General features: G+C 66.3%; 51 protein-coding genes, 1 tRNA gene and 1 riboswitch (1 of these 53 running past the window's edge). Of the genes, 27 read left to right on the forward strand and 25 right to left on the reverse strand.

The annotated features are described in order from the left end of the window. Positions 1–226: 226 nt before the first annotated feature. From ACTJLF_RS03460 to ileS, 4 genes are read left to right on the forward strand one after another with little or no spacing between them, the layout of a single operon-like run. Positions 227–1,330, forward strand: a complete 1,104-nt coding sequence (locus ACTJLF_RS03460) for a Leu/Phe/Val dehydrogenase (protein ID WP_019652279.1) — start codon at positions 227–229, stop codon at positions 1,328–1,330. After that, entirely contained in the window at positions 1,327–2,469 is a 1,143-nt protein-coding gene (gene argE / locus ACTJLF_RS03465) for an acetylornithine deacetylase (RefSeq protein WP_440882491.1), read from the forward strand. The genes ACTJLF_RS03460 and argE overlap by 4 nt, the downstream gene beginning before the upstream one ends. Then, on the forward strand, positions 2,466–3,866 hold the full coding sequence (locus ACTJLF_RS03470) for an MFS transporter (RefSeq protein WP_440882492.1): 1,401 nt from the start codon (positions 2,466–2,468) through the stop codon (positions 3,864–3,866). Before argE ends, ACTJLF_RS03470 begins: the two co-directional genes overlap by 4 nt. A gap of 58 nt (positions 3,867–3,924) precedes the next feature. Beyond that, positions 3,925–6,717 (forward strand): isoleucine--tRNA ligase, encoded by a 2,793-nt coding sequence (gene ileS / locus ACTJLF_RS03475; RefSeq protein WP_440882493.1) that lies wholly within the window; start codon positions 3,925–3,927, stop codon positions 6,715–6,717. A gap of 95 nt (positions 6,718–6,812) precedes the next feature. Here the strand turns inward: ileS and ACTJLF_RS03480 are convergent, their stop codons facing one another. The 9 genes from ACTJLF_RS03480 to ACTJLF_RS03520 all read right to left on the reverse strand — a co-directional run bounded on the left by ACTJLF_RS03480 (position 6,813) and on the right by ACTJLF_RS03520 (position 13,072). Beyond that, positions 6,813–7,523, reverse strand: coding sequence for a recombinase family protein (locus ACTJLF_RS03480; RefSeq protein WP_440882494.1), 711 nt, complete (start codon positions 7,521–7,523; stop codon positions 6,813–6,815). Further along, the gene (locus tag ACTJLF_RS03485) at positions 7,465–8,409 is read right to left on the reverse strand and encodes a rolling circle replication-associated protein (RefSeq protein WP_440882495.1); all 945 of its coding nucleotides are present in this window, start codon (positions 8,407–8,409) and stop codon (positions 7,465–7,467) included. The genes ACTJLF_RS03480 and ACTJLF_RS03485 overlap by 59 nt, the downstream gene beginning before the upstream one ends. A gap of 157 nt (positions 8,410–8,566) precedes the next feature. Continuing rightward, entirely contained in the window at positions 8,567–9,472 is a 906-nt protein-coding gene (locus tag ACTJLF_RS03490) for a zonular occludens toxin domain-containing protein (RefSeq protein ID WP_440882496.1), read from the reverse strand. 27 nt (positions 9,473–9,499) lie between these two features. After that, complete coding sequence (locus tag ACTJLF_RS03495; protein ID WP_440882497.1) at positions 9,500–9,688, reverse strand: hypothetical protein; 189 nt, start codon at positions 9,686–9,688, stop codon at positions 9,500–9,502. Beyond that, positions 9,685–10,038 carry a hypothetical protein gene (locus tag ACTJLF_RS03500; RefSeq protein WP_440882498.1) on the reverse strand — a complete coding sequence of 118 codons (354 nt, stop codon included), beginning with the start codon at positions 10,036–10,038 and terminating at the stop codon, positions 9,685–9,687. The genes ACTJLF_RS03495 and ACTJLF_RS03500 overlap by 4 nt, the downstream gene beginning before the upstream one ends. After that, a complete protein-coding gene (locus tag ACTJLF_RS03505) occupies positions 10,038–10,298 on the reverse strand; it encodes a hypothetical protein (RefSeq protein ID WP_440882499.1) in 261 nt (86 codons plus the stop codon). The genes ACTJLF_RS03500 and ACTJLF_RS03505 overlap by 1 nt, the downstream gene beginning before the upstream one ends. A gap of 1,369 nt (positions 10,299–11,667) precedes the next feature. Then, positions 11,668–11,892 carry a hypothetical protein gene (locus tag ACTJLF_RS03510; RefSeq protein WP_132751278.1) on the reverse strand — a complete coding sequence of 75 codons (225 nt, stop codon included), beginning with the start codon at positions 11,890–11,892 and terminating at the stop codon, positions 11,668–11,670. 499 nt (positions 11,893–12,391) lie between these two features. Then, on the reverse strand, positions 12,392–12,547 hold the full coding sequence (locus ACTJLF_RS03515; protein ID WP_440882500.1) for a hypothetical protein: 156 nt from the start codon (positions 12,545–12,547) through the stop codon (positions 12,392–12,394). Positions 12,548–12,742: 195 nt separating this feature from the next. Next, on the reverse strand, positions 12,743–13,072 hold the full coding sequence (locus ACTJLF_RS03520; protein WP_132751280.1) for a hypothetical protein: 330 nt from the start codon (positions 13,070–13,072) through the stop codon (positions 12,743–12,745). 518 nt (positions 13,073–13,590) lie between these two features. On the opposite strand from ACTJLF_RS03520, the gene ACTJLF_RS03525 reads away from it, so the two are divergent. After that, a complete protein-coding gene (locus tag ACTJLF_RS03525; RefSeq protein ID WP_440882501.1) occupies positions 13,591–13,944 on the forward strand; it encodes a hypothetical protein in 354 nt (117 codons plus the stop codon). Here ACTJLF_RS03525 and ACTJLF_RS03530 read toward each other — a convergent pair. The 6 genes from ACTJLF_RS03530 to cysS form a co-directional block, all read right to left on the reverse strand. Next, a tRNA-Ser gene (locus ACTJLF_RS03530) sits at positions 13,912–14,004 on the reverse strand. The two genes, ACTJLF_RS03525 and ACTJLF_RS03530, sit on opposite strands and share 33 nt — an antisense overlap. Positions 14,005–14,031: 27 nt before the next feature. Next, positions 14,032–15,300 (reverse strand): aspartate kinase, encoded by a 1,269-nt coding sequence (locus tag ACTJLF_RS03535; RefSeq protein ID WP_019652220.1) that lies wholly within the window; start codon positions 15,298–15,300, stop codon positions 14,032–14,034. Positions 15,301–15,355: 55 nt separating this feature from the next. Further along, complete coding sequence (gene tilS / locus ACTJLF_RS03540) at positions 15,356–16,333, reverse strand: tRNA lysidine(34) synthetase TilS (RefSeq protein ID WP_126182066.1); 978 nt, start codon at positions 16,331–16,333, stop codon at positions 15,356–15,358. A gap of 19 nt (positions 16,334–16,352) precedes the next feature. Then, positions 16,353–17,333 (reverse strand): acetyl-CoA carboxylase carboxyltransferase subunit alpha, encoded by a 981-nt coding sequence (locus ACTJLF_RS03545; RefSeq protein ID WP_440882502.1) that lies wholly within the window; start codon positions 17,331–17,333, stop codon positions 16,353–16,355. Between the two features lie 153 nt (positions 17,334–17,486). Continuing rightward, the gene (locus ACTJLF_RS03550) at positions 17,487–18,137 is read right to left on the reverse strand and encodes a DNA-3-methyladenine glycosylase family protein (RefSeq protein WP_020722911.1); all 651 of its coding nucleotides are present in this window, start codon (positions 18,135–18,137) and stop codon (positions 17,487–17,489) included. A gap of 17 nt (positions 18,138–18,154) precedes the next feature. Continuing rightward, positions 18,155–19,531 carry a cysteine--tRNA ligase gene (gene cysS, locus ACTJLF_RS03555; protein ID WP_019652216.1) on the reverse strand — a complete coding sequence of 459 codons (1,377 nt, stop codon included), beginning with the start codon at positions 19,529–19,531 and terminating at the stop codon, positions 18,155–18,157. A 216-nt stretch (positions 19,532–19,747) separates the two neighbouring features. On the opposite strand from cysS, the gene ACTJLF_RS03560 reads away from it, so the two are divergent. From ACTJLF_RS03560 to ACTJLF_RS03585, 6 genes are all read left to right on the forward strand, one after another. Further along, a complete protein-coding gene (locus ACTJLF_RS03560) occupies positions 19,748–20,338 on the forward strand; it encodes a tetratricopeptide repeat protein (protein ID WP_019652215.1) in 591 nt (196 codons plus the stop codon). An 86-nt stretch (positions 20,339–20,424) separates the two neighbouring features. Further along, the gene (locus tag ACTJLF_RS03565) at positions 20,425–21,018 is read left to right on the forward strand and encodes a peptidylprolyl isomerase (protein ID WP_126182067.1); all 594 of its coding nucleotides are present in this window, start codon (positions 20,425–20,427) and stop codon (positions 21,016–21,018) included. A gap of 54 nt (positions 21,019–21,072) precedes the next feature. Beyond that, positions 21,073–21,585: a peptidylprolyl isomerase gene (locus tag ACTJLF_RS03570; protein ID WP_019652213.1), complete on the forward strand. Its 513-nt coding sequence runs from the start codon at positions 21,073–21,075 to the stop codon at positions 21,583–21,585. 46 nt (positions 21,586–21,631) lie between these two features. Continuing rightward, complete coding sequence (locus ACTJLF_RS03575; protein WP_440882583.1) at positions 21,632–22,414, forward strand: UDP-2,3-diacylglucosamine diphosphatase; 783 nt, start codon at positions 21,632–21,634, stop codon at positions 22,412–22,414. A 17-nt stretch (positions 22,415–22,431) separates the two neighbouring features. Next, positions 22,432–23,223: a zinc-dependent peptidase gene (locus tag ACTJLF_RS03580; RefSeq protein ID WP_184603740.1), complete on the forward strand. Its 792-nt coding sequence runs from the start codon at positions 22,432–22,434 to the stop codon at positions 23,221–23,223. A gap of 94 nt (positions 23,224–23,317) precedes the next feature. After that, the gene (locus ACTJLF_RS03585; protein WP_132751284.1) at positions 23,318–23,914 is read left to right on the forward strand and encodes a hypothetical protein; all 597 of its coding nucleotides are present in this window, start codon (positions 23,318–23,320) and stop codon (positions 23,912–23,914) included. Positions 23,915–23,999: 85 nt separating this feature from the next. Here the strand turns inward: ACTJLF_RS03585 and ACTJLF_RS03590 are convergent, their stop codons facing one another. Both ACTJLF_RS03590 and ACTJLF_RS03595 read right to left on the reverse strand, forming a co-directional pair. Continuing rightward, positions 24,000–26,852, reverse strand: a complete 2,853-nt coding sequence (locus ACTJLF_RS03590; protein WP_440882503.1) for a DUF349 domain-containing protein — start codon at positions 26,850–26,852, stop codon at positions 24,000–24,002. A 255-nt stretch (positions 26,853–27,107) separates the two neighbouring features. Next, positions 27,108–30,941 (reverse strand): DUF748 domain-containing protein, encoded by a 3,834-nt coding sequence (locus tag ACTJLF_RS03595; RefSeq protein ID WP_440882504.1) that lies wholly within the window; start codon positions 30,939–30,941, stop codon positions 27,108–27,110. 670 nt (positions 30,942–31,611) lie between these two features. Here ACTJLF_RS03595 and ACTJLF_RS03600 point away from each other — a divergent pair. The 3 genes from ACTJLF_RS03600 (at position 31,612) to nrdR (ending at position 34,388) form a co-directional block, all read left to right on the forward strand. After that, the gene (locus ACTJLF_RS03600) at positions 31,612–32,451 is read left to right on the forward strand and encodes a transglycosylase SLT domain-containing protein (RefSeq protein WP_440882505.1); all 840 of its coding nucleotides are present in this window, start codon (positions 31,612–31,614) and stop codon (positions 32,449–32,451) included. A 41-nt stretch (positions 32,452–32,492) separates the two neighbouring features. Next, positions 32,493–32,616, forward strand: a riboswitch (ZMP/ZTP riboswitch). Between the two features lie 41 nt (positions 32,617–32,657). Beyond that, entirely contained in the window at positions 32,658–33,902 is a 1,245-nt protein-coding gene (gene glyA, locus ACTJLF_RS03605; RefSeq protein ID WP_019652206.1) for a serine hydroxymethyltransferase, read from the forward strand. A 42-nt stretch (positions 33,903–33,944) separates the two neighbouring features. Continuing rightward, positions 33,945–34,388, forward strand: coding sequence for a transcriptional regulator NrdR (gene nrdR, locus ACTJLF_RS03610; RefSeq protein WP_007836918.1), 444 nt, complete (start codon positions 33,945–33,947; stop codon positions 34,386–34,388). 39 nt (positions 34,389–34,427) lie between these two features. Here the strand turns inward: nrdR and ACTJLF_RS03615 are convergent, their stop codons facing one another. Genes ACTJLF_RS03615 through ACTJLF_RS03640 form a run of 6 tightly spaced genes read right to left on the reverse strand, consistent with a single transcriptional unit; the run spans position 34,428 to position 40,647 of the window. Beyond that, positions 34,428–34,889: a type IV pilin protein gene (locus tag ACTJLF_RS03615; protein ID WP_132798133.1), complete on the reverse strand. Its 462-nt coding sequence runs from the start codon at positions 34,887–34,889 to the stop codon at positions 34,428–34,430. 10 nt (positions 34,890–34,899) lie between these two features. Continuing rightward, positions 34,900–38,079 carry a PilC/PilY family type IV pilus protein gene (locus tag ACTJLF_RS03620; protein WP_440882506.1) on the reverse strand — a complete coding sequence of 1,060 codons (3,180 nt, stop codon included), beginning with the start codon at positions 38,077–38,079 and terminating at the stop codon, positions 34,900–34,902. Between the two features lie 18 nt (positions 38,080–38,097). Beyond that, positions 38,098–38,799 carry a pilus assembly PilX family protein gene (locus ACTJLF_RS03625; RefSeq protein WP_132798137.1) on the reverse strand — a complete coding sequence of 234 codons (702 nt, stop codon included), beginning with the start codon at positions 38,797–38,799 and terminating at the stop codon, positions 38,098–38,100. Between the two features lie 2 nt (positions 38,800–38,801). Then, on the reverse strand, positions 38,802–39,608 hold the full coding sequence (locus tag ACTJLF_RS03630) for a PilW family protein (protein ID WP_132798139.1): 807 nt from the start codon (positions 39,606–39,608) through the stop codon (positions 38,802–38,804). After that, positions 39,605–40,153, reverse strand: coding sequence for a type IV pilus modification protein PilV (gene pilV / locus ACTJLF_RS03635; RefSeq protein WP_132798141.1), 549 nt, complete (start codon positions 40,151–40,153; stop codon positions 39,605–39,607). Before pilV ends, ACTJLF_RS03630 begins: the two co-directional genes overlap by 4 nt. Further along, positions 40,147–40,647 (reverse strand): GspH/FimT family pseudopilin, encoded by a 501-nt coding sequence (locus tag ACTJLF_RS03640; RefSeq protein ID WP_440882507.1) that lies wholly within the window; start codon positions 40,645–40,647, stop codon positions 40,147–40,149. The genes pilV and ACTJLF_RS03640 overlap by 7 nt, the downstream gene beginning before the upstream one ends. 204 nt (positions 40,648–40,851) lie before the next feature. Between ACTJLF_RS03640 and ribD the strand changes: the two genes are divergently transcribed. From ribD to ACTJLF_RS03695, 11 genes are all read left to right on the forward strand, one after another. Beyond that, positions 40,852–41,973, forward strand: coding sequence for a bifunctional diaminohydroxyphosphoribosylaminopyrimidine deaminase/5-amino-6-(5-phosphoribosylamino)uracil reductase RibD (gene ribD, locus ACTJLF_RS03645; RefSeq protein WP_132751291.1), 1,122 nt, complete (start codon positions 40,852–40,854; stop codon positions 41,971–41,973). A 44-nt stretch (positions 41,974–42,017) separates the two neighbouring features. After that, complete coding sequence (locus ACTJLF_RS03650; RefSeq protein WP_019652198.1) at positions 42,018–42,674, forward strand: riboflavin synthase; 657 nt, start codon at positions 42,018–42,020, stop codon at positions 42,672–42,674. Then, positions 42,671–43,828 (forward strand): bifunctional 3,4-dihydroxy-2-butanone-4-phosphate synthase/GTP cyclohydrolase II, encoded by a 1,158-nt coding sequence (gene ribBA / locus ACTJLF_RS03655; RefSeq protein ID WP_019652197.1) that lies wholly within the window; start codon positions 42,671–42,673, stop codon positions 43,826–43,828. Before ACTJLF_RS03650 ends, ribBA begins: the two co-directional genes overlap by 4 nt. Positions 43,829–43,833: 5 nt before the next feature. Continuing rightward, positions 43,834–44,301, forward strand: coding sequence for a 6,7-dimethyl-8-ribityllumazine synthase (ribH, locus tag ACTJLF_RS03660; protein WP_019652196.1), 468 nt, complete (start codon positions 43,834–43,836; stop codon positions 44,299–44,301). Then, on the forward strand, positions 44,298–44,852 hold the full coding sequence (gene nusB, locus ACTJLF_RS03665; protein WP_019652195.1) for a transcription antitermination factor NusB: 555 nt from the start codon (positions 44,298–44,300) through the stop codon (positions 44,850–44,852). Before ribH ends, nusB begins: the two co-directional genes overlap by 4 nt. Positions 44,853–44,904: 52 nt before the next feature. Further along, the gene (locus ACTJLF_RS03670; RefSeq protein ID WP_019652194.1) at positions 44,905–46,101 is read left to right on the forward strand and encodes a pyridoxal phosphate-dependent aminotransferase; all 1,197 of its coding nucleotides are present in this window, start codon (positions 44,905–44,907) and stop codon (positions 46,099–46,101) included. Beyond that, on the forward strand, positions 46,098–46,556 hold the full coding sequence (gene ybgC / locus ACTJLF_RS03675; RefSeq protein WP_019652193.1) for a tol-pal system-associated acyl-CoA thioesterase: 459 nt from the start codon (positions 46,098–46,100) through the stop codon (positions 46,554–46,556). The genes ACTJLF_RS03670 and ybgC overlap by 4 nt, the downstream gene beginning before the upstream one ends. Further along, positions 46,553–47,272 carry a protein TolQ gene (tolQ, locus tag ACTJLF_RS03680; RefSeq protein WP_019652192.1) on the forward strand — a complete coding sequence of 240 codons (720 nt, stop codon included), beginning with the start codon at positions 46,553–46,555 and terminating at the stop codon, positions 47,270–47,272. The genes ybgC and tolQ overlap by 4 nt, the downstream gene beginning before the upstream one ends. 15 nt (positions 47,273–47,287) lie before the next feature. Further along, on the forward strand, positions 47,288–47,725 hold the full coding sequence (locus tag ACTJLF_RS03685) for an ExbD/TolR family protein (protein ID WP_019652191.1): 438 nt from the start codon (positions 47,288–47,290) through the stop codon (positions 47,723–47,725). Positions 47,726–47,728: 3 nt separating this feature from the next. Further along, a complete protein-coding gene (locus ACTJLF_RS03690) occupies positions 47,729–48,646 on the forward strand; it encodes a cell envelope integrity protein TolA (RefSeq protein ID WP_019652190.1) in 918 nt (305 codons plus the stop codon). An 86-nt stretch (positions 48,647–48,732) separates the two neighbouring features. Further along, positions 48,733–50,463, forward strand: coding sequence for a peptidoglycan D,D-transpeptidase FtsI family protein (locus tag ACTJLF_RS03695; RefSeq protein WP_019652189.1), 1,731 nt, complete (start codon positions 48,733–48,735; stop codon positions 50,461–50,463). Between the two features lie 22 nt (positions 50,464–50,485). Here the strand turns inward: ACTJLF_RS03695 and ACTJLF_RS03700 are convergent, their stop codons facing one another. Both ACTJLF_RS03700 and dnaE read right to left on the reverse strand, forming a co-directional pair. After that, complete coding sequence (locus tag ACTJLF_RS03700; RefSeq protein ID WP_019652188.1) at positions 50,486–50,896, reverse strand: YgiW/YdeI family stress tolerance OB fold protein; 411 nt, start codon at positions 50,894–50,896, stop codon at positions 50,486–50,488. 104 nt (positions 50,897–51,000) lie between these two features. After that, positions 51,001–54,519 (reverse strand): DNA polymerase III subunit alpha, encoded by a 3,519-nt coding sequence (gene dnaE, locus ACTJLF_RS03705; protein ID WP_019652187.1) that lies wholly within the window; start codon positions 54,517–54,519, stop codon positions 51,001–51,003. Between the two features lie 135 nt (positions 54,520–54,654). Here dnaE and ACTJLF_RS03710 point away from each other — a divergent pair, with 135 nt between their 5' ends. Further along, the gene (locus ACTJLF_RS03710; RefSeq protein ID WP_019652186.1) at positions 54,655–55,440 is read left to right on the forward strand and encodes a sulfurtransferase; all 786 of its coding nucleotides are present in this window, start codon (positions 54,655–54,657) and stop codon (positions 55,438–55,440) included. Between the two features lie 37 nt (positions 55,441–55,477). Then, positions 55,478–56,020, forward strand: partial view of a response regulator gene (locus tag ACTJLF_RS03715; RefSeq protein WP_019652185.1) — the 5' portion only. The gene runs 174 nt beyond the window's last position; the window shows 543 of its 717 coding nt (coding positions 1–543); it begins with the start codon at positions 55,478–55,480; its stop codon lies beyond the right edge, outside the window.

Consider the following 56,020-nt stretch of genomic DNA (forward strand, 5'->3'; position numbering starts at 1 on the left):
TGCACCTCAAAGCGAGGCCAACACATGACGCAATCATTTCGCCAAGCAAGCCCTGAAATCCTGCCGCTATGTGGCACGGAATTCGATGTGCAGCACATCGAGCTGCTGCTATATCTACGTCGACTGTTGCTGTTCCTAGCCTGCTTGACCAGGCATGGATGCGGCGGCCCTGCATAGCGCGAAGCCGGTCCGCACTCGTTCAAACGAAATTCAGAAGAAGAACCAGATGACAGTCTTTTCCACCGAGTCTTTCGCGGACCACGAGCAGGTCGTTTTCATATCCGACGACAAGGTCGGGCTGCGAGCCATCATCGCCATCCACAGCACGCGGCTCGGGCCCGCGCTGGGCGGATGCCGGATGTATCCCTACGCAGACGAGGCCTCGGCCCTGCGCGACGTGCTCCGGCTGTCGCGCGGAATGACCTTCAAGGCCGCGGCGGCCGGGCTCGGCCTGGGCGGCGGAAAGTCGGTGATCCTCGGCGATCCCCGCAAGAGCAAGACACCGGACCTGCTGCGCGCCATGGGCGTGGCGGTCAACCGCCTGGGCGGCCGCTACATCACGGCCGAGGACGTGGGCACCACGGTCGACGACTTCGCCTGGGTGCGGCAGAGCACACGGCATGTGGTAGGCCTGCCCGAAGCGCTGGGCGGCACGGGAGATCCGTCGCCGACCACGGCGCTGGGGGTCTACCACGGCATCGTGGCCAGCGTCGCGCACCGCCTGGGCTGTGGGCTGCAGGGGCTGACCGTGGCGGTGCAAGGCCTTGGCAACGTCGGCTGGAACCTGTGCCGGCTGCTCGACGAGGCCGGTGCGCGACTCGTCGTGTGCGACGTCGATCCGGCACTTGCAGCCAGGGCGGCGGCCGAATTCGATGCACGCATCGTCGAGCCCGATGCGATCTACGCGGTGCAGGCCGACGTGTTCGCGCCCTGCGCGATGGGCGCGGTGGTGAACGACAAGACGCTGCCGCAGATGCGCTTTCGCGTGATCGCGGGCGGCGCGAACAACCAGCTCGCACGCGACGAGCACGGCAGGCAGCTGCGCGAGCGGGAGATCCTCTACGCACCCGATTTCGTCATCAACGCGGGCGGGCTGATCCGCGTGGCGTCGGAGCATGAAGGCTTCAATGCCGCGAAGGTGGATGCGCAGGTGAAAGGCATCGGCGCCACGCTGCGCCGCATCTTCGAGCTCGCCGACCGCGACGGCACGCCGACCCAGTCGGCCGCGATGCGGCTCGTGCAGGAGCGATTGGGCAGCACCGGCAGGCCGGGCGGCGCCGCCGCGAACAACAACACCAACGAGCGGCCCCTTGCCGAGCGCATCGCATGACCACCATCGACATCCTGCGGGCCCTGGTGGCGTTCGACACGACGTCGCACCGCTCCAACCTCGACCTGATCCACTGGATCGGCAACTACCTCTCGGGGCACGGCGTCAAGGTGCACCTGGTGCACAGCGAGGACAGGCGCAAGGCCAACCTGCTCGCGAGCATCGGGCCCGACGCTGCGGGCGGCATGGTGCTCTCGGGGCACAGCGACGCCGTCCCCGTGACCGACCAGAACTGGAGCGCCAGCCCCTTCGCGCTGGTCGAGCGCAACGGCCGGCTCCACGGGCGCGGCGCGGCGGACATGAAGGGCTTCATCGCGGCCTGCCTGTCGGCGGTGCCCGCGTGGCGGCGACAGCCGTTGCGCCGCCCGATCCACCTAGCCTTCTCCTATGACGAGGAGATCGGCTGCCTGGGCGTTCCGCAGCTCGTGGAGTGCCTGAAGACGCAGATCGAGGCACCCGCGCTGGCCATCGTCGGCGAGCCGACCGAGATGCGCGTGGGGGTGCGGCATCGCGGCTTCTTCGGACACCGCGCGCTTTTCACGGGGCTGCCCGCCCATTCGAGCGATCCCTCGCTGGGCGCCAGCGCGATCGAGCCGGCGGCCTATCTCGTCACCCGTCTGGCCGGGCTGCGGCGCAACCTGGCCGGGAAAGGCGGCGAGGCCACCATCAACATCGGCCAGATCAACGGAGGCACCGCGATCAACATCGTGCCGGGCAGCTGCGAAGTGCTGTGGGAATTCCGTCCGCAGGACGAAGCCACGGCCCAGCTGGTGCGCGACACGGTGCGCGAGGCGCTGGCCGAGCTTCCCGAAGGCGTCACCGTCGAGGCCGGGCAGGTCGCGGGCGTGCCGGCGCTTTCGGCGCGCGACAACGACGCGGCCGTCTCGGTGGCGCGCGAACTGGGCGCGCTCTGGCCCGAGGCGGAACTGCCCTTCGGCACCGAGGCGGGGTTCTTCCAGCAGGTCGGCATCTCGACGGTGGTATGCGGCCCCGGCTCCATCGCCCAGGCGCACCAGCCCGACGAATGGATCGCCGCAAGCCAACTGCAGGCCGCCGACCGCTTCATGCAGTCGGCCGGCGCATGGGCTCTTTCCGGGGCCACCGACCGTTCCACCACTCCAACCCTCAAGACAGCATGAAAAACCTCGACGCAGCCGCGCTGGCGGACGCCACGAGCAGCCTCGCTCCCCTCTCCTCCTCTCCCTCTTCTTCCTCTTCTTCCTCTTCTTCATCTCTCTCCTCCGCTCACGGCCTCCCTGCACAGGGCGCAGGGACGCGCGACGCCACGCGCCGGACGATCCTCGCCGCCGTCATCGGCAACACGCTGGAGTGGTTCGACTTCGCGGTCTACGGCTTCTTCGCACTCACCATCTCCCGGCTCTTCTTCCCGACGGGCGACGAGACTTCGTCGCTGCTGCTGACGGTGGCGACCTTCGGCGTGGGCTTCGTGATGCGGCCCGTCGGCGCGGTGGTGCTGGGTGCGCTGGGGGACTCGCGCGGGCGCAAGGTCGCGCTGTCCACGACCATCCTGCTGATGGCACTGGGCACGGCCATGATCGGCTTCGCGCCGACGTATGCCGACGTGGGCCTGTGGGCGCCTGCCTGGATCGTGCTGGCGCGGCTCATCCAGGGCTTCTCCGCCGGCGGCGAAGTGGGCGGCGCGACCGCATTTCTCGTCGAGCACGCGCCCAAGGGCCGCAGGGGCTACTTCGCGAGCTGGCAGCAGGCGAGCCAGGCCGGCGCGCTGCTGCTGGGCTCTGTCTTCGGCGCGACGCTCACGGACGTGCTGACGCCGGAGCAGCTCGAGGCGTGGGGATGGCGCGTGCCGTTTCTCTTCGGCCTGGTCATCGGACCGGTGGGCTGGTACATCCGCACCCGCACGCACGAATCAGAAAGCTTCGAACAGGTGAGGGCTGCCAACAGGCAGACCTCGCCGCTGAAGCAGGCACTGGGCTCCTACCGCCGGGAAATCATCGCGGGCTTCGGCGTGACCATCGTATGGACGGTGTGCACGTATTTCTTTCTCGTCTACATGCCGACGTACGCGGTGCGCACGCTGAAGCTGCCGCAGAGCGTGTCGCTGTGGGCCAATGGCGCGGGGCTGATGGTGCTGGTGGTGCTGGCGCCCTTCTTCGGCGCGCTGTCGGACCGGATCGGGCGCAGGCCCCTGCTGATCGGCTTCGCCACGGCGATCCTGGTGCTGGCTTATCCGGCGCTCTGGCTTCTCACGGCCGTGCCCAACCCGTCGACGCTGACCATCGTGCTGCTCGTGTTCGCGGTGCTGATCGCCGGCTTCACCGGGCCCGCGCCCGCCGCCATGGCGGAGCTCTATCCGCCGCAGGTGCGCTCCACAGGCCTTTCCATTGCCTACAACTTCGCTGTCACGATCTTCGGAGGCTTCGCGCCCTTCATTGCAACGGCGCTGATCGCGCGGACCGGGAATCCGCTCGCTCCCGCCTGGTACGTGGTGTTCGCCGCGGCAGCCAGCCTTGTCGCGCTGCTGGCCGCCGGCTCGGCCCTGCGCAACAAGGACTGAGCCCCACGCGGCCGCTCACCCCATCGACGAGAAGAAAAGAAATCGACGAAGCCACCACATGTCAGACCTGAAGAACACACTGAACCTGCTGACCACTCCGTTCCCGATGAAGGGAGACCTGCCCAGGCGCGAACCCGCACTGGTAGAGCGCTGGGCGCGGCAGCGCATCTACGAGCGTATGCGCGAGGCGGCTGCCGGCCGCCCACCCTTCGTCCTTCACGACGGCCCGCCGTACGCGAACGGCGACATCCACATCGGGCACGCGGTGAACAAGGTGCTCAAGGACATGGTCTTCAAGAGCCGCTTCTTCGACGGCTTCGACTCGCAGTGGATTCCTGGCTGGGACTGCCACGGCATGCCCATCGAACACCGCATCGAGCAGATGAACGGCCGGGGCCTGCCGACCGAGCAGGTCCAGGCGCTATGCCGCGAATACGCCTTCTCGCAGACGCAGAGCCAGAAGAAGGATTTCCTGCGCCTGGGCCTGCTCGGCGACTGGGACAACGCCTTTCGCACCATGGACTTCGAGACCGAAGCCAACGAGATCCGCTTTCTCGATCGCATCCGGCAGCGCGGCCTGCTGTTTCGCGGCCAGAAGCCGGTGAACTGGTGCGTCGACTGCCAGTCGGCGCTGGCGGAGGCGGAGCTCGAATACGCGCACAAGCGCTCGACGACGGCGTACGTCGGCATGCAGGCTATCGACGCGGCCGACCTGGCGTCGCGCTTCAAGTGCGCTCCCGTTGCCGGCAAGCCGGCGCGTGTCGTGATCTGGACCACGACGCCCTGGACGCTGCCCGGCAACGCCGCCGTCGGCCTGGACCCGGAGGCGAGCTACGGCCTGTACGACACGCCCGAGGGCCTGCTGGTGCTGGCCTCGGATAGCGCGGCGAAGCTGCTGGGCGGCTTCGCCATCGCGCACGAACTCCGCGCGGTCGCACCCGGCATCGACCTCGTGGGCGCGATGCTGAAGCATCCGCTGCACGACAACGCAGTGCCCATGGTGGCGGCCGACTTCGTCTCGCTGGACACCGGCACCGGCCTCGTGCACCTGGCGCCGGCGCACGGCGCGGAAGACTTCGAGCTGTGCCGCGGGCTGGGCATCACCGGCGACAACGTGATCGACGGTGCCGGGCGCTTCGTGCCTGGCCTGCCGGTGATCGGCGGCATGTCGCTGGAGGAAGGCAGCATGGCCATCCTCGAAATGCTGAAGGCCGACGGCTCGCTGCTGCGGCAGGAGCGTATCGAGCATTCGTATCCCCATTGCTGGCGGCACAAGACGCCGATCCTCTTCCGCTCGACGACGCAATGGTTCATCGCCATGGACCATCCCGCGAACGGCGAGGAGCGCACGCTGCGCGAGACCGCGCGCGAGGCGATCAGGGACGTGCCGTTCTATCCGGCATCCGGCCGCTCGCGCATGGAAGCGATGATCGACGGCCGCCCCGACTGGTGCATCTCGCGCCAGCGCGCATGGGGCGTACCCCTCGCCTTCTTCGTCAGGCGCAGCGACAACTCGCTGCACCCCGAGACCTCGCGCCTCGTCGAGGAAGTGGCACAGCGCGTGGAGCGCGAAGGAATTTCCGCCTGGACTCGACTGAGTCCCGCGGACCTGGGGGTGGATGAGTCGGAGTTCGAAAAGCTGTCCGATACCCTCGACGTGTGGTTCGACTCCGGCTCCATCCACGCAACCGTCTACAGGGACCCGCGCCGCCTTGACGCGCACGGCCACCCGGCCGACCTGTACCTGGAGGGCTCCGACCAGCACAGGGGCTGGTTCGGCTCCTCGCTCATGACGGGCTGCGCGGCGGACGGCCGCGCGCCCTTCAAGGCCGTGCTCACGCACGGCTTCGCCGTCGACGGGAACGGCAAGAAGATGAGCAAGTCGCTGGGCAACACCGTCAGCCCGCAGGAGGTGGCGAGCACGCGGGGCGCGGAGATCATCCGGCTGTGGATCGCGAGCACCGACTACTCGACGGACATCTCCGTCTCCGAGGAGATCCTGGACCGCGTCGTCGAGATGTACCGGCGAATCCGCAACACGATCCGCTTCCTGCTGCTGAACGTGTCGGACTTCGACGCGCAAGCCGATGCAGTGTCCGAGCACGACCTCGCGAGCGTCGACCGCTACGCCATGGCCCGCTGCCGCGAACTCGGCGAGCAGTGCCGCAGGAGCTACAGGGACTACGACTTCGTCGCGGTGACGCGGCTCATCCATGGCTATTGCGCCGACGAACTCGGCGGCTTCTATCTCGACGTGCTGAAGGACCGGCTATACGCGAGCGCGCGGGACAGCCACGAAAGGCGGTCCGCACAGACCGCGCTGCATGCGATCCTGAAGAACCTGCTGCTGCTTTCGGCGCCCATCCTCAGCTTCACCGCCGAGGAGGCATGGACGGTGCTGTTCGATGCAGAAGAGGAGAAAGGCGACAGCGTGTTCCTTCACACCTGGGACGAAGCCCTGCCGCCCGGCATGGAAGACCCGGACGTCCGCGACTTCTGGCGCCGTGCGAGGCAGCTGCGCCCGAGCGTGATGAAGGCGATCGAAGACCTGCGCTCGTCGGGAAGCATCGGCCGTTCCAGCGAGGCGAATCTGGTGATCGAGGCGCCCGTGGAGATCCTCGAGTCGCTCGCGCTGCTGGGTTCGGAACTGGCCTCGATCTTCATGGTCGCCGACGTGGTGCTGAAGGTGGGCGACAAGGTCGAAGTCCGCGTCAGGCCGACCTCGTTCCTTCGCTGCCGCAGGTGCTGGCGGCACGACGCCACCGTGATGGGCGACGACGCCGAGCAAGCGATGCTCTGCGAGCGGTGCCGGACGGTAATGGCGGCGTTCCCGGAATTGCATGGCACCTGAGGCGCCTTGGACAGAGTCCGGACCTGGAAAGAAAAAACCCCTGTAGCTGGGTTGCTACAGGGGTTGCATCTTGGCGGAACCGGATGGTTTCGACCCTAGTCGTTACGCTTCTTCCAGTAGTCCGCGCCCTTCGTTACACGGTAGACGGCACGCTTAACGACAGACAGCGATACTCCGTGTGACTGAGCAAGCTCACGATACGTCACCCCGCCAGCTCGATACAGAGACACCACCTTAGCTTCCACATCGGGTTCCAGGTTCCGACCTCGCCCAGGCTCCCTACCTCGCTCCCGCGCCGCCAACTGGCCGGCCATGGATCGCTCCCGAATCATCGACCGCTCAAGCTGAGCAACAGCACCCAGTATCTGCACCACGAACACGCCCATGCTGTTCGTCGTATCAAGCGGCTCTGTGACACTCTTTATCGTTGCCCCGACACGTTCCAACCGACGCAAGATATCAAGCAGATCGAAGAGGCTTCGTGCAATGCGATCAATCTTGTAGACGACCAACACGTCGCCCCTCCTCAACGACGAAAGGCAACGTGCCAGCTCGGGCCTCCCCCTTTGCGACGCTCCACTAGCTTTCTCGTGAAAAATCACATCGCATCCAGCCTTGTTGAGCGCATCAAACTGGAGATGTGTTTCTTGTTCGCGTGTCGATACACGCGCATAACCTACGAGCATCAAATCCTCCAAATGTAAGACGCCCAAAGACGTGATGCATTTGGCCCCCACACGATGCCGCTCAACACGCTGACACGCGCCTCCCCCGTGCAGCCTTAGACGGCGATTCAGCCGACACATAGCCCCAATCACCCCACTTCGAAAACACGAGGTCTACAAGGGCATGCTTCGAGTTAAGGCAAGCCATTGCAGCCTTGAGGCCTTCGAGAGCGGTATCAACGGTCCCCAGGTCGACGGGAGGAGGAACATCGCACTTGCCATACTTCGTCCACCGGTTGGTCCACTTCTCGCCCTCTGCGAACTCTTTGATGATGTAACCCGCGATGTAGGTAGCGATACGCGCCGGCGAGCGCGTCGAATTGCGCTTGGTGCGCTGCACGTCGATATTGCCCCGACGTTCCTTGGTGACCGAACGCCACAGAGCACGGATCACGTTGTAGCTGTTCACGGTGTAAGGGTGACCCTCAGCGCTGACACGCTTTATCTCGCGCGGAATGCGACGTGTGGCCATGTGAATGTGCAACGCACCACGCTCCTGATGCTCGAACGCCGCAATGAAGCAGAACTCAGGAAACTCGCCGAGCATCTTGCGATTAAACGCCTTCAAGTCAGCCTTGCAACGCTGCAGATCGGTCTCATTGGCCTTGTACGTAAGCGTTAAGAGGGTGTCCGCACCCATGGCCTTGCATAGCTGCCTAACGCGCTTCTTGGCACGATTTGCGGCCACCTTGAGGGCACGTTGCCTACGCTCCTCCTCGCACTCCTCGCGCCACCGATCCATGAGCTCGAGATGGTCAAGGATCATGACGCGATCCCAGTCGAGCTCCTTCGCCACATCACCACGACGAAACGACACCTCTAGATGGCCGTTCCCCAGATCGTGGCCCTTGACCTTGAATGCACCCGTGCGCTGCACCTGAAAGGCCTTCACGCCCTGCGCGCGGCCGGAGAGAAAGTCCACAGTCTTTACCGACTTCCCGAAGTGGTCGAGAATCATGATCGCCATCGCTACTACTCCTAGTGGTGGTCACGAGGCCCGGACTGTTTGCCGACAGTCGCGGGCCTCACTTTTTGCGGCTTCAAATTCGCCGATGTACCAATGTGTTTATGGGATAAATCTAGCGCGGCGCTGCGCGCCGCGCGTCCGGCCCGCTAACGCAGGCCTACCGCACGCCGCTTGCCCGCGCATACCTCGCCATCACCCAGAGAGCTTGATTAGGAGGGAGGGAGCGGCATAGATATGCAACCCGAGACCAGCCGTCATCCGGCCGGGTCCGCGCGATCGCGCGAGCGGGCGCAGGCACAGGCTGAACACGTACAAAGGCCCTCATCCACTCGGCCAACCGCTGAAGCTTCGTCTTCTCTGCAGCGGGAAGAAATCGCCCGTGCGTGTGCCAGGGGGACAGCACGGAATGCGTGCCGTGGGGATAGTCGATCAAAAAGACCTGTCGCGTGTCATAGCACTTCTCCAGATCCTTGCCGATGAACGTCGCACGGTTGGCCACGAGATCCTGCGGGTTCGTGCCCATGCGATAGACAGCCATATGGAAGCGAGGGAAGAAGCCAGCCTTCGGCCCAAACAGCGCCCCAAGAAGGCCACCAATGAAGGGGATGCGCACCTTGTCGAATCGCGTGTGTCGCACGGTCTGCTCGATAAAGGACTCGCGCACCTGCTTATCGATCTGCGCGACGTTCTGCATGATGTACCAGTTGTCCCAGCCATGCTTCCGGCCGTGGGCGAAGTAATCGAGAACGTCCGCCCTCCCCTTGTCAGCATAAGTGCGGGTGTTAAGCCACGTGCCTAACTCATCGAGAAACATCCCGCCGTTCTCATCCTCATCGTAGGTGTCCGGATTGCCATGACCAGCGGCCAACAGATCGAACGCTGAGGGCTTGTCAGGCACCCGGACGTAGGTGCACTTCGAGTGCGGACCGAACATCTTCAACAGATCGATATCGAGGTTCGTTGCGACTCGCCGTTTGTTGATCAAATAGCGATCGCGGATGAGACGCACGGCATTCTTGCTTTTGCCGGTCCCCTTCTTGCCGGTCAAGGCGTAGTCAGTCATCAAGCTCCCCCAAGAGCCGGCGCAAAGCTACGAAAGCACAGAGCCGACGAGAAGAAATACCAGCGCAGCGCACATGCCAGAAAGAAACTGCGCACCACCACGGCGCCTCACGTAGCCATGCTCAGCGAACTCGCGCAGGTCCAAGCGAAAGTCCACCACGGCGCCCACAACCACCGACACGAAGGCAAGCAACTCACACACAAACGACGCGGTCACTTAGAAAAACTCTCGATGCCGACGCGTTGAATCTTCCAGATCGAAGTGCCGATCCAGACCGATGCCACGCAAGCGATGACTGCACTCGCATTGCCAGGAATAAACATGCCCATGCCTACCCAAAACATCCGAATCCAATTGCCAGTCCCGCCACCGGAGCCAACGTAAGAGGCCATCATGGAGTACAGCGAAGAGCAGCACACAAAGACGGAGGCAAAGAAGACAGTGGCGACAGTGATCCACGTCGCATAAGCCGCAATCTTCAGCGCCGTGGTGTAGGCCATCTGCGTGGCCAGGAGTGTGGCCAGACCACTGGCCAATGAGCCGATGAACGCAGCAAGCAATGGCATCAGATGCTCCTCTTAATCATGCCGAGACACAGAAACAAGCCGCCAGCGGCCCACAGGAAGCCCATGATGGCACGACCACCATCGACAACACCGCAGGCATCGACGGTCAAGCCCTGCATCCGCGCAGGCAATGCCAGCGGCTCACAAGCAGCAATCGGCGGAGCCCAAAACAACGACCGGGCAGGCTCCAAGAAGCCCTTATCGGCAGTGCCGGACGCCTTCGCGAGCTGCTCATCACTTTTGGTCTTTGTCTCATCCATCTTGGCATTGGCCGTATCAAAAGACGTAGACGTAGGCGTACCCGACTCATCGACCTTCACATTGCAGGTGGGTTCGCCAGGACCACCACAAGGCTTATGCGGCTCATCCCCGGTCCCAGAGCCCCCAGCACCAACACCAGCAGCAGTACCACCGGCACCGCCGCCCTTGCCGCCAACAGCAGCGGCTGAAGGTCCACCAGACGCTGTACCGTTGCCTGTCGTAGGCGTACGCCCTGCACTGCCAGAACCCGAACCCTCACCGGTCGGCGGCTTGCCACCAGCAGGCGGATTGCCAGCTATAGGCGTAGCCCCAGGGGCCGCACCCAAGGGGGTTGGCGTAATCGGCTTCGCGGCGGTTCCAACACAGACAGGCTTACCGTTGCCAATGTCACCAACGGACCCCGGACAATCAGGCGGCGGCGCATCCTTCTTCGCTCCCGCATCAGCTGCCCCCATCGTGCAGGCTCTACCGAGCCCCAAGCTCGGATAGTCCACGGAACGGCGATACAAGCCACTGGCCGTCGGATACTGACTCACGTATGGCTGAACACCAGGGCCGCTAGTCTGTAACGACACGGCACACCCACCGTCGCACACCTCACCGCTTGCAGGCGGTGACATGATCGGCCCAACGGCCTGCCTATCACCTTCGTCAGGCGTTCTGGTGTACCCCTCAGTCCAACTCAAAATGCCGACAACACCAGTCTTCGCAGCGCATGCGTTCGCCTGCGACACACACTGATTCCCGCTCTCAACAAACCCGGACTTGCACTGACAGCCACCAGACACCGAGGTACTGTTCGCCGGACACATGATCGACGACGAGAACGACCCATTGAAACGGCCGGTGTACACGACAACGTTCGAACTGTTGTACCTCGTGTCAACACCAGCCACAACGCCGTTACTGCCGGGCGTCGTCGTAGGAGGCGTGCACGTGTCGTGGACGTAGACCTCCTTCGTCCCCGTATGGCTCGTGAGGTAATCCGTCCAATACGCGTCAAAAGACGCACAAAACGCTTCGGGTGTCGGATAGGGATAGTCCGAGTTATTCCAGTACTGCACCGACTGCGGCACCAGGGCATGGGCAGGCGTCGAAAACACACAGAACACGGCCGCAAGGATGTAAGCGAGAAACCAACACCAAGACGTAAGGCGAGTCATCGACCACACCCCCCGATCAGCGAACCACAGCGGCCCACACGCTCAGAGACAGATTCGTTGAAATCAGGGGGAAAACGAGAAACACGACCGGCCGCACAGCCGATGAGTCCCAAGATGACAAAGGCAAGCGCAAGGCGTTCCATGGTGGCTCCAGACGTTTACCACTGCACACCCCGAAGGGTGCGCAGCAGAAAAAGCCCGAGGCTTATGCAGCGCCGCGGCCGCGCTTGATCCACTTCACGCCGATCAAGATGCCGACCGTGGCCGCAGCGAGGCCCCACATGCCCGGGCCGAAGCCACTGCTCGCAGCAGAGGCTTGCGAGAAGCCCTCCTGCGCCGTGGCCGGATCAGCAGCCAGCGCCGCAACGCTGGCACCAGCAGCAACTACGGCAGCAGCGGCCTTTTGGACAAAACGGAAACGCTTGTTCATCACACTTCTCCTATTGAGGTTGACACCGCACCAACCGTGCGGCCATGAGCACTGCGCGCAACGCTCATGGCTGGAGGCTGGAGACCGGGAAGAAGGCACGGCCGCGCTCGATAGCGAGGGCAGAGCTTCCCGCCAGAAACCTTCGGTTTCCTCTGGGAAGCTCCGCTGCTGTGGGTTGAGCAGGGGTGCGCAGAGGCCGCGCCAGTCTCCCCCGTATGGACAACTCACCTGCCCACACGTCAAGCGTGTGGACAGCCCCTGCGGGGTGCGTGAGTTGCCCACACTCCGACTGACGCGCGATGCCGTGGACAATTTTTTCTTCGAAAAAAGTTGCCCACCGCCCTGCTTGCCTCACCAATTTAAAAAATTGGAAGACCTCAAATGCGGGCAGCCAAGAGACGCCGCTACGCCGCATAGAAAGCCGTCCTGATCATGCGCACCTTCCAGCCGGCAACGTAGCCGAGCGCCCAGGTGGCGAACATCGCCGCGATGATTCCGCTCATGGTGTGCAGTCCTCTTTGCAGTGCGTCATGGCGGGCATGACGGAGGTGACGGTGGGCACCTGCGAGAACGGGTTCTTGAAGGACCGCGCCCAGGTATAGGCACCCCAGATGCACGCGAGGAACAGCGCCCACGCGAGAAGGCGGTTTGTCATTGCCGATCCCCCGCGAGGTAGCCGAGCGCAAAGATGATCACCACGCCGATGCCGTAGAGCGCCGAGTGAATCTGATCGAACTGAACATCAGTCACGACAGCCCCCAGCGGTTACGACAGTAGGCAACCCCGAACACGAGCAGCACCATGCAGAAGCACAGTGCCACCGTGGGGCCATACAGCGCCGCAGGCACGATCAAGCCTTAGCAGCAGGGGTAGCAGCACCGATGAGCGGTGCACGCAGCTGGTGGGGCGTCAGAGCCGTCAGCATGGCCATGATGTCGCCCTTGCTGTCGCCGTAGTCGGGGACACCGAGAGCAAACGTTGCACGGAAGGTACCCTTTGCGATGGTCTCGCTCATGTCGCGCGGGACACGCAGACGCCCGACAGTGACGACCTCGCCCGCGTCATCGAGAAGAGCGCAACGCGCGACCTTCCATTTGTTCGGGACGCCGGTTTCCGGGTTGACTTTCTTGGAGGTCTGCTCCTCGACGAGCAGGACTTGAACGATGGAAGAAAAGGACATTTGAGGTACTCCGGTTTGAGTTCAGGGAACTAGCGACGTGCTAGCCGGAAGCCCTCACACGAGGGCTACGAGCTAGCGAGTCAGCTAACCTCACGCGATGACCGCACTACCTTTTCTCGGCATCCTGCTGGCAATAACGGTTGGCTTTGGCGCCGCCCTGCTAGCCCTTTCTTGGGCACTTCGCCAATGGAAATCTCGTCAGCCCCCGCATCGAAAAGACGGAACTGAAGAAGCACCCGACCAGTACGAGCTATGGCGCGAAGAGGAACGCTAGAGGTGTCCACCCCCACCCCGGGCTCAGCAGGAGCCGCCAAGCTCAGAACCGAGCCGTTAGCCTCTTTCGACGCAGGTGGGGGAGGACAGGCGAACCGCCGCACGAAGGCAGCGAAAGACGTTTGAGTCAGGGACATGGCGGCTCCTAGATAATTACCAGAGCCGATAGCACTACTACCAACTCTGGTAGTGAAGTGTGCCAGAAACTGCTACCAAAGGTGATAACAGTGTCATTGATTTATTCCATGGACCGAGCAATAGAGATTGTCGGATCACAAAACAAGCTTGCAGCAGAGCTAGGCATCCCAGGACCAAACCTGTCTGAGATGCGCAAAGGAAAGCGGCCATGCCCCATCGGAATCCGCGCACGCATCGCGCGGATAGCAGGACACGACCCCACGAGAGCAATCCTCGAAGGCCTCGCCGAGAAGCTCGACCCGAACGACGAGTTCGAAGGCCAAGCACTGACCATGATGAAAGCCATGGTCGATGCATTCCCAGAAGAAGGCGAGCCCGAAGCAACAAAAACAAAAAAGCCCAGCAGCTCGAAAGCTACTGGGCTTGATTGGCGGAACCGGAGGGATTCGAACCCTCGATGAGGCTCTACACCCCATACTCCCTTAGCAGGGGAGCACCTTCGGCCACTCGGTCACAGTTCCTGAAAGAAGCTGAGATTATGCCACTACTTAGGCGCCCGGCTGATCAAGATCGAAGGCTTTGTGCAGCGCGCGCACTGCCAATTCCATATATTTTTCGTCGATCACGACCGAGGTCTTGATTTCGCTGGTCGAGATCATCTGGATGTTGATGCCCTCTTCGGCCAGAACGCGGAACATCTTGCTCGCCACACCGACGTGGCTGCGCATGCCGATGCCCACGATGCTGACCTTGCAGATCTTGGTGTCGCCGACCACTTCGGTCGCGCCCAGCGAGGGCATCACCTTCGACTGCAGCAGGTCGATGGTGCGCGCGTATTCGTTGCGGTGGACGGTGAAGCTGAAGTCGGTCTTTCCGTCCTTGCTCAGGTTCTGGATGATCACGTCGACTTCGATGTTGGCGTCGGCCACTGCACCGAGGATGTGATACGCGATGCCCGGCTTGTCGGGCACGCCCAGCACCGAGATCTTGGCTTCGTCGCGGTTGAATGCGATGCCGGATACGACGGCTTGTTCCATGTTTTCGTCTTCCTCGAAAGTGATCAGCGTGCCGGACTTGGCCTCTTCATTGATGTCGATGTCCCACGGCGTGAAGCTCGAAAGCACACGCAGCGGCACCTTGTACTTGCCGGCGAATTCCACCGAGCGGATCTGCAGAACCTTGGAGCCCAGGCTCGCCATCTCGAGCATCTCTTCGAAGCTCACGGTCGTCAGGCGGCGTGCGTCGGGCTCGACGCGCGGGTCGGTCGTGTAGACGCCGTCGACATCGGTGTAGATCAGGCACTCGTTCGCCTTCATCGCAGCCGCGATGGCCACGGCAGAGGTGTCGCTGCCGCCGCGGCCCAGCGTGGTGATGTTGCCCTCGTCGTCCACGCCCTGGAAGCCGGTGATGACCACCACCTTGTTGGCGTTCAGGTCGGCCATCACGCGCTCGTTGTCGATGCTCTCGATGCGTGCCTTGGTGTAGGAGTTGTCGGTGCGCACCGAAACCTGCCAGCCCGCGTAGCTCACGGCCTCGACGCCCTCGGCCTGCAGCGCGATGGCCAGCAGCGCCGACGAAGCCTGCTCGCCGGTGGAGGCCAGCATGTCGAGTTCGCGGTTATGGGCCACGCCGGGTTTGCTGGGCGCCAGCTCCTTGGCCAGGCCGAGCAGGCGGTTGGTCTCGCCGCTCATGGCACTCGGAACCACGATCATCTGGTGGCCTGCGCGCGCCCACTTGGCGACGCGCTTGGCGACATTCTTGATGCGCTCGGTCGAGCCCATCGACGTACCGCCGTATTTGTGAACGATCAATGCCATGGGTGAAATCAGAGAAAAGGAAAGGGCCGCTGGATAGGCGGCGCCCTGCAAGCGGTCAGAGCGAAGTCTTCGGCGAGGGCGCAGCATTGTACCAATGCAGCAAGTCGCCCCTGCGTTCGACGAAACCGGCGGCCACCTTGAGGTGGATGCGATGGCCGCGCGTGGTGCAGGCCCGAACCTGGTCGAGCAGCTGATCGAGCTGCGCCGCGCTAGGCGCACATCCGTGCGAGCGCATCAGCCAGTGGCGCAGCACGTTGGCCTGCCGGGCGCGCGACAGCGCCTGCAGCGCGGCGATGCGCGGCGGGCTGCCGACGCTTTCCAGGTCCTGCGCCGCCAGCTCGCCCAGCAGCTGCTGGGCTTGGGCGGCATGGCCCACGCTGCGCGCGAAGGTGGCTCGGAACTGCGGAAAGGCCTGCTCTAGAGCGGGCAGGAGCACGGAGCGGATCCTGTTGCGGGTGTAGCGCGCATCGTCGTTGGTCGGGTCCTCGATCCAGGGCAGGTCGCGGCCGGCCAGCCATTCGCGGATCTCCGCTCCCGGGACCGCGAGCAGCGGCCGGTAGATGTCGAGCCCGCTGCGCTGGGCCAGCGCCGGCATGGCAGCCAGCCCCGGCAGCCCTGCCCCCCGCGACAAGGCGAGCAGCAGCGTCTCGACCTGGTCGTCGGCATGGTGCCCCAGCGCCACGGACCGGATCGCCGCCCTCGCCCCATCGGCATGCGCCATTTCGGCGAACGCCGCATAGCGGGCCCGGCGGGCCGCGTCCTCTGGGCTTTCGCCCGGCGCATGCCGGGCATCGACGCGATGGACGACCAGCGGCACGCCAAGGCGCTCGCACACCGAGCGGCAATGCCGCTCGAAGCCGTCGGCCGCTGCCTGCAGCCCGTGATGCACATGGAAGGCGACCACCTGCCCTGGCCAGCGCGCCGCGCAGGCAGCCAGCAAGGCGGTCGAATCGGCGCCCCCGCTGAACCCCACCGCCAGCGGCCATTGCGCCGGCTCGAACGCGGCGATGGCGCGTTCGAAAGCGGAGTTCATGGCAGCGCCCGGGCGGGAATCACCTGCCGGTATCGGCCTTGGTGTCGTTGAAGCGGCCGTAGCTCTGCAGGCGCTCGTAGCGGCGCTCCAGCAGTTCCTTCGGTTTCAGGTCGCTGACCTGGCGGAAGGCGTCGTTGAGGGCACGCTTGAGGAAGGCGGCCATCTGGCGATGGTCGCGGTGCGCGCCGCCCACGGGCTCGTTGACGATCTTGTCGACCAGACCCAGCGCCTTCAGGCGGTGGGCGGTGATGCCCAGCGCGTCGGCGGCTTCCTGAGCCTTCTCGCCGGTCTTCCAGAGGATGGAAGCGCAGCCCTCGGGGCTGATCACCGAATAGATCGAGTACTGCAGCATCAGCAGCTGGTCGCCGACCGAGATCGCCAGCGCGCCGCCTGAGCCGCCCTCGCCGATGATGGTGACGATGATCGGCACCTCGAGCTGCGCCATCTCGAAGATGTTGCGGCCGATGGCCTCCGACTGGCCGCGCTCCTCGGCGTCGATGCCGGGATAGGCGCCGGGGGTGTCCACGAAGGTGAAGACCGGAAGCTTGAACTTCTCGGCCGTCTTCATCAGGCGCAGCGCCTTGCGGTAGCCCTCGGGCTTGCTCATGCCGAAGTTGCGCGCGGTACGCTCCTTCGTGTCGCGGCCCTTCTGGTGGCCGATGACCATGCAGGGCACGCCGTTGAAGCGTGCGAGGCCGCCCACGATCGACAGGTCGTCCGAGAAATGCCGGTCGCCGTGCAGTTCGACGAAGTCGGTGAAGATCTCGTTGACGTAGTCCAGCGTGTAGGGGCGCTCCGGATGCCGCGCGATCTTGGTGATCTGCCAGGGCGTCAGGTCGCTGTAGATGTCCTTGGTGAGCTGAAGGCTCTTCTTGCCGAGCTGATCGATTTCTTCAGAGATGTCGACCGCGGATTCGGTCTGCACATAGCGCAATTCTTCGATCTTTGTTTCGAGCTCGGCAATCGGCTGCTCGAAGTCGAGGAAGGTTCGTTTCGCCAACGTCTTCTCCTGTTTATTTCAGTTTGCTGCCCGCTCAGCCACCGCACCATCCATTCCAGGAACACCGCGGAACCGGCTTTGCCGGGCCGCAGGTGTTGCCCCCTAGAGGGGGTTGGCGAAGCGACACGAAGTGCGCGCAGCCTGGGGGTGTTGCTAATACACGACTGGAGCGGGATCCAGCGATCGCCAAATATACCAAGTCGCCACGCTGCAATAAGGCGCCCACGCCACTGCGACGTCGCGGGCATCGCTGCGGCTGACGGGGTCTCCCGAAAAGTAGTTGACGCTGATGCCGTTGAGCAGCCCCAGGTCGTCCACGGGCAGCACGTTCGGGCGCATCAGGTGGAAGATGAGGAACATCTCGGCCGTCCAGCGGCCGATGCCGCGGATCGCGACGAGCTCCTCGATGATCTGCTCGTCGTCCATGTCCTTCCACGCATCGACGTGCACCAGGCCCGAGTCGAAATGCAGGGCCAGGTCGACGAGGTACTCGATCTTGCGTGCCGACAGCCCCGCGCCGCGCATGTCGTCGACCTTGAGCTTGAGCACGTTGGCCGGCGTCAGCTTGCGCGGCAGCGCGGCGAACTTGTCCCACACCGATTGCGCGGCCTTGACCGAGATCTGCTGGCCGACCACGCTGCGCGCGAGCGTGGTGAACGCGTCGCCGCGCGACTCCAGGCAGGCGTCGCCGAACTTCGGGATCAGCCGCTTCATCACGCGGTCCTTGCGCGAGAGGTGCTTGCACGCCTCTTCCCAATAGTCCGGCGTATAGATCTTGACGCTGGGCTTCCTGGGGGCGGGCATGGGGTTCGTCGTTCCGTTCACTGCGCAGCCGCCCAGGTCGTGCCCGTGGGCGAATCCTTGAGCACGATGCCCTGCTCGAGGAGTTCCTGGCGGATGCGGTCGGCTTCGGCGAAGTTCTTGGCGGCCTTGGCTGCGGCGCGCGCATCGATCTTGGCCTGGATGGTGGCTTCGTCGAGCGTGCTTCCGGCTTGCAGGAAGGCGCGCGGGTCGCCCTGCAGGATGCCCAGCGACGCGGCCAGCGCCTTCAGCAGCCCGGCGGTTTCGGCGGACTTGGTGCGGTTGACCTCGCCGGCCAGCTCGAACAGCACGGCAATGGCTTCCGGCGTGCCGAAGTCCTCATCCATGGCGGCCTTGAAGCGCGCGGCATGGGGCTGGGTCCAGTCGATCTCGACGTCGGCCGGCACGACCAGGTCGAGCGCGGTGTACAGGCGCTTCAGCGAATTGCGCGCGTCGTCGAGATGTGCGTCGCTGTAGTTGAGCGCGCTGCGGTAATGCGTGCGCACCAGGAAGAAGCGCAGGGTCTCGGCGTCGTACTTCTGCAGCACCTCGCGGATGGTGAAGAAGTTGCCCAGGCTCTTGGACATCTTCTCGTTGTCCACGCGCACGAAGCCGTTGTGCACCCAGAAGCGCGACAGCGGCTTGCCGTTGGCACCCTCGCTCTGCGCGATCTCGTTCTCGTGGTGCGGGAACTGCAGGTCGGCGCCGCCGCCGTGGATGTCGAAGGTCTCGCCGAGGGTGGCGCAGCTCATGGCCGAGCACTCGATGTGCCAGCCCGGACGGCCCGTGCCGTAGGCGCTTTCCCATTTGGCATCGGCGGGTTCGGTCGGCTTGGCGGCCTTCCAGAGCACGAAGTCGAGCGGGTCCTGCTTGCCGTCGAGCACCGCGACGCGTTCACCCGCGTGCAGCTCGTCGAGCGACTTGCCAGAGAGCTTGCCGTAGCCCGGGAACTTGCGCACCGCGTAGTTCACGTCGCCGTTCTCGGAGCGGTAGGCCAGGCCCTTCTGCTCGAGCTTCTCGATGATGCCGAGCATCTGCGGCACGTATTCGGTGGCGCGCGGCTCGATGGTGGGCGGCTCGATGCCGAGCGCGCCGATGTCCTCGTGCATCGCCGCGATCACCTCGTCGGTCAGCTGGCGGATGGTGATGCCGCGCTGCACCGAGCGGGCGATGATCTTGTCGTCGATGTCGGTGATGTTGCGCACATAGGTCACCTCGTAGTCGCTCGCGCGCAGCCAGCGCTGCACCACGTCGAACGCCATCATCATCCGGGCGTGGCCGATGTGGCAGAAGTCGTAGACCGTCATGCCGCAAACGTACATGCGCACCTTTCCCGGTTGCAATGGGGAGAATTCCTCCAATTCACGCGACAGCGTGTTGTAGATGCGCAGACTCATGAGATTCGGAAAACGTCGTTTCGCGCACGTGCGGCACGGGCGAAAGACGGTGTTTTTCAGGGGTGGCTGGGACTGTGTTCGCGAGGGGGTCGAGATAGCCCCTCGGTTACAATCCGCTCAAGTATAAACGGCCGCCGTCGGGTAGCGCCCGGGTGTTCCCCAAGCCCGCACCCCGAGCTCGCCCCCCGCATCTCCCCCCAATTCCGCCGAGGCTTCATGAAGCACGCCGCCTTCTCCAGACTCTCCATTGCCTTCGCACTGCTGTTCAGCCTCTGGGGCTCCGCCGCGCACGCGAACGAATACGACGACGTGAACGCGCTGCTGCGCCAGGGCAAGTCCAACGAGGCGCTCGCCAAGGCCGACACCTACATCGCCGGCAAGCCCCGCGATCCGCAGATGCGCTTCCTTCGCGGCGTGATCCTCACCGAGCAGAACAAGCAGGCCGAGGCCATTGCCGCCTTCACCCAGCTCACGCAGGACTTCCCCGAGCTTTCCGAGCCCTACAACAACCTCGCGGCGCTCTATGCGTCACAGAGCAAGTTCGACCAGGCGCGCGCCGCGCTGGAACAGGCCCTCAAGCTCAACCCGAACTACGCCACGGCGCACGAGAACCTCGGCGACGTGTATGCCCGCCTGGCTGCGCAGGAATACGTGCGTGCGCAGCAGTTCGCGAGCACCAACGCCAGCGTCGCGCCCAAGCTCGCGCTGATCCGCCAGATCTTCACCCCCAAGACCGAAGCCGAGGCGGCCGCCCTGCCCCCCGCGCCGGCGGTGATCCGCAAGCCTGTCGGCCGCACGAGCAAGTAACCAGGTCATCCAATCCGTCGCCGCCGCGGCACCGCCATGGTCTGCACGGCGCGGGACCGTTCCTCCATCCGCATACGGAGCCTCACTTGACGATCCATTCACTCTCTCGCTTCAGCCGCCGCGGCGCCCTCGCCCTGGCCGCCGCATTCGCGTTCGCCGCCAGCGGCCATGCGCAATCGGCCACGCCGCGCGTCAAGCTCGCCACCACGGCCGGCGACATCGTGGTCGAACTCGACGAAGCCAAGGCGCCCAAGACGGTCGAGAACTTCCTGCAGTACGTCAAGGACAAGCACTACGACGGCACTGTGTTCCACCGCGTGATCGACGGCTTCATGATCCAGGGCGGCGGCTTCACGGCCGACCTGCAGCAAAAGCCCACGCGCGCGCCCATTCCGCTCGAGGCGAGCAACGGCCTGAAGAACGACAAGTACACGATCGCCATGGCGCGCACCGGCAACCCCAACTCGGCGACCTCGCAGTTCTTCATCAACGTGAAGAACAACGACTCGCTCAACGCGCCCAACCCCGATGGCTACGGCTACACCGTCTTCGGCAAGGTCGTCTCCGGCACCGACGTGGTCGACAAGATCCGCGCCGTGGCCACCGGCAACAAGGGCGGCATGCAGAACGTGCCGCTCGAAGCCGTCACCATCAAGTCCGCCACCGTCGTGGCGAAGTAATCGCATCGCATCGGTTTTCGAATCGGTTTTTCCCTTCCCAAGCAGGAGCCCAACATGAGCAACCCCCAAGTCGAACTGCACATCAAGAACCTCGGCGTGATCACGCTCGAACTCGACGCCGCCAAGGCGCCGAAGTCGGTCGAGAACTTCGTCTCCTACGTGAAGAAGGGCCACTACGACAACACGGTGTTCCACCGCGTCATCCCCGGCTTCATGGTGCAAGGCGGCGGTTTCGAGCCCGGCATGAAGCAGAAGCCCACCGACGCCGAGATCCAGAACGAAGCCAACAACGGCCTGAAGAACGACAACTACACCGTGGCCATGGCCCGCACCAGCGCGCCCCACTCGGCCACCGCCCAGTTCTTCATCAACGTGGCCGACAACGGTTTCCTGAACCACACCGCTCCCACGGCCCAGGGCTGGGGCTACGCCGTGTTCGGCAAGGTCATCAACGGCACCGATGTGGTCGACAAGATCAAGGGCGTGAAGACCGGCCGCAAGGGCTTCCATGACGACGTGCCGCTCGAGGACGTCGTGATCGAGAAGGCCGTCGTCACCGCGGAATGATCCTCGACCGGGCCAGCTCGGCGGCAACGGCGCCGGCAGCATGAGCATGGCGGCGAACCCGGCTTTCGCTGAGCTGGTGGCGCCGCCCGGGTGGCGCACGGTCGACCTCATCTCCGACCTGCACCTGCAGGCCGGCGAGCCCGCCACCTTCGAGGCCTGGCAGGGCTATCTGCAGACCACGCCGGCGGACGCGCTCTTCATCCTCGGCGACCTCTTCGAGGTGTGGGTGGGCGACGATTCCGCCGCGCAGCCCGGCGAGCCCGCGACCTTCGAGGCCCAGTGCGCCGAGCTTCTGCGCCGCACCGCGCAGCGCCTGCCGGTTTTCTTCATGCACGGCAACCGCGACTTCCTCGTCGGCCCCGCCTTCGCGGCGCAATGCAACATCACGCTGCTCGACGACCCGACCGTGCTGGTGCTGCACGGCCGGCGCTGGCTGCTGAGCCACGGCGACATCCTCTGCCTGGAAGACACGGAATACCTGAAGTTCCGCGCCCAGGTTCGCACGCCCGGATGGCAGGCCGCGTTCCTCGCCCGCCCCCTCGAAGAGCGCCGCGCGCTCGCGCGTTCCATGCGCGTGCAGAGCGAAGACCGCAAGCGCAACCCGTCGATGGTCTGGGCCGACGTCGATACGCCGGCCGCGCGCGACTGGCTGCGGCAGGCGAATGCCCACGCGCTGGTGCACGGCCACACCCACCGGCCTGCCGACCATGACCTGGGCGACGGCCTGCGCCGCATCGTGCTGAGCGACTGGGATGCCGCCGCGCATCCTCCGCGCGCGCAGCTGCTGTGCCTCTCGCCCGCCGGCGCGCAGCGCGTCGACCTGCGCTAGCCGCGCCGCCGACGACGATGTTCAAGTGGCTGCGCCGCCTGCGCGCCCTGCCCCCGATCCCCGAAGCCGCCTGGCAGGCCACGCTGCGGCGCTACGCCTTCCTGGGGGCGCTGTCCGAGTCCGACCGCCAGCGGCTGCGCACGCTCACGGCCGAGTTCCTGCGCGACAAGGAATTCCACGGCGCCAAGGGCTTCACCATCACCAACGAGGTCGCGCTGGCCATCGCAGCCCAGGCGGTGCTGCCGGTGCTGCACCTGAAGGGCGGGCTGAACTGGTACGACGATTTCGTCGGCATCGTCGTGCATCGCTCCGAGGTGGTGGCGCGGCGCAAGGTGGTCGACGAAGCGCAGGTGGTGCACGAATACGGCGAAGTCGTCGCCGGCGAGGCCATGGACCGCGGCCCCGTCATGCTGAGCTGGGACGACGTGCTGGCCAGCAGCATCACCAGCGAGCGCGGCTACAACGTCGTGATCCACGAGTTCGCCCACAAGATCGACATGCGCAACGGCGAGGCCAACGGCTGTCCGCCGCTGCCGCCGGGCTTCGCCGGCCAGCGCAGCTCGCGCGCGGCCCGCGAGGCCTGGCTGGCCGTGCTGCAGCCCGCCTACGAGGACTTCCGCGAGCAGACCATCAAGGCCGAACGCTTCGGCACCGAGGCGCCGTGGCTCGATGCCTACGGCGCCACCTCGATCAGCGAGTTCTTCGCGGTGGCTTGCGAGGCCTACTTCGTGAACCGCCCGAACTTCGCGCGGGACTTCCCTGGAGTGCTCGCGATCTTCGACGAATTCTTTCTTCCTAAACAGCCTTAATTCCACACCCAGACTCAGTTGTCAGCTATCCATTTGATAGCGATTCAACCCTTAACATCGACGGGTTATCAACTCGTCCAAAAAGGTACACAACATGAGGGACTGGCTCTATCAACTCACGGGCAAGGCATGGATCGCACTGGTGTTCGGCATCGGCATCCTGGGCTGGGCTGCGTATGCGCAGTTCAAGGCGAGCTCCGATACGCACGGCACGGCCGTCGAGGATCTCGTCGCGAAAAGCGGCACGATCGTCAGCGGCAGCGAGGTCACCGAGACCACCAAGCGCCGTCGCGGCGGCACCAGCACGCGCCGCTACTTCGTGCTCGACGCGAAACTGGCCGATGGCAACACCGAGAAATGGCGCGTCGACTACGCGGTCGGCCGCAGCAAGCTCGAGCCGCTGATCGACGAAGCCGTCGAGGTGAGGGTCGATCCCTCGGACAACAACCTGGTCTACGAAGTGAAGCTCAAGGGCAAGCCCGTGGTGTCGCTGGCCGACGTGCAGAAGATCATGGAGGTGAAGGACAAGGCGGCCGCCTCGAGCGCGACCGACAAGGGCACGCTGATCGTCGGCGCACTCGCGCTGCTGCTGGGCATCGGCGGGCTGCTGGTCCGCCGGAAGATCCGCGACGGCTACCTGGCCGAGCAGGCCGGCGCCGTGCAGACGCCGGCCATCGGAGAGAAGGTCTGAGCCGGGCCGGGTCTCGACCGGCCTGAAACGAAAAAGAAAAGGCGCCCCGCGGGGCGCCTTTTTCGTGGAGGCAGCGACCTGCGCCTTACTTGCGCAGCAGAGCCTTCAGCGCGTTCTGCAGGCGGCGTGCGCTGGCGGCGTCATGCGCAGCGGCGAGCACCTTGCCGGCGTCCTGGCCCCAGGTCTGCGACGGCGCCGGGTCGCCGCGCTTCGTCAGCAGCTTCAGCTGCAGCGCACGGCGCGCCTCGAGCTGTTCGGCTGGCGTCGGCACCTCCGCTGCCATCTCGAGGCGCAGCAGCGCTTCGGCGGCATCGTTGGCGGCAGCCGTGGGCGCGGAGCCGATGGCTTGCGACCAGCCGCTGCGCACAGCCGGCGTGACCGCCCGGCCCAGCTCCTGCACGCTCGGCAGGCGGCTGGCATCGCGCTGCTCCCAGGCGCCCAGCACCTGGGTCAGGGCCTCGCCATGGGCCTGGGCAGCGAGCTTGCGCAGTGCCATGTCGGCGCGCTCGAGTGCCTCGCGCTGTGCCCTGAAGGCTGCGTCGCCCAGGCGCGGGCCGCGGTCTTCGCGCGGAGGACGGTCGCCGAAGCGGCCGCCCGGGGCGCCGCGATCGCCGCCACGAGGAGCCCCACGGTCGCCGCGATCACCGCCGGGACGACCCGGACCACCGGCACCGGGACGGCCGCCATCGCGGCGGTCGCCGAAGCGGCCACCGGCACCGCCACGCGCGGCAGGCGCCGCCTCGGCCTTCTTGCTGCTCGGGCGGTCGTCGCCGCGCATCGCAACGACGGGCTTGGGTGGAGCCTTCGGCGCAGCAGCCGGGGCCTGGACGGCTGCGGCGGCTTCACCGCTGTCGTGCGCCGCAGCATCGGCGCGCGCCGACGCGTCGGCACCGTCGGCGGGCGCCACCAGGTCCTCGGCAGCAGCGGATGCCGCGCCTGCTTCGTGGAACGTGCCGGGAGACGCTTCCGCATCAGCCGGGCTCGGCGCTTGTTCGGCGCTTTCACCGAATTCTGCGGCTGCCTGCCCAGGCGCCACGATCTCGGTCGCACCGACCGCCGGGCCGTCGGCCTTCGGCGCGGGCGGCGGCGCTTCGCCGCGCAGGGCGCCTTCGAGGCGCGCGATGGCCGAGCGGATCTTCTGCGCGTCGCCGGTGGCATTGGCCGCGTCGAGCGCCTTGGAGGCCTCCAGCACATGGCGGTCGTGCTCGTTCATCGCGGCCGATGCCTTCTCGCGCTCGGCCGTCTTGCGGTTGAAGGCCTCGTCGATGGGCGCGCGGAAGGCATCCCAGAGCTTCTGTTCCTGGCGGCGATCCAGCGGCACGCTCTGAGCTTCGGCCTGCCAGCGCTGCTGCAGCGCCTTGACGGCATCGATGCGCAGCACCGGCTGGGCGCCGAGCTCGGCCGCCTCGGCGATCATGGACTGGCGGCGTTCGATGCTGGCCTTCTGAGCCTTCTCGAACGGGGCACGGGCGGCGCCGAAAGCCTCGTTCCACAACGGCTGCAGCTCCGCGAACACCTTCTCGCCCACGTGGCCGGCATCGCGCCAGCGGTCGGCGAACTGGTGCAGCGCGCGGTTGTGCGCCTTCAGGTCGGTGGCCCCGGCGTGTTCGGCGGCCCAGGCCTTGACCTCCTCGATCAGGGCAACGCGCAGTGCGCGGTGCTCGGCCGCATCGGCGCGCACCTTCTCGAGCCAGGCCTCGACCACCTTGTGGGCTTCGTTGCAGGCCTCGTCGAAGCGCTTCCACAACGCGTGGTTCGGCACCCCGCCCTGGTCGGCCTGCTTCCACTGGTCGCGCAGCGAGCGCAGCGTTTCCTGCATCTTGCGGCCGCCCAGCGCCTGGCCTTCGGGGCGCTTCAGCAGGCCTTCGGCCTTGGCGACCAGGTCTTCGCGCACCTTGTCGGCACTCCAGCGCTGCCAGCCTTCGAGTTCGCCCGCAGCGACCAGCGCGGCATGCACGCGGGCTTCGAGGGGAGCGTCGACCAGCTTGCCGTGCTCCTTGAGCACGGCGCGCAGCGCGGCAGCCGCGCCGGCGCTGGCCTTGCCATGGCCTTCGGCGGTTTCCTGCTCGAGCTTGGCGAGCGCAGCCTGGACGGCCTCCTGCGCGGCGGCACGCACGGCCGGATCGACCTTGGGCGCGGCCGGACGGGCCGGCGCCGCAGGCTTGGGCGCCACGACCTCACCGCGCGCGGCGCGCAACTCGTCAGCCCACACGGGCACCGGCGGCAGCGGCGCTGCAGCGTCGGAAGCCGCGGCAACGGCCTGCGCCAGAGCGCTGTGGAACGCGTCGGAAACCACGAGCAGCTGCGACTTGGAGGCTTCGAGCTGGGGCGCGAACTTGGCGTCGAGGCTGCTCCAGTTGACATCGGCCACGATCTCGGCGGCCTGCTGCTGCCAATGCGCCACGTCGGCGCGCAGCGATTCCTCGGCGGCCTGGGCGTCCTGCCAGCCCTTGGTGGACAGCACCTCGAAGCGCTGTGCCAGCAGCACGGCGGCTTCGCGATGAACCTGCGCGCGGTGCTGCAGGTCTTCGATGCCCTTGACGCGCTCCGACAGCTTGAGCTTCAGGCTCGCCAGCGGCTCGCGCGACAGGGGCGCGCCGGCCTTGGCGGCATCCCGCTGCCAGGCGAGCGCATCGGCGATGTTGAGCTTGGACTGGGCGACCAGCGCCTCCGCCTTCTGGGCCCATTCGGCGGCGATGGCCTCCTGGCCCTTGGCGCGCTTGAGTTCGTCGAGCTTCTCGCGCAGCAGGCGTGCGGCGCCCTTGTCACGACCGCTCAGCTCCTTGAAGACTTCCTGCATCTGCTCGGGCGCGGGGTTGCCCGCGAGCCAGTCGCGGATGCGCGCAGCGCGCTCGCCGGAGGTCGGCGCGGTGAAGGCGCCGCCGGTGAGCGTGTCGAGGGCCTGAATGTCGTGTGGCTTGGAAGAATTAGAGGTCACTGCGCGAAATCGTTGTCTTGGTGGAGAAAGCGAAGGCGCCGGCAAAGGCCGGCGCAGATCGACATTTTGACCCACTTGGCGCCGCTCGCTGAATTCCGCCATGAAACGGCGGCACTGCGCGGTACCGTGGGCCGGGGGGCTGACGGACTACATATATAGCAAGCTCGAGCGAAAAACCAAGGGGCGGGCAAGTCCGGGCGAGTGCGACGAAGCGCCGACCAACCGCGCGTCGCCCTCCCCGCACCCTCCCCCGGCTCACTTCATGGTGAGGCTCAGCTCGGCGCCGGGCTTCCAGTCGCTGCCGCTCGCACTGGTACGCACCGCGCCCAGGAAGAGCCGTTCGCTCGGCACGTTCTTGGCCAGCAGGTAGTCGCGCACCGCCGCACCGCGCTCCACCGCGAGCTGGCGCATCGACTCCTCGTCGACGGGCACGCTGGCGAAGAGCAGCTTTTCCATGTCCTGCAGCGGCAGATCCTTGGCCAGGCCGACGATGTTGCGCGGCTTGGTGATGTCGGCACGCTTGTACACGGCAGTCAGCAGCTCGGGATATTCGGCGTCGGTCACGGGCGGCACGTCGGTGCCGGTCTGGCCGCCGCGCACCGCGACGCGGCGCTTCTCGGCATAGGCCAGCTGGCGCACGCGCTGGCGCTGGTAGGCGTCGCGTTCCTTCTCGAGGCTGGAAGTGCCGACCACCGTCATCTGCAGCGTGGGCCGGTCTGTCAGCGCCTTGGCGACCTTGTCGAGGCTTTCCTTGGCGGAAGCGCTGAGTTCGGAGCTGCCCGCCTCGAAAGTGATGGCGCTCGATTCGCCGCTGCCGCCGCCCAGGCCGCCCGTGAGCAGGCTGAACGGCGCGGTCACCGCCTTGACGACCAGGTTGACCACCGCCTTCCAGATCAGCGGGCCGATGCTGAACTGCGGGTCGTTGAGCGATCCGCTGAGCGGCAGGTCGACGTCGATCACGCCGTTGCGGTCAGCCAGCAGCGCAACAGCCAGCTTCACCGGCAGGCTGTTGGTGGAGCCGGCCACCTCGTCGCCGAACTGCAGCTGGTTGAGCACCAGCTTGTTGGTGGCGGTGAGCTGGCCGTCGGGCGCGACCTTGTAGTTGACGTCCATGCTCATCTTGCCGCGCTCGATGCCGTGGCCGGCATAGCGCACCGAGTACGGCGACAGCGGCGCCAGGTCGAGGTCGCGCATCTTGGCGGTGATGTCGAGTTCGAGCGGCTTGGCCAGCGGGTTGAGCTTGCCCGTGATCTCCAGCGCGGCGGTCTGCTGCGCCTTGCCGCGCAGCTCGAGGTCGGCCAACGCAGGCCGGCCGCTCTCGCCCTTGGGCGGGTTGGACGAGAAGGAACTGAGCTTGCCGGTCAGCTCGCTCAGGTCGGCCGAGTAATTGGGCTTGACGAACAGGTCGGTGAAATCGATCTTGCCGTTGACCAGGCTCATCGGGCCGAAGTTGATGACCGGCGCCAGCCCCGCATCGGCCGGGGCCGCCGGGGCGGCGGCGGTCGCGGCCGCCGCCGGCTTCGCGGGTTCCGGCCCTGCGCCGACCATTTCCTCGGCCGACATCGGCCTGCCGGCGGAAGCCTTCGGCGCCGATGCCTTGGCCGTCGTCGTGGTGGTCGTCCCACCCGGGCCCTTGCGCGTGTTGGCCTCTCCAGCGGCCGCCGCTGCGGCAGCGGCTTCCGCTTCGCCCTTCTTCGTCAGGCTCAGCAGATTCAGGCGGCCGGTCGGGTCGACGATCACGCGGGCGAAGAAGTCGGTCAGAGTGGTCTCGCGCACGTCCACGTTCGGTGGCGTATTGGGCGCCATGCTGACCTGCAGTCCGCGCAGGCTCAGCGTCTTCCAGCTCAGCAGCTGGTTGTTGTTGCGGTCGAAGCCGGGCGACTGGGTCAGCGAGACGCTGTTGGCGCGGAAGTCGTCGAGCGCGGTGTCGCCGGCCAGCTTCACGCTCATGCCTGCGGGCGAGGTCGCGTAGCGCACCGTGCCGCGATAGCTCGCGAAGGCACGGCGGATGTCGATGTTGAGCGCATCGGCGTAGTAGGCCTTGAAGGCGTGCGCCGGGAACGACGCGATCTCGACCCTGCCCTCGGCCGCCAGCGGCTTGAGCACGATGTTGCCCTTGTAGTCGAAGCGGCCCGGATCGGAGCGCCCGGAGCCGATGCGGCCCGACACCTCCAGCGGCGACGTCGCGCTGGTTTCGGGCGCCAGCTTCTGGGCGTGCAGCTTGAAGGCCGTGACTTCCACTGTCACCGGGGCGGCGCCGGCCTTGTCTGAATAAGAGAGCGCGCCGTTGTCGACCGCCAGCGTGCCGATGGTCAGCGCCCACGGCTTGGTGTTGGCGCCGGGCTGGGGCGCCTCGGCGGCCGCGGGCTTGGGCGCGGCGACCTTCGCCTCGGCTTCCTTCGTGGCACCGCCTCCGGCCGGTGTCTTGAGCCAGCGTTCGAACATCCAGCGCTTCTCGCTGTCGCGCTCGACGCGGATCTTGGGATTGGTCGCGGTGAACGAAGCCACGTTCAGCGTGTGCTTCGTCATGTCGGCCTCGGCATCGACGAGCTCGAAGCGACCGACGCTCGCCAGCGCGGTCTTGCCCTGGGTCAGCGCCAGGCCGTCGGCGGCGACGCGGCGCGCCTTGAACTTCAGGTCGGGCTGGGCCCATGCAATGTCGATCTGGCCGCTGAGCTTGCCGTCGAGCGTGGGTTCAAGGCTCTGAGCCAGGTAGGGCGCCGCCAGCGAGAGCGGCAATGCCTCGACCTCGGTCTGCACGTCGGCCACCTTGTCGGTGGCGCTGCCCTTGAACTTGAGCGAAGCGCCTGCGATGGCGGTGCTGCCGCTGAACTCGGCGGGCTTCTCCATCGGCCAGGTGACGCCCGACACGTCGATTCCGAGGCCGGTGAGGTCCACGGCGGCGGCCGGATTGACGGTCTCGTCGCGCCAGCCGATACGGCCACCACTCAGTGCGACCTTGTCGACCTGCACCTTGAGCGCCGGCTTCTGCGCCGGCTGGCCTGCCGCGGCCGGTGCGCTCGCCGCCGCTGCGGGCGGCGCAGCGACCTTTTCCGCCGCGCCGGTGGCCGGGTCGGTGGCCAGCAGGTTGAGCTTGCCGGCCGCGTCGCGCGCCACCGCCAGCTGCGGATTGGCCAGCGCGACCTCGCTGAGGTGGAACGCCGACTCCAGCGGCCGAACATCGGCCAGCCCCAGCTTGAGCGAGTCGAAGGCCAGCAGGTCGCGGCCTCGCGCGTCGGCCACCTTGGTGGCGTGGGCCTCCACGGTGCCGGTGATCTTCAGGCCGGTGGTGGCCGCCTGCTCGAAGGCGATCTTCAGATCCGCATCGAGGCTGCCCGCCTGCAGCTTCACCGGCAGCCCGCCGGGGATGTAGCCGAGGTAAGGCACCAGATCGAGCCCCTTGAACTGCACGTGGGCGTCGGTCTTGCGGCTGTCGGCGAAAGGCGTGGTGAAGGCGGCCGAGTCGAACTTGCTGCCGTTGAGCGCGAACGCGAGCTTGGGTTCGGTGTTGACGTCGCGCTTGGAATCGAGGTTGCTCAGGAAAGGCACCTTCAGCACGAAGTCGCGCAGCTCGTGCTTGCGCTTGACGGTCTGGTCGTCGAAGTCGACCGAGCCGCCATTGATGGCGATGTTGTAGATGGCGAAGCGCGCGGGCTTGGCGTTCGGGTCGGGCGGCGGCCCGGCCGAGAGCTTGGCCAGGATGTCGTCGATGTCGTATTTGCCGTCGGCCAGGTGCGTGAGCAGGATGGCCGGGCCGTCGATGGTGACGGCGTCGATCACCGGTGCGAGGCGGAAGATCGACTGCAGCTCGGCGTCGGCGTAGATGCGGTTGACGGCCACCTGCGGCTTGCTGCCGTCGGCGGTGGCGATGCGCAGGTCGTTCAGCGTGAGTTCGAGAGTCCAGGGCTTGAAGTCGATCTTGCCGACGGTGACCTGCCTGCCGAGTTTCTCGCTTGCGATCTTCTGGAGCTGGCTCTTGGCGATCGGCGGCACTGCCAGCCATGCGATGACCCAGAAGGCCAGGAGCGCAAGCAAAGCGACGATCCCACGCCGCACCCATTTGTTCTGTTTGATCGAAGCTACGTCCATCGCTGGAGTGTGCCGCAAACATGCGCCGGCGCTGCGTACGCAGAAAGGACGCACGCGCATCTGCGGGAGAAATACCGCAGACAGTCCATCGCGGAGTTTCCAGAATGAAGAAAGCCCGGAGAGTCGACGAGCGTCTTCTCACCGGGCTTGATGGCGGGCCCAAAACCCATGCCATCGATTCGCGCGACGGGAAGTCGATGGTTCCCACCGTGCTGGCAGCAAGAGATTGCCACCGTGGCTCCTCGACCGCCGAACCCTCGGACTTGCACCTCGGGTTTCCCGGGCCTCGGAAGAACGCCTGAAAATCCAGGCCCGTTCAGATTAGGCGTGGCTCCCTCCGATTGCAAACGTGTTTTACAAAGGGATTTCCCCTAAGCCGAAACGCCTCTGTGGCGGTCAACTTTTTAAACAATTATTAGCATAAGAAAACAAATGCTTATGCTTGACCGGGTATTTAGCCACGCTAGAATCCGCGCTGCCCTGACTGCCCGACGCAGAGGGGCCACCTGAAACCGCTGCCGGGTTCCCCGGCTTGATCAGGTCACCGCGCACCCAACCAACCCCTTCACTCCATGCGCGGAGCCTGATTCGTACCAATCCAAGCGCCGCTGCCTTCATCCCTCGCCTTCCATGGCGTTGCGAACCGGGTGCCGCACAGAAAGGAAGAGCGATGAATAAGGCGTTTGATGTCACGGCCCGCGGGCTACGGACTTTCCTGTCCGACGTGGCAGACGGCTTTTTTGAAATCACGCACAACGGGTTCGCGCTGGTCGGCCTGGCCATCGTGTTCGCGGCCCTCGCCCTGGTGGCGCGGCCCGACCTGCGCAAGACCGGCGAAGAGGAACTGATGGGCTGGCTGCAGTCGCGCAAGCCCGCCCCCGAAGCCACGGACCTCGAGCCCACGGCCATCGAGCGCACCACGGCTGCGAGCCCCGCCGATCTGCCCAAGCAGCAGGCGGCCGTGGCCTACTGGCTGAGCAAGAAGTACCGCGTGGCCGCCGAGCCGCTGAGCGTGCTGGTGGCCGAGGCCTACGGCATCGGCAAGCGCACCAAGATCGATCCGACCCTGATCCTCGCGATCATGGCCGTCGAATCCAGCTTCAACCCCTTCGCCCAGAGCCAGGTCGGTGCCCAGGGACTGATGCAGGTCATGACCCGCGTTCACGGCGACAAGTACGAAAGTGCGGGCGGCACGCTCACCGCCTTCGACCCGGTCACCAACATGCGCGTCGGCGTCAAGGTGCTGCAGGAATGCATCGCCCGCGCCGGCTCGCTCGAAGGCGGACTGCGCTACTACGTGGGAGCGGCCAACCTCGAGGACGACGGCGGCTACGCCGCCAAGGTGATGGCGGAGCACGAGCGCCTGCTGCAGGTCGCCAACGGCCGCGCGCCGTCCACAGTCGCGCCGCCGACCGTGCGGCCGCAGCCGATCCCGGTGGTCGCCCCTCCCGCGAAGCGCGAGGAAGGCGGCGAACCCGCCAAGGTGGCCCTGCTGTCTTCCGTTTCCTGAAGGAGTTTCGGCAGCGCGGGTGCGGCCTGCTGAGCTACACTCGAGCGGTACGCGACTGGCGATAGGCGCAGCACCCATCAAGGTGCCACGCGCTGACGTGGAATACCACTGGGAAGCGTACCGCCTGGTCACACAGGCGTTCAGCCGTTCGCCTGGGCAGCCCTTGTTTGGTTGAAGAACAAGGACCTCGTCTTCAAAGGACTGCCATGTACCAACGCAATATCCTGGTCGAACAGACCGACCCCGAAATCTGGGCCGCGATTCAAGCCGAGAACGCACGCCAGGAACACCACATCGAGCTGATCGCCAGCGAGAACTACGCCTCCCCGGCCGTCATGGCCGCCCAGGGCTCGCAGCTCACCAACAAGTACGCCGAAGGCTATCCGGGCAAGCGCTACTACGGCGGCTGCGAACACGTCGACGTGGCCGAACAGCTGGCCATCGACCGCATCAAGCAGATCTTCGGCGCCGACGCGGCCAACGTGCAGCCGCACTGCGGCGCCTCGGCCAACGAAGCCGTGATGCTGGCTTTCCTGAAGCCCGGCGACACCATCATGGGCATGAGCCTGGCCGAAGGCGGCCACCTGACCCACGGCATGCCGCTGAACATGAGCGGCAAGTGGTTCAACGTGGTGAGCTACGGCCTGAACGAGAAGGAAGAAATCGACTACGACGCGATGGAGCGCAAGGCGCATGAGCACATGCCCAAGCTGATCATCGCGGGTGCCTCGGCCTACTCGCTGCGCATCGACTTCGAGCGCTTCGCCAAGGTGGCCAAGGACGTCGGCGCGATCTTCATGGTCGACATCGCCCACTACGCCGGCCTCGTGGCTGCGGGCGTCTACCCCAACCCGGTGCCGCACGCAGACGTGGTCACCTCCACCACCCACAAGAGCCTGCGCGGCCCGCGCGGCGGCATCATCCTGATGAAGTCGCAGCACGAGAAGGCGATCAACAGCGCGATCTTCCCGGGCCTGCAAGGCGGCCCGCTGATGCACGTGATCGCCGCCAAGGCCGTGGCGTTCAAGGAAGCCATGTCGCCCGAGTTCAAGGCCTACCAGCAACAGGTGGTCAAGAACGCCCAGATCGTGGCCGAGACCCTCACCCAGCGCGGCCTGCGCATCGTGAGCGGACGCACCGAAAGCCACGTGATGCTGGTCGACCTGCGCTCCAAGGGCATCACCGGCAAGGAAGCCGAAGCCGTGCTGGGCAGCGCCCACATGACGATCAACAAGAACGCGATCCCCAACGACCCGGAAAAGCCCATGGTCACCAGCGGCGTGCGCATCGGCACCCCCGCCTTGACCACCCGCGGCTTCAAGGACGAAGAGGCCCGCATCACGGCGAACCTGGTTGCCGACGTGCTCGAGAACCCGCGCGACGCGGCGAACATCGAAGCGGTGCGCGCCAAGGTTCATGCCCTGACGAGCCGCTTCCCTGTCTACCGCTGATCTGTTGTCGGCTCGTAGAGAGAAGCAGGAAGACCTGGCCGCATGAAATGCCCCTTTTGCGGCCATCTTGAAACGCAGGTCGTGGAGACCCGCGTTTCAGAAGACGCCGACTTCGTCCGCAGGCGCCGCCAGTGCAGCGCCTGCGACAAGCGCTTCACCACCTACGAACGGCCCGACGTCAACTTTCCCGTGGTCGTGAAGAAGGACGGCAGCCGCGCCGACTTCGATTCGACCAAGGTGCGCGCCTCCATGATGCTGGCGCTGCGCAAGCGCCCCGTGAGCATCGAGCAGATCGACAACGCGCTGCTGCGCATCGAGCAGAAGCTGCTGGCCAGCGGCCTGCGCGAGATCGATTCGACCAAGGTCGGCGAGCTCGTCATGCGCGAACTCAAGAAGCTCGACAAGGTCGCCTACGTGCGCTTCGCCTCGGTGTACCGCAGCTTCGAGGACGTGGACGAGTTCAGGCAGTTGCTGCGCGATATCTGAGCCGCGCCGCGCGCCCCTACCTCCTCTCTCCGCCCGAATTCAGCGGGTCCAGCAGAGCTGAACCAATGAATCCGCGCTGCTTGTCCGCCCTGCGGCCAGTTTGACGCCTCGATGGTTCACCGTCAGCGTTCCGCACTCGTCTGCGGCTGACGCGCCTTGAGGTACGGCCTGCAGGGTATAGCTGGTTTCGCTGCGAGATACATAGCCTATGTTGTAGCTGGCCGATCCGGACGAAGGGGACTGCTTCAGCCCGGAGGGCAATCCGACGCTGCCGAGCGGATATTTGCCGTTGGCTGTCAGGTAGCGCTCGTTCCATTGCGCCGCCTGCAGCAGTTGCTGCTTTGCGTCCGCGCGCTTGGCCCGCAGCACATAGCGGGTGTAGCTCGGGTAGGCAATGGCAGCGAGGATTCCGATAACCACCGTCACGATCATGAGTTCGATCAGCGTGAAGCCGCACGAACGAGCCCACGGGCGGGCTTGTGCTCTGGGATTCTTGTCCATGGTTTCCGTTTCAGTCGCTCGAAATCAGACTGCGCCAGCCGAATCGGCGCACGATGTCCGGCCGGATGGGTGACTTGCAGTCGCCAGCGGCATTGCAGATCACGTCCTGGCCCTTCTGCCGGTTCTGCGGCTGCAGGACCAGGTCGTCCCTGCCGGAGCGGTTCCTGAAGCCCGCGTAGGCGCCCACCGCACCGGATGTGGTGTACGAAATGCCTGCAGGTGCGGAGCCGCTGAAGAAGTCGATCAGCAGCGACCACCCGTCGTCGCCCGTGCCGGCGGCGCAGTCGACCGAATTGCTGCTCGAACCAGGGATGGTTGTCGAGAACAGACCCACGCCGCTGCCCAGGACGTCACCTGGATAGACGATGCGCTCGCCGGCCACCGGCAGCTTCAGATGCCAGCCACGCCGGGCCCGCGAACCGCCGAAGCTCACGCCATTGCGGGAGACGGTGCGCAGTTCGGCGTCGCCCTCAGTGACGGAAGCGTCGCCGATGGTCTGCGCCACGAGATCGGTGAAGGCCGCAGTGCCCGAGCTTCCGTTGGCCAGGTCCCGGATGCCATACAGGTACTGGTCCGCAGTCGAGCCTTCATCACCCGAGGCGAAAAGTCGTCCAGTGCCGAACACCACCATGTAGCCCCCGTGGGGATGCCCGACCACAACAGGCGCCGCCGTGATCGGCTGGCCGGCTCCTGCTGCAAACAACGGCTTGTCGTCGAGGCCGGAGGCGGATTCCGATCCGGCCGCGCGGCGCCTGTCGAAGGGCCCCATGGTGGCCTTCCACCGGCGGCTGTCGGTGCTGCTGAGATCGAACTTCCAGAGATTGCCGAGCAGGTCGCCGGCGTAGACAAGGTCGACCTTGCCGTCGCCGTCATGGTCCACCGGACGTGGCGCGGACAGGCCGTTGCCCGTGTCTTTCGCCTGCGTGGTCGGCGCGGGAATCTTGAGGATTTCCTTGTCCCCATCGAGATACTGGATCCACAGCACCGCCTTCTCGCTCCTGCTGTTGTAGCCGTTGCCCAGGATCAGGGCCTTTCGGTCGTTGCTCAACTGTGCGACCTGCAGCGCCCGCCCCGAGAAGGCGTCGATCGCAGGCTGCTGGAACTGATGGCCCAGGTCATCGTCCGCAAGCGCGGTCGTGTCGATCAGCGCCACGGCGGCGGCATTGCCTTCGTCGATGCTCTCGGGCCTCGTGACGTCGAGTACGAAGTACCCCTTGCCACCCGCGCCCAGGGTGCCCACGAGCAGCGACTTCCAGTGGGCCGCCTTCTGCGCGTCGGTCGTCCTGGCCGAGGATGCCGCCCCCATGTAGATGTCGGCGACGAAGGCACTCCCGTCGACGTAGTACCGGTGGGTGTAGCCGCCTTCGCTGAGCCACTTGAGATTCGGCACCGCCGCCGTGCCGTAGAGGCCTTCGGGCACGTAGGCGAACGCCTCCTTGCCAGTGCTTGCGTTGAAGGCGTGCAGCATGCCGTCGTTGGCGCCGACATAGACCATCGGCGCGCGAGGGACTGCTGCGAACGCGGCGTAGGCGTTACCTGTGAAGCCGCTTTTCGGTTGTCCCGAATACCAGACGCTGGAGCCCACGATATCGCCGAGCACGTGGCCGCGTTTGCGGAACTGGCGACCGGCGCCCTCGTTGCTGCGGTCCCCGCGCAGGAAGTCGAGCACGGCCCGACCCAGGGCGGCGCTTTCGGGACCGGTGTCGGCGCTGGCCTTGAGCGCGGCTCTCTGCACGTCGCTCAAGGCGGCCCACCTGAACGGCACGCCCACGCCGGTCGTCGCCGCACGCCCCCCCGACGCAGGCGTGGTGCCTGAGAAGCTGAGCACATTGCGATCCCGGTCGTGTGCGCCAGCGCTTGCCATGCGGGTATCGAGCAGATCACGCGCCGACCAGTCGGCTTTGGCAGAGAGCTTGCCGTCGGCGTCGAACTTCGTGGCGCTGAGGCTGCCGGACCAGTCGGCCGTGTCGTAGCCGGCCCGATAGACGGAAGTGTTGGTCGAGACCCGGGAAGCGTTTGCCGAGATCGACGTCAGCGGTGTGCTGGTGTTGACAAGAACCTGTCCGAGGATCGATTTGAAGGCACCGCTCAAGGCTTGGGCATTGGAAACCGGCGTGAACGTGCCGCGGCTGTTGAGGGCGGCATGCCAGAGGTCCATGCGTTCGTTACCCTCGAACGGGTTCAGCCACCGGATCGAGCCGTCGACCAGGCGGGCATAGTCTCCGCTGTAGCTGGGCTGCGATGCAGTTGCAGTTGCAGAGATTTTCGGCGACGACCACCACGTGCCCGCGGCACCGAACCCGATGAAGTGAGTCGTCAGGTGCTGCCAGGTGGCCGGGTCGTTCTTGGGATTCCAGTACTCGGGAAGCTTGGCGCTTCCGACTGTCGCGTCGCCGGGCTCGGCAATGATCTTCCTCAGGTTGTTGGGCACCCCCGGCTGCAGGTCGGTGGCCCAGTAGTGAAAGCTCAAGTCGGCGAGCGTCGGACGCTTCGTCCTGCCGAAGTTGTCGGCATAGGGTGCACGCGGCTCGTAGCGCGTTGAGTCGGGCAGGACGCGGCGAGAGCCATCTTCATTGGCAACCGCGGGCATGAAGCTCTCCAAACCCGTGGGATGCCAATAGTCGCCATCCGTCATGAAGATATGGAACGACCTGCGGCAACTCGACTGCGCGGCTCCAGCCACGCCCGGCTCATCCGAGAAGGGGCTGTGCTGACCGGTGGTCTGCATGTACTCGCCGGCGCGGGCCATCATCTCATGAAGAGGCGTGCCGCCCGTCGCCTGAACGGCGTCGACCCAGGCCATGAAATTGGCTCGGTGCGTCCGGTCCAGCGAACGCATCAGGTTCGCGTTGACGCGTCCGCCGATCAGGCAAGGACGCTCGGCGTTTCGGAATGCAGCGCAGTTGCGATCGCTGTGGTCGTCGTTCAGCGACTGCCAGGCCAGACGGATGCGGTGATCGGGCATGTTGGCCTCGGAAAAGTTCTCCTTGAGCGCAGCGCGCAGGGTCGCCATGCCGCTGCCGTCCATGCTTCCGGAGTTGTCGACCGAAACGATCACGTTCGGCGCGGGCTCTGCGACCGCGGCATTTCGCGGCACCTGCGCCAGCGGATACTGCGCAGCGTGGACGATGGTCTGTGCAAGTACGAGGCCCGACATGACTGCGCGTGCTGGCAACTTCCTGATCCTCATCTCTTTCTCTCCCAATGCTCAGTTGATCCGGGAGACCGGGTCCGGATCGAACGACACCTGCAGTTCGACCTTCGTCCCCTCCCCTTTGCCGATGACGCTGCGCGCCCCGGTGGCAGTGGCCGTGATGCGAAACAGCGGGTATTTGCTGTTCCTTCGGTCGATCACCTCGATCCAGTACCTGGCGCCATCCAGCGCCGGACTGCCGGCTTTGAGCGCTCCGGTGAACTGGCCGTACCTGGCGTACTTGGACTTGTATGCATCGCGGTGCCAGAAGCGGTAGGCCTCGCTGCCGTGGGCGGCAACAACAGAGCCCGCCTCCGAGAAATAGCAGATGCCCCGCTCGCAGCTGTTGGGGCCGTCGTTCATGTAGGCGGTGACCCAGCCCGTATCCCGGTCGGGAAAGACGCGTCCGTCCTCCGACTTGCGGCAGCGCGCCGTGGCGAGTGCCGTACACGCCACATAGGTCTTGCTCGCGGAATCGAAGGCGAGTTGCCGGATGTCGCGCTCCGCATCCAGCAGCGCTGCCTCGGCGGCCTCGAAGGCGCGCTGGTAGTCGCGCTGGTTGCCTGCCATCGATTCGAGAAGCACCGCGGTGCGCGCCCCGCCTATCAGCAGTAGCGCCGAGAGCAGCAGCATGATCATCACGATGAAGAGCGTGAAGCCATGCTGCGCCGGCAGTTCGCCGGCCTGCCCGCGCGCGGGCCCCGTCGCCTTCGTCATGCTCACAGCGCTCCCAGGTCGTTGCGCAGCGAGAACACTGCCGTGTAAACGCGCCGCAGCCTGCCGTCGCTGCTCGTCTTCGAAACCCCGTCGCAGTCGACATGGCTGCCCGCAGGATTGCTCCTGGAGGCGCCCGCGAGTTGAAGGCAGATGCGAACCGTTCGGACGTTGCGGAAGCCATCGTCGACGCCGTCGGCCGTCACGTAGCGCACCACCTGCCGGCTTCCGGACGTGGCGCTGACCCCATACATGACGTCGAAACGCTCCACACCGTCGATGACCGGCTGCGGAGTCGCATTGCCGCTGCCCTGGCACCTGAGCGTGCCGTTCGACACGGAGAACTCGCTGGTGATGAGCCGCGCGTTGCCCTGCGCTTCGGGCTCGGTCCGGTCGTATTCGCCGCCCGAAGAACGCCCCGGCTCCTGACCCAGGCAGTCCTTGAAGTAGTCGGGGTTCGGCGCGTAGCCCAGCTTCAGCTTGTCGTTGGAGCCGTCCGCGGACTCCACGCCCTTGACCGCGAAGAAGGCCTGCTCGTCGGTCAGGTTGGTGCCCCGGTCGGCGCTGGTGTTGAAGTAGTAGAGCGGCTCGGTGGGATCGATGGGGATGTAGCCCGCCTGCCGTATCTGCTGGCCGAGCATCCTGAAAGCCAGCGCCGACGATTGGTTGAGCGTGTTGACGTCGTCGCCCGTCATGGCGTTACTGCGCGTGCCGAGCATGGCCGCGATGGCGGCCAGCACGATCAGCATTCCGACGACCAGTGCGACGAGGAACTCGACCAGCGTGAAGCCGGATGGCGCTCGGCTCTTCATGGCTGCGGCACCGCGACGGAGACTTCGAGGCAGGCCTTGCCTGTGGGGCACTGCCAGTCCGGATCGGGCGCGATGGGGTCGAGCACCGCCGGCTCGTCCCAGGCAAGGTGCATGAGCAGCACGCCGCCCGCCGTGGCGCTGGCCCTCACGTCGGCCGCCCCGCCGGGCAAGGCGGCAGCTATCGCGCGCTTCCAGTTCCATAGATCGTGCGCCGCAAGTTCGGCGGCGTTGCAGGCGGCCTTGAGCCCCTCGCAAGAAGGCCTGGGCCCGTTGGCTGACGCAGCCGACCAGTCTGTCACGTACCGGCTGGGCGTCGTCGCCGCTGCTGCGGGATTGGCGCGGATGCGATCGGCCAGGTCGCCGGCCAGCTGGATTGCGAGGTTCTGGTTGCTTGCACCGACACTGTCGACCAGCACGCGAACCTGGAAGCCGGTCAGCGCCAGCAGGCCCAGCGAGAGCACGAGCAGCGCGACCAGCGCTTCGATCATCGAGAAGCCCGGCTGCACCCGCTGCGCCCGGCTGACGCGGGGACGGCGCATCAGCATGAGTCGCTCCCCCTCACCAGCCGAACGCGGCCCCCAAGGGCAAGGCACACCACGACGATCTTGGACGAACCGGAGCTGTCGGCCGGACGAAGGCGAAAGCGGCCCCCACCCGTCGAGTGGCCTATCGGGTCGAACGACATGGCGCCCGCGGTGCTCTTCTCGATGGAGACACGGCCGTCGGGATCCTGGCGCTTGAGGATTTCGATGGCGTCGCCGCTTCCGACCAGCGTCTCCCAGCCGCAGCTCCAGTCCCGGCCCTGGCACTCCGGTCGCTGCTGCATGGTCACCTTCACCCCTCGGCGGGCCGCCTCGGCGCGCGCATCGCTGACACTCGCCATCAGCGCCCTGGCCATACCCTCGACCCGATGCCTTTCGATGAGGCCGTTGAAACTCGGCAGAGCCAATCCCAGCATCACGGCCATCAGTACGATCACGACCATCATCTCGATGAGCGTGAAGCCCCGTTCGGACGCGCAGAATCCGTTGTTGTCCATGTCGTGCCACCCGCTGCGTGCATCTGCGTGCCGGCGGGCGCTCCTCCCTGATTTCAATTGGTGCGAATTCTATTTTTCCGGTTTCTCAGTGACCGGCCAATAACGTCAATTGCGCGACGGGCGGTCAAAACAGATGGATTGGCGGCAAATTGTTTTCGATCAATTTCGAATTGACATTTGCAACGAATTTGATTTAACAAAAGAATGACAAAAGAAAACCCGAATTTCATGATCCAGGCGCTGAATCTGGCGCGCCAGGCCGGCCCGGAGACCGATCCGAACCCCCGCGTCGGCTGCGTGCTGGTGGCGCCAGACGGCACGGTGATCGGCGAGGGCCACACCCAACAAGTCGGCGGTCCGCATGCCGAAGTCATGGCGCTGCGCGATGCGGCAGCGCGGGGCAATTCGGTGGCAGGGGCAACTGCCTGGGTCACGCTGGAGCCCTGCTCCCATCACGGCCGCACCGGTCCGTGTTGCGACGCCCTGGTCGCGGCAGGTATCGGCCGGGTCGTGGCGGCGATGGCCGATCCCAATCCGCTGGTCTCGGGCCAGGGTTTCGGGCGGCTGCGCGCAGCAGGCGTTCAGGTCGAGGTGGGGACTGGCGCGGATGAGGCGCGGGAGCTCAACCTCGGCTTCTTCAGCCGCATGGTCCGCAAGACGCCTTGGGTGCGGCTCAAGGCGGCGGCCTCGCTCGACGGCAAGACCGGCCTGCGCAACGGCGTGAGCCAGTGGATCACTTCCGAGCAGGCGCGCACCGACGGCCATGCCTGGCGGGCTCGTGCCAGCGCGGTCCTGACCGGCGTGGGCACGGTGCTGGAAGACGACCCGCGCCTGGACGTACGGCTGGTGCAGACCACCCGGCAGCCGCACGTGGTGGTGATCGACAGCCAGCTGCAGACCCCCCCGGATGCGAAGCTCTTCATGCCCGGCCGCGCGGTATGGATCTACGCCGCGACGCAGGACGCGCAGAAGTCCGCCGCCTTGGAGGCGCGCGGCGCTACGGTCACCTGCCTGCCGAATGCGCAGGGCAAGGTCGACCTGGCGGCGATGCTGAAAGACCTTGCCCGCCGGGAAGTCAACGAATTGCACGTGGAGGCCGGGCACAAGCTCAATGGCTCGCTGCTGCGCGAAGGTCTTGTCGACGAATTGCTGATTTACCTGGCGCCGAAGCTGATCGGCGACGGGCTGGATATCGCTTCCGGAATCCACGCCGGTGGGCCGTTGACGGAATTGACGGGCGCCCTGCCCCTCGAATTCCGTGGCCTGGAGCAGGTCGGTCCCGACCTTCGCATCGTCGCCCGGGTCGCCGGAAGGGACGCCTTCTAGCCCGCCCACCGCGTGGCCCCTTCGTTCTCTGCGAAAATGGCGGGATGTTCACCGGAATCATCACCGGCGTGGGGCGCATCGCCGCCATCCACGACCTCGGCACCACCTCCTCCCATGGCAAGAGACTCAGCATCGAGGTGCCCGCGGGCTATCTCGACGACGTCGGTCTCGGCGACAGCATCGCGCTCAACGGCGCCTGCATGACGGTCACCACGCTCGCTCCCGAGCGCCAGCAGTTCACCATCGACATCTCGGCCGAATCGCTCGACAAGACCGCCGGCCTGACCGACGAAGGCAGCCGCATCAACCTCGAGAAGGCCCTGCGCGCAAGCGACCGCCTCGGCGGCCACATCGTCTCGGGCCACGTCGACGGAATCGGCAGCGTCAGCCGCTTCGAGCCGGTCGGAGAAAGCTGGGAGCTCCGCGTGGTGGCTCCCGCCGCCCTCGCCCGCTTCCTCGCCTACAAGGGCTCGATCACCATCAACGGCGTGAGCCTCACGGTCAACAGCGTCAGGGACATCGCCGACGGCGCGGAGATCAGCATCAACCTGATCCCGCACACCGTCGAGAACACCTCTCTCGGCGGCCTGAAGGCCGGCTCGAAGGTCAACCTCGAAATCGACACCGTGGCGCGCTACGTGGAGCGCATGCTCCAGGCGGGCGTGCTCGCACCGACTCCATCCAAGGACATCTCCAAATGAACGCCTCCGTCACGCCGATCGGCGCCGCTTCCCGCGCCGCGCGCGCACCAGCCCCGATCTCCTCGGTCGAAGAGATCGTGGCCGAGCTCGCCGCCGGCCGCATGGTGATCCTGGTCGACGAGGAAGACCGCGAGAACGAAGGCGACATCGTCATCGCTGCCGACCACATCACGCCCGAGGCGATCAACTTCATGGCCCGCCATGCGCGCGGCCTGATCTGCCTGACGCTCTCGCGCGAGATGTGCGAGCGGCTGCAGCTGCCGCCGATGGTCCAGCGCAACGGCGCCAAGCACTCCACCGCCTTCACCGTCTCCATCGAGGCGGCCGAGGGCGTGACCACCGGCATCTCTGCCGCCGACCGTGCGCGCACGGTGCAGGCCGCCGTGGCGCCCAATGCCGTGGCCGCCGACCTGGTGCAGCCCGGCCACATCTTCCCGCTGCAGGCGGTGGACGGCGGCGTGCTGATGCGCGCGGGCCATACCGAGGCCGGCTGCGACCTCGCCGCCATGGCCGGCTGCTCGCCCGCCTCGGTGATCTGCGAGGTGATGAACGAAGACGGCACCATGGCCCGCCTGCCCGACCTGCAGGTCTTCGCGGCCGAGCACGGCCTGAAGATCGGCACCATCGCCGCGCTCATCGAGCACCGCAGCCGCGTCGAATCGCTGGTCGAGAAGGTCGGCTGCCGCGAGATCCAGACCGCCTGGGGCAGCTTCACCGCCCACGCCTTCCTCGACAAGCCCAGCAACGGCGTGCACCTCGCGCTGGTGCGCGGCAAGTGGGCGCCCGAAGAGACGGTGTCGGTGCGCGTGCACGAGCCGCTGTCGGTGCTCGACGCGCTCGAGATCAACCGCTCGCTGCACTCCTGGAGCCTCGACGCCAGCCTCTCGCACATCGCGAACGAGGGCAAGGGCGTGGCCGTGCTGCTGAACTGCGGCGAGACCGCCAGCGAGCTGCTCGCGCAGTTCGACGGCACCGCCCGTCCCGCGCAGGCGCCCGAGCGCGGCCGCATGGACCTGCGCAGCTACGGCATCGGCGCACAGATCCTGCGCGAATGCGGCGTGCACAAGATGAACCTGCTGGGCACGCCGCGGCGCATGCCCAGCATGGCAGCGGGCTACGGCCTCGAGATCGCCGGCTACCTCACGAAAGACTGAAGACCATGCAAGGTGCAAACAAGGGAGCGGACGCAAAGCTGCTCAACGGAAAGGGCCTGCGCATCGGCATCGTGCAGGCGCGCTTCAACGCCGACATCACCGACGCGCTGGCCTCGGCCTGCCTCTCGGAGCTCGAGGCGCTGGGCGTGGCCGCCAGCGACATCCACCACGTGCAGGTGCCGGGTGCGCTCGAAGTGCCCGTGGCGCTGCAGGCGCTCGCCGAGCGCGGCGGCTACCACGCGCTGGTGGCGCTGGGCTGCATCATCCGCGGCGAGACCTACCACTTCGAACTCGTGGCCAATGAATCGGGCGCGAGCGTGAGCCGCGTGGCGCTCGACTACCGCCTGCCCATCGCCAACGCGATCCTCACCACCGAAAACCTCGAGCAGGCCGTCGCCCGCCAGACCGACAAGGGCCGCGACGCTGCCCGCGTGGCTGTCGAGATGGCGCAACTGCTGGCCACCCTTTCATGACCGAAGACAGCTCCAAGTCCCTCAAGGCCCTGAAGGCCACCGGCGAAAAGCCCAAGCAGTCGCGCGTGGGCCTCACCAGCACCGGCGCGCGCAAGGCTTCGGCCAAGTCGAACCGCACCCGTGCGCGCGAGTTCGCGCTGCAGGCGCTCTACCAGCACCTGGTGGGCCGCAACGACCCGACCGACATCGACCACTTCACGCGCGACCTCGCCGGCTTCCACAAGGCCGACGCGCTGCACTACGACGCGCTGCTGCACGGCTCCATCGAGGGCGCCGAGCAGCTCGACGCGCTGATCCGCCCGCTGCTCGACCGCAAGTTCGAAGAGATCTCGCCGATCGAGCATGCCGTGATGTGGATCGGCGTCTACGAATTCCAGAACTGCCCCGACGTGCCCTGGCGCGTGGTGCTCAACGAGTGCATCGAACTCGCCAAGGAATTCGGCGGCACCGACGGCCACAAGTACGTGAATGCCGTGCTCAACGGCCTGGCGCCGCAGCTTCGCCCGCTCGAGGTCGAAGCCGACCGGGCTTCCGGAAAAGCAAGGGCATGAGCGGCGCCGCTCGGCCGACCGCAGGCGCACAGCGCCGCAGCCAGGGGGTGCGATGAGAATTTCCACGCGCGCGCAGCGCATCGAGCCCTTCTACGTGATGGAAGTGGCCAAGGCCGCGGGCGTGCTCGCCCGCGAGGTCGCGCACACCGACCGGCCGATGATCTTCCTGAACATCGGCGAGCCCGACTTCACCGCCCCGCCGCTGGTCCAGGAAGCCGCCGCCCGCGCGGTGCGTGCCGGCGCCACGCAGTACACGCAGGCCACCGGCCTCGACCATCTTCGCGAACGCATCAGCGCCTGGTACCGCCAGCGCTTCAACGTGGACGTGCCGGCGCGCCGCATCGTCGTCACCGCAGGTGCCTCCGCCGCGCTGCAGCTGGCCTGCCTGGCGCTGATCGAGTCGGGCGACGAGATCCTGATGCCCGACCCGAGCTACCCGTGCAACCGCCACTTCGTGAGCGCTGCCGAGGGCAAGGCGGTGCTGCTGCCGACCACGGCCGAGGAGCGCTTCCAGCTCACGGCCGCGAAGGTCGAGGCCGCCTGGACCGACAGGACGCGCGGCGTGCTGCTGGCATCGCCCTCGAACCCGACGGGCACCTCCATTGCGCCAGATGAGCTGCGCCGCATCCACGAGGTGGTGTCGAAGCGCGGTGGCATCACGCTGATCGACGAGATCTACCTGGGCCTCTCCTACGACGACGCCTTCGGGCAGACCGCGCTGGCCATCGACGAGAACGTCATCAGCATCAACAGCTTCAGCAAGTACTTCAACATGACCGGCTGGCGCCTGGGCTGGCTGGTGGTGCCCGAAGTGCTGGTGCCCGTGGTCGAGCGGCTGGCGCAGAACCTCTTCATCTGCGCGAGCACCGTGTCGCAGTACGCGGCGCTGGCCTGCTTCGAGGACGAGAGCATCGCCGAGTACGAACGCCGCCGCGCCGAATTCAAGGCGCGTCGCGACTGGTTCATTCCGCAGCTCAATGCGCTGGGCCTGAACGTGCCCGTGGTTCCCGACGGCGCCTTCTACGCCTGGGCCGACTGCACGTCCTTCGCCGAGAAGCTCGGCATCTCGGGCAGCTGGGACTTCGCCTTCGAAACGATGAAGCGCGCGCACGTCGCCGTCACGCCCGGTCGCGACTTCGGCACCGCCGAGACCGCGAAGTTCGTCCGCTTCTCCACCGCCAGCTCGATGGCTCACCTGCAGGAATCCATCGAGCGCCTGCGCGAGATGGCAGAGAACCGGGCGCGATGAGCTACGCGTTTCCGATCCGCGTCTACTGGGAAGACACCGACGCCGGCGGCATCGTTTTCTATGCCAACTACCTGAAGTTCATGGAGCGCGGCCGCACCGAATGGCTGCGCTCGCTGGGCGTGGAGCAGCGCAAGCTGCGCGAGGAAACCGGCGGCCAGTTCGTGGTGAGCGAGACCCAGCTCAAATACCATCGGCCCTCGCGGCTGGACGATGAACTGCTCGTGACTGCCGAACTTCGACAGTTGGGAACTGCCTCGTTGATAATCGGACAACGCGTGCTATCGAAAACAGAGCAGGAGCGAACGGGGGCCTCCGAACCCGTCCTGCTGTGCGAAGGCACGATCCGCATCGGATGGGTGGACGCAGCCACGCTGCGGCCAGCACGCATCCCGAAACAGGTGACGGGAACCCTCGAGCGCTACAGCGGCTCCATGACTCAAACTTTCAAGCCATGAACCAAGACCTTTCCATCATCAATCTCCTGCTCCATGCGAGCTTCGTGGTGCAACTGGTGGTGGCGCTGCTTGTGATCGTATCGATCGCAAGCTGGGCCGCGATCATCCGCAAGTACTTCGCGCTGCGGCGCATGCGCGCCCTCAACGAGGACTTCGAACGCGAGTTCTGGTCGGGCACCAGCCTCAACGAGCTGTTCGCCTCCGCCGCGCAGAACGCCAAGTTCGCCGGCCCCATGGAGCGCATCTTCGCCTCGGGCATGCGCGAGTACCAGAAGCTGCGCGAACGCCACGTCACCGACGCAGGCACCCTGCTCGACGGCGCCCGCCGCGCGATGCGCGCGAGCTTCCAGCGCGAACTGGACGCAGCCGAGCAGAACCTCTCGTTCCTGGCGACCGTCGGCTCCGTCTCACCGTACGTCGGCCTGTTCGGCACGGTCTGGGGCATCATGCACGCCTTCACCGGCCTGGCCGCGCTGGCGCAGGTGACGCTGGCCACCGTGGCCCCCGGCATCGCCGAGGCGCTGGTGGCCACGGCCATCGGTCTCTTCGCCGCCATCCCGGCGGTCGTGGGCTACAACCGCTTCGCCCGCGAGATCGACAAGATCGCCATCGCCCTCGAGACCTACATCGAGGAGTTCTCCAACATCCTGCAGCGCAACCTTTCGGCCAACCCGAACGCGGGCGGTGCATCGTCGGTGGCTCCGGCCAACCGCTGAACGGAGGCGCAGCCCATGCCCGCAGTTTCATCCCGCGGCCGCGGCCGCCGGACGATCAACGAGATCAACATGGTCCCGTTCATCGACGTGATGCTGGTGCTGCTGATCATCTTCATGGTCACCGCACCGCTCATCACGCCGAGCGTGATCAACCTGCCCTCGGTCGACCGCGCCAACAAGCAGCCCGACAAGCCCATCGAGATCGTCATCAAGAGCGAAGACGAAGTGCAGATCAAGAAGGACCCGTCCACCGGCACGGGCGGCACCTCGATCCCCATGTCCCAGATCGGTTCTGCCGCCAAGCAGGCCCAGGGCGGCGACGACCAGCGACCGGTGGTCATCAGCGCCGACAAGGCCGTGAAGTACGAAACCGTCGTGAAGGCGATGAACCAGCTCAAGCGCAGCGGCATCGAGCGCGTGGGCCTGTCGGTCACGACCACGGGCGGCAAGTAAGGCATGTCGCTCGCACTGGATCGCCCCGAGTTCGCACCGCCGCCGCAGCGCGGCACGCTGCGTGCCCTGGTGCTGGCGCTCATCGCCCACGGCCTGCTGATCGCGGCGCTGACCTGGGGCGTGCGCTGGCGCAGCGACGCCGACGAAGGCGCGGTCGACGCGGAGCTGTGGTCGTCCACGGTCCAGCAGGCGGCCCCTCGCCTGCAGGCGCCGCCGGCCCCCACCCCGGTTCCCGCGCCGCCGCCGCCCGCCCCTGCGCCGCCGCCTCCTCCGGCTGCGAAGGCGCCAGAGCCCGCTCCTGCACCCAAGGCCCCGGACATCGCCCTCGAACGCGAGAAGAAGCTCAAGGAGCAGAAGGAACAGCAGGAACGCGAGCTCGAACGCCAGCAACAGCAGAAGAAGAAGGAGCTGGAAGCCAAGCAGCGCGCCGAGGAAGAGGCCGAGCGCAAGAAGGAACAGCAGAAGAAGCTGGCCGAGCAGAAGAAGCAGCAGGAGGCCGAAGCCAAGCTGGCCGAGCAGAAGAAGGCCGAAGCTGCCGCGAAACAGGCGGCCGCCGACCGCGCCGCCGCTCTCAAGCGCATGCAGGGCCTGGCCAACGCCACCGGCAGCGACGACTCGCGCGGCACGGCCCAGCGCAGCTCCGGTCCGTCGAGCGGCTATGCCGGCCGCATCGCCGCAGCGGTGCGCCCGAACATCACCTTCCCCGATGCCGACACCGTGAACGGCAACCCGGCGGCGGAGTTCGAGGTGAACCTGGCGCCCGACGGCACCATCGTCGGCGTGAAGCTCAGCAAGTCGAGCGGCCTGCCTGGTTGGGACGACGCTGCCGAGCGCGGCCTGCGCAAGACCGACAAGCTCCCGCGCGACACCGACGGCCGAATCTTCCCGTCGCTGATCGTCACGCTGCGGCCCAAGCGCTGATTTCCCTGCGCCCCTAACGCGCAGCTAAGAAAACGGGGCCCTTCCGGGTGACTTGCACGTCACCCGGAACTCGATAATCAGGGCTCATGACCCCCAACGGCCGCATCCGCTATGGCAGCAGTCCCCTGCTGGCCAGCCCCACCCCCGTGTGGCGCAGCAAGTTCATCGTGGCCAGCGTCGCATTCGGCTTCGTGCTGCTCGCCGGACGCGCGGCCTACGTCCAGATCTTCGCCAACGACTTCTTCCAGCACCAGGGCGAGGTCCGCTACCAGCGCACGCTGGAACTGCCTGCCAACCGGGGCCGCATCCTCGATAGGCACGGCCTGATCCTGGCATCGGACATTCCCGCTCCCAGCATCTGGGCCATTCCCGAAGACATCGAGCGCAACGACCCGGCCACGCAGGAGAAGCTCAAGCAGGCCGCCAAGCTGCTCGGCATGCCGCAGAAGGACTTCGACAAGAAGCTCGAGGACGAGGACAAGAGTTTCGTCTGGATCAAGCGCCAGGTCGACGAGCCCATCGCCAAGCAGGTCGCGGCGCTCGACATCAAGGGGATCTACCTGCGCCGCGACTACCGCCGGCAGTACCCCGAGGGCGAGGCGGCGGCGCACCTGGCGGGCTTCACCAACGTGGAGGACATCGGCCAGGAAGGCGTCGAGCTGGCCTTCGACCACGAGCTGGCCGGCAAGGCCGGCTCGCGCCACGTGCTGAAGGACCGGCTGGGCCACATCATCGAGGACACCGAGGACCAGGTGCCGCCCACGCCGGGACACGACATCCAGCTGAGCATCGACGACCAGGTGCAGTTCGTGGCGTACGAGAAGATCCGCGACGCCGTGGTCGCAAACAAGGCGCGCGCCGGCAGCGTGGTCGTGGTCGACGCACAGACCGGCGAGCTGCTGGCGATGGCCAACTACCCGAGCTACGACCCCAACGACCGCCGCAGCCTCACGGGCGAGCAGTTGCGCAACCGCGCGATGACGGACGTGTTCGAGCCCGGCTCGACGATGAAGCCCATCACCGTCGCCACCGCGCTGCAACTGGGCCGCGTCACGCCCAAGACCATCATCGACACCAACCCGGGGCGCATCACGGTGTCGGGCGCGACCATCCACGACGACGAGAACTTCGGCGTGCTCACGGTCGAGGGGGTGATCCAGAAGTCGAGCAACGTGGGCGCCACCAAGATCTCGCAGCGCATGTCGGCGCAGGAGATGTGGAACTCGCTCACCGCGGTGGGCATCGGCCAGAAGCCGCAGACCACCTTCCCGGGCGCTGTGACCGGCCGACTGCGGCCGTGGAAGTCATGGCGCCCGATCGAGCAGGCCACCATGTCCTACGGCTACGGGCTGTCGGCCTCGCTCTTCCAGATCGCGCACGCCTACACGGCCTTCGCGCATGACGGCGAGGTGATCCCCATCAGCCTGCTGAAGAACCAGGGGGAGGAGCCTCCAGGCGTGCGGGTGTTCTCGCCGCTGGTCGCCAGCGAGGTGCGCCAGATGATGCACATGGCGGCCGCGCCCGGCGGCACGGCGCCGCTCGCGCAGACGGTGGGCTACTCGGTGGGCGGCAAGACCGGCACTGCGCACAAGCAGGTGGGCAAGGGCTACGCGAGCAACAAGTACCGGGCCTGGTACACGGGCATGTCGCCGATCGACAAGCCGCGCATCATCGTCGCGGTGATGGTCGACGAGCCCAGCGCCGGCAAGTACTTCGGCGGCCTCGTGGCGGCGCCGGTGTTCAGCCAGGTGGTGCAGCAGACGCTGCGCATCATGAACGTGGTGCCCGACCTCGCCGTGACGCCGATGGCGCACTGAGGCCGCCTGGCCGGGACCGAGGTCAGCGCAGCACGCTGAGCCGCTTCACGTCGAGCTCGACCTTGCTGCCGATCAGGTCCTTGTCGAACTCGCCCGTGACCTCCACGCGCACCTTGTCGTCGATCTTCACGCCCGCCGGGAAATGCTTGGCATCGATCTCCGCCTTGATGCGGCCGGTCTCGTCGGCGAAGGTGTAGTGCTCGCCGCCGTCGTGCGACACGATGAAGCCGCGCAGCGTGACGTACTGGTCGTCCTTGCCGGTGTCCAGCAACTGCTTGACTGTCATCGCCGGCACGGTGCTCGGACCGGCATAGGGCGTGCCCGACGCGGCGGCCGGCTGGGTGCTCGGGCCGGTGTACTGGGCCGAGGCGGCGAACGGCAATGCCAGGGTCAGCGCCAGAGCCGAGGCGACGACGAGAGACTGCTTCTTCATGACGGAATCCTCCTTGTGCTTCACGGTTGAAATGCAGGAGGCATCGTAGTCAGGGCTCCAAAGAGCCCACGCCTGCCGGGCACTTGCCGTCGCGCGGAGGAAAGTCAGTCGTAGACGATCAGCGCCTTGCCCGCTTCGGCCTGCGCGGTCCAGCTGGCCAGCGCGGCGTCGGTCGGGAAGAACTTGGCGCGCTCGCCCAGCTGCAGCTCGACCTGCGCGCCGCCGCGCGCCATCGACAGGCGCACCGGCAAGCCCTGGATCAGGTCGCCCACCTCGGTCTGCTCGGTGCGCGGCGGGAAGTCCTTCAGCAGGCGCGCGATGTCGGGCGCCTTGCCGTTCACGGCCACGCGCAGGAACTTGCCGAAGCGGCAGCGCGCCGAGGCCAGGTCCCACACCTGCTGCACCTGGAAGCGCGCCTCGAAGCCGCCGCGCGCGGGCTGCAGCCGGCCGCTGACGATGACCAGCTCGTCGTCCTTCAGCGTGTTGCGGTTGGCGTTGATGAGCGCCTCGTCGGCCGTGGCCTCGATGGAATCGGACTTGTCGTCGAGCTTGAAGATCGCCAGCCGGCCGCGCTGGCCATTGATCACGCGGAAGTCGCTCACGATGCCGGCGATGACCTGCTGGTCGCGGCTGTCGAGCAGGTCGGTGATCTCGCGCTTGCAGAAGCGCCGCACCTCGTGCGAGACCTCGTCGAACAGGTGGCCCGAGAGATAGAAACCGATGGCCGTCTTCTCGAGCGTCAGGCGTTCCTTCACGCCCCAGGGCGTGGCGTCGACGAGATCGGGCTCGGCGGTGGCGGAACCGTGCTCGCAGTCGCCGAAGATGTCGGCCTGCGAGGCATTGGCCGCCGTGGCGTTGGCGAATTCGAAGGCGCGGTCCAGCGAGGCGACCAGCGCCGCGCGGTTCTGCTGGATGGCGTCGAAGGCGCCGGCCTTGATCAGCGCTTCCACCGTGCGCTTGTTGATGCGCTGGCGGTCCACGCGAACGCAGAAGTCGTACAGGCTCTTGAACGGCCCGCCCTCCTCCCGTGCGCGCACCACGGCCTCGACCGCGAGCTGGCCGGTGCCCTTGACGGCGCCGAGGCCGTAGCGGATCACCTTGTTGGTGACCGGCTCGAAGCGGTAGTTGCCGCGGTTCACGTCCGGCGGCTCGAAGGTGATGCCGAAGTTCTTCTGGGCGTCCTCGAACAGCAGCTTGAGCTTGTCCGTGTCGTCCATTTCGACGGTCATGTTGGCGCAGAAGAACTCGGCCGTGTAGTGGACCTTGAGCCAGCCCGTGTGGTACGCCAGCAGCGAGTAGGCGGCCGCGTGCGACTTGTTGAAGCCGTAGCCCGCGAACTTCTCCATCAAGTCGAAGATCTCGTCGGCCTTGTCCTGCTCGATGCCGTGGGTCTTGAGGGCGCCCGCGCGGAATTTCTCGCGGTGCTCGGCCATCTCCTCGAGCTTCTTCTTGCCCATCGCGCGGCGCAGCAGGTCGGCGCCGCCGAGCGAGTAGCCGCCCAGGATCTGCGCCGTCTGCATCACCTGCTCCTGGTAGACCATGATCCCGTAGGTCTCGGAGAGCATCTCGGCCACTGCCGGGTGCGGGTACTCCACGTCCTCGCGGCCGTGCTTTCGCGCCACGAAGCTGGGGATCAGGTCCATCGGGCCCGGGCGGTACAGCGCGTTCAGCGCGATCAGGTCTTCCAGGCGCGTCGGGCGCGCGTCCTTCAGCATGCCCTGCATGCCGCGACTTTCAAACTGGAACACGGCTTCGGTCTTGCCGTCGGAGAAGAGCCGGTAGGTGGCCGCGTCGTTCAGCGGGATGTTCTCGAACGCGAAGTTCTCCTGGCCCTTGTGGCGCTTCATGATGAACTCGCGCGCGATCTCCAGGATCGTGAGCGTCGCCAGGCCCAGGAAGTCGAACTTCACGAGGCCGATGGCCTCCACGTCGTCCTTGTCGTACTGGCTCACGGCCGACTCGCTGCCGGGCTGCTGGTAGAGCGGGCAGAAGTCGGTGAGCTTGCCCGGGGCGATGAGCACGCCGCCGGCGTGCATGCCGATGTTGCGGGTCATGCCTTCGAGCTTCTGCGCGAGCTCGACCAGCATCCTGACTTCTTCTTCCTTCTCGATGCGCTCCGCGAGCTGCGGCTCCATCTCGATGGCGTAGTTGTTCTTGTCGCCCTCGATCTTCTTCTCGGGCGGATACTGCAGCGTGACCGACATGCCGGGCTTGTTCGGGATCAGCTTGCTGATGCCGTCGCAGAACATGTAGCTCATGTCGAGCACGCGGCCCACGTCGCGGATGGCCGCGCGCGCGGCCATGGTGCCGAAGGTGGCGATCTGGCTCACGGCGTTGCGGCCGTACTTGTCCTTCACGTAGTCGATGACGCGGTCGCGGTTGCCCTGGCAGAAGTCGATGTCGAAGTCGGGCATCGAGACGCGCTCGGGGTTCAGGAAGCGTTCGAACAGCAGCTTGTATTCGAGCGGGTCGAGGTCGGTGATCTTCAGCGCGTAGGCCACGAGCGAACCCGCACCCGAGCCCCGGCCCGGGCCCACCGGGCAGCCGTTGTTCTTGGCCCACTGGATGAAGTCGCCCACGATCAGGAAGTAGCCCGGGAACCCCATCTTCAGGATGGTGTTGATCTCGAACTCCAGCCGCTCCACGTAGCGCGGGCGCTCGGCGTCGCGCTTGGCCTCGTCGGGATACAGGTGATTCAGGCGCAGCTCCAGGCCGGCGAAGGACTCCTGGCGGAAGAAGTCGTCGATCGGCATGCGCACGCCTTCGGCGACGAAGGGCGTCGGGAAGTCGGGCAGCTGCGGCTTGCCCAGCACCAGCGTGAGGTTGCAGCGCTTGGCGATCTCGACCGTGTTGGCCAGGGCGCTGGGCACGTCGGCGAACAGCGCCTTCATCTCCGCACTCGACTTGAAGTACTGCTCCTCGGTGAAGCGGCGCACGCGGCGCGGATTGCCGAGGATCTCGCCTTCGGAGATGCACACGCGCGCCTCGTGCGCCTCGTAGTCCTCCCGCGCGGCGAACTGCACGGGGTGCGTGGCGACCACCGGCAGGTGCAGCCGGGCCGCGAGCTGCACGGCGGCGACCACGTGAGGCTCGTCCTCGGGACGGCCCGCGCGCTGCAGCTCGATGTAGAAGCGGTGCGGGAAGATGCCTGCCAGCTGCAGCGCCAGCTCCGCCGCGCGCTCGCCCTGCCCCTGCAGCAGCGGCTGCCCCAGCGGGCCCGCCTGCGCGCCCGACAGCGCGATCAGCCCGCCCGAAAGCTCCTGCAGCCATTCGAGCTTGCAGGCCGCCTGCGACTGGCCGCGGCCCACGTTCTGCGTCCAGGCCCGCGCCAGCAGTTCGGACAGGTTGAGGTAGCCCTCCATGTTCTGGACCAGCAGCACGATGCGGGTCAGAGCGCCGGGCTCCTTGCCCAGCCCGTCGACGAAGACTTCGGCGCCGACGATCGGCTTGACGCCCTTGCCGCGCCCCTGCTTGTAGAACTTGACGGCCCCGAACAGGTTGTTCAGGTCGGTGATGGCCAGCGCGGGCTGCTTGTCGGCAGCAGCGGCCTTGACGACATCGTCGATTCGGGTGGTGCCGTCGACGACGGAGAACTCGGTGTGCAGGCGCAGGTGAACAAACATGCCTGCATTGTAGAAAGCAGGCCCTCCACGATGTGGGTTGGCAATCCCTGAAACCGCCCTCCGCGGCGCCCCGCGGGAGCCCGGCAGAGGCCCCGCACCCGGGCGATATTCCGGCGGCACCTAAAATCCCGCCCCGTGCAAGAGATTTTGAATATCGCGGCCTACAAGTTCGTGGCCATCGACGACGGCCCCGCGCTGCGCGAGGACCTGCGCGCCCGCGCCCAGGCCCTGGAGCTCATGGGCACCATCCTGGTGGCGCCCGAAGGTATCAACATGTTCCTGGCCGGAGCGGCCGACAACGTGCGGGCCTTCCTGGCGCATCTGCGTGCCGACGCCCGCTTCGCCGACCTCGAGGCCAAGGAAAGCTGGTCTGCCGCGCAGCCGTTCCGCCGCATGCTGGTGAAGCTCAAGCGCGAGATCATCCGCATGGATCACCCCGCCATCCGCCCCGCCGCCGGCCGTGCGCCCGGCGTGGACGCGCCGACGCTCAAGCGCTGGCTCGACCAGGGCCATGACGACGAGGGCCGCGAGATCGCCCTGCTCGACACCCGCAACGCCTTCGAGGTCGACTACGGCAGCTTCGAGGGCGCCATCGACTGGCGCATCGGCAAGTTCACCGAGTTCCCGCCCGCCCTGCGCGCGCACCGCGACGAGTTCAAGGGCAAGACGGTGGTGAGCTTCTGCACCGGCGGCATCCGCTGCGAGAAGGCGGCCATCCTGATGCACGAGGAAGGCGTCGAGAACGTGCTGCAGCTCGAGGGCGGCATCCTCAAGTACTTCGAGGAAGTCGGCGGCGCGCACTACAAGGGCGACTGCTTCGTCTTCGACGGCCGCGAGGCCTTGGCGCCCGACCTGAGCGCGCGCTCGGCACGCGCCAGCGCCCGGGCGTCCGAAGACCCCGACCTCGCCATCAAGCAGTAGCCGCGGCGACGACGACGACGAGACCCACAGGCTCACCATGCGCATCCTCCTGGTGGAAGACGAACTGGACATGGCCTCGTGGCTGGTCCGCGCGCTCACGCAGAGCGGCTTCGTGCCCGACCACGCGCCCGACGCGCGCACCGCCGAGGCCTTCATGGCCGGCACGGAATACGACGCCATCGTTCTCGACCTTCGCCTGCCAGACAAGCATGGCCTGAGCGTGCTGGCCGACATGCGGGCCGCCGACGACCGCACGCCGGTGCTGATCCTCACCGCGCAGGGCGCGCTGCAGGACCGGGTGCGCGGCCTGAACCTCGGCGCCGACGACTTCCTCACCAAGCCCTTCGAGCTGGAGGAGCTCGAGGCGCGGCTCTCGGCGCTGGTGCGGCGCAGCCGCGGCAAGCAGCACCCGCGCCTGCAATGCGCCTCTCTCTCCTACGACAGCCAGAGCCGCGCCTTCACGCTGCGCGGCACGCTGCTGTCGCTCACGCCGCGGGAGCAGGCCGCGCTCACCGCCCTGCTGCTGCGCAGCGGCTCCCCGGTGGGCAAGTCGCAGCTCTTCGCCAAGGTGTTCACCAAC

This window comes from Variovorax sp. 22077 (assembly GCF_052044195.1).
GTDB classification, from domain to species: Bacteria; Pseudomonadota; Gammaproteobacteria; order Burkholderiales; family Burkholderiaceae_C; genus Variovorax; species Variovorax atrisoli.

What these genes read in the sequence shown, in the direction of transcription:
- ACTJLF_RS03685 (WP_019652191.1), top strand. Translation starts at nt 47,288, where the DNA reads ATGCCCGCAGTTTCATCCCGCGGCCGCGGCCGCCGGACGATCAACGAG.
- ACTJLF_RS03690 (WP_019652190.1), top strand. Translation starts at nt 47,729, where the DNA reads ATGTCGCTCGCACTGGATCGCCCCGAGTTCGCACCGCCGCCGCAGCGC.
- ACTJLF_RS03570 (WP_019652213.1), top strand. Translation starts at nt 21,073, where the DNA reads ATGAGCAACCCCCAAGTCGAACTGCACATCAAGAACCTCGGCGTGATC.
- ACTJLF_RS03575 (WP_440882583.1), top strand. Translation starts at nt 21,632, where the DNA reads ATGGCGGCGAACCCGGCTTTCGCTGAGCTGGTGGCGCCGCCCGGGTGG.
- ACTJLF_RS03535 (WP_019652220.1), bottom strand. Translation starts at nt 15,300, where the DNA reads ATGGCATTGATCGTTCACAAATACGGCGGTACGTCGATGGGCTCGACC.
- nusB (WP_019652195.1), top strand. Translation starts at nt 44,298, where the DNA reads ATGACCGAAGACAGCTCCAAGTCCCTCAAGGCCCTGAAGGCCACCGGC.
- argE (WP_440882491.1), top strand. Translation starts at nt 1,327, where the DNA reads ATGACCACCATCGACATCCTGCGGGCCCTGGTGGCGTTCGACACGACG.
- ACTJLF_RS03625 (WP_132798137.1), bottom strand. Translation starts at nt 38,799, where the DNA reads ATGACGAAGGCGACGGGGCCCGCGCGCGGGCAGGCCGGCGAACTGCCG.
- ribH (WP_019652196.1), top strand. Translation starts at nt 43,834, where the DNA reads ATGCAAGGTGCAAACAAGGGAGCGGACGCAAAGCTGCTCAACGGAAAG.
- ACTJLF_RS03640 (WP_440882507.1), bottom strand. Translation starts at nt 40,647, where the DNA reads ATGGACAACAACGGATTCTGCGCGTCCGAACGGGGCTTCACGCTCATC.
- ACTJLF_RS03700 (WP_019652188.1), bottom strand. Translation starts at nt 50,896, where the DNA reads ATGAAGAAGCAGTCTCTCGTCGTCGCCTCGGCTCTGGCGCTGACCCTG.
- ACTJLF_RS03490 (WP_440882496.1), bottom strand. Translation starts at nt 9,472, where the DNA reads ATGACTGACTACGCCTTGACCGGCAAGAAGGGGACCGGCAAAAGCAAG.
- ACTJLF_RS03650 (WP_019652198.1), top strand. Translation starts at nt 42,018, where the DNA reads ATGTTCACCGGAATCATCACCGGCGTGGGGCGCATCGCCGCCATCCAC.
- pilV (WP_132798141.1), bottom strand. Translation starts at nt 40,153, where the DNA reads ATGCTGATGCGCCGTCCCCGCGTCAGCCGGGCGCAGCGGGTGCAGCCG.
- ACTJLF_RS03520 (WP_132751280.1), bottom strand. Translation starts at nt 13,072, where the DNA reads ATGTCCTTTTCTTCCATCGTTCAAGTCCTGCTCGTCGAGGAGCAGACC.
- ACTJLF_RS03580 (WP_184603740.1), top strand. Translation starts at nt 22,432, where the DNA reads ATGTTCAAGTGGCTGCGCCGCCTGCGCGCCCTGCCCCCGATCCCCGAA.
- ybgC (WP_019652193.1), top strand. Translation starts at nt 46,098, where the DNA reads ATGAGCTACGCGTTTCCGATCCGCGTCTACTGGGAAGACACCGACGCC.
- ACTJLF_RS03695 (WP_019652189.1), top strand. Translation starts at nt 48,733, where the DNA reads ATGACCCCCAACGGCCGCATCCGCTATGGCAGCAGTCCCCTGCTGGCC.
- ACTJLF_RS03460 (WP_019652279.1), top strand. Translation starts at nt 227, where the DNA reads ATGACAGTCTTTTCCACCGAGTCTTTCGCGGACCACGAGCAGGTCGTT.
- ACTJLF_RS03560 (WP_019652215.1), top strand. Translation starts at nt 19,748, where the DNA reads ATGAAGCACGCCGCCTTCTCCAGACTCTCCATTGCCTTCGCACTGCTG.
- ACTJLF_RS03510 (WP_132751278.1), bottom strand. Translation starts at nt 11,892, where the DNA reads ATGAACAAGCGTTTCCGTTTTGTCCAAAAGGCCGCTGCTGCCGTAGTT.
- ribBA (WP_019652197.1), top strand. Translation starts at nt 42,671, where the DNA reads ATGAACGCCTCCGTCACGCCGATCGGCGCCGCTTCCCGCGCCGCGCGC.
- nrdR (WP_007836918.1), top strand. Translation starts at nt 33,945, where the DNA reads ATGAAATGCCCCTTTTGCGGCCATCTTGAAACGCAGGTCGTGGAGACC.
- ileS (WP_440882493.1), top strand. Translation starts at nt 3,925, where the DNA reads ATGTCAGACCTGAAGAACACACTGAACCTGCTGACCACTCCGTTCCCG.
- ACTJLF_RS03485 (WP_440882495.1), bottom strand. Translation starts at nt 8,409, where the DNA reads ATGGCGATCATGATTCTCGACCACTTCGGGAAGTCGGTAAAGACTGTG.
- cysS (WP_019652216.1), bottom strand. Translation starts at nt 19,531, where the DNA reads ATGAGTCTGCGCATCTACAACACGCTGTCGCGTGAATTGGAGGAATTC.
- dnaE (WP_019652187.1), bottom strand. Translation starts at nt 54,519, where the DNA reads ATGTTTGTTCACCTGCGCCTGCACACCGAGTTCTCCGTCGTCGACGGC.
- ACTJLF_RS03630 (WP_132798139.1), bottom strand. Translation starts at nt 39,608, where the DNA reads ATGAAGAGCCGAGCGCCATCCGGCTTCACGCTGGTCGAGTTCCTCGTC.
- ACTJLF_RS03600 (WP_440882505.1), top strand. Translation starts at nt 31,612, where the DNA reads ATGAATAAGGCGTTTGATGTCACGGCCCGCGGGCTACGGACTTTCCTG.
- ACTJLF_RS03615 (WP_132798133.1), bottom strand. Translation starts at nt 34,889, where the DNA reads ATGGACAAGAATCCCAGAGCACAAGCCCGCCCGTGGGCTCGTTCGTGC.
- ACTJLF_RS03515 (WP_440882500.1), bottom strand. Translation starts at nt 12,547, where the DNA reads ATGACAAACCGCCTTCTCGCGTGGGCGCTGTTCCTCGCGTGCATCTGG.
- ACTJLF_RS03585 (WP_132751284.1), top strand. Translation starts at nt 23,318, where the DNA reads ATGAGGGACTGGCTCTATCAACTCACGGGCAAGGCATGGATCGCACTG.
- tilS (WP_126182066.1), bottom strand. Translation starts at nt 16,333, where the DNA reads ATGAACTCCGCTTTCGAACGCGCCATCGCCGCGTTCGAGCCGGCGCAA.
- ACTJLF_RS03595 (WP_440882504.1), bottom strand. Translation starts at nt 30,941, where the DNA reads ATGGACGTAGCTTCGATCAAACAGAACAAATGGGTGCGGCGTGGGATC.
- glyA (WP_019652206.1), top strand. Translation starts at nt 32,658, where the DNA reads ATGTACCAACGCAATATCCTGGTCGAACAGACCGACCCCGAAATCTGG.
- ribD (WP_132751291.1), top strand. Translation starts at nt 40,852, where the DNA reads ATGACAAAAGAAAACCCGAATTTCATGATCCAGGCGCTGAATCTGGCG.
- ACTJLF_RS03505 (WP_440882499.1), bottom strand. Translation starts at nt 10,298, where the DNA reads ATGGATGAGACAAAGACCAAAAGTGATGAGCAGCTCGCGAAGGCGTCC.
- ACTJLF_RS03470 (WP_440882492.1), top strand. Translation starts at nt 2,466, where the DNA reads ATGAAAAACCTCGACGCAGCCGCGCTGGCGGACGCCACGAGCAGCCTC.
- ACTJLF_RS03550 (WP_020722911.1), bottom strand. Translation starts at nt 18,137, where the DNA reads ATGCCCGCCCCCAGGAAGCCCAGCGTCAAGATCTATACGCCGGACTAT.
- ACTJLF_RS03525 (WP_440882501.1), top strand. Translation starts at nt 13,591, where the DNA reads ATGGACCGAGCAATAGAGATTGTCGGATCACAAAACAAGCTTGCAGCA.
- tolQ (WP_019652192.1), top strand. Translation starts at nt 46,553, where the DNA reads ATGAACCAAGACCTTTCCATCATCAATCTCCTGCTCCATGCGAGCTTC.
- ACTJLF_RS03500 (WP_440882498.1), bottom strand. Translation starts at nt 10,038, where the DNA reads ATGCCATTGCTTGCTGCGTTCATCGGCTCATTGGCCAGTGGTCTGGCC.
- ACTJLF_RS03620 (WP_440882506.1), bottom strand. Translation starts at nt 38,079, where the DNA reads ATGAGGATCAGGAAGTTGCCAGCACGCGCAGTCATGTCGGGCCTCGTA.
- ACTJLF_RS03670 (WP_019652194.1), top strand. Translation starts at nt 44,905, where the DNA reads ATGAGAATTTCCACGCGCGCGCAGCGCATCGAGCCCTTCTACGTGATG.
- ACTJLF_RS03480 (WP_440882494.1), bottom strand. Translation starts at nt 7,523, where the DNA reads ATGTGTCGGCTGAATCGCCGTCTAAGGCTGCACGGGGGAGGCGCGTGT.